Raw genomic sequence first — 57,671 nt, 5'->3', positions numbered from 1 at the left:
ATGGTGGTTATAGGTCTATACCCACTTATGGATGGAATATTTGCTGGACAAATAATTGGTGAGAATGCTATGGCGGCTTGCTCAATAGCTATGCCACTTACCTTTTTTAATAATGGGATTGCAACGCTTATAGGGATAGGTTCGGCATCAATTTTATCAAGAGCCATGGGAAAGGGTGATAATAATACTATAGACAAGCTTATGGGAAATCTTATCTATTGGATTATATTTTTTTCAACGATCATAACAATAGGAGGAATACTTCTAGGACCATATTTTTTAGATTTAATTGGAGCAACAGGAGAAATAAAGGCATTAGGTATAAGGTATTTAAGAATAATATTTCTAGGCTCAATTTTTGTAAACTTTACCCAGTCAGCCAATATGGTTATGCGTGGTGAAGGACTTATGAAAAGAGCAATGAGTATCATGGGACTTGGTGCCTTTATCAATATAGCTCTTGATCCAATACTAATGAAATTAATGGGTGATTATGCCATTGAGGGAGCAGCTATAGCAACTGTAACAGCACAAATAATTCAAGCAGTTATTACTCTTTATTATTTTAAGAGTAAAAGTGAAAATGTAAAAATAAGAAAAATAAAAAAAGAAAAAGCTATATCAAAGGAAATGTTTGGAGTAGGAGTATCAGCTATGATCATGCAAGTATTTTTCATGGTTCAACAAACATTGCTTTATAGACAAGCTTTTAGATATGGAGGAGATCCAAATGCAATATTAATGTCGGCAACTTTGAGATTTTATGGATTTTCATTTATACCAATTTGGGGAATGAGTCAGGGGTTACAGCCGATTATTGGTACAAACTTTGGAGCAAAACAATACGATAGAGTAAAGGAAACTATGAATATATTTTTTATAGGAGGAACAGGACTTGCAGCAATTTTTTGGTTCCCAGCACAAGTATTTTCAAAACAGTTACTTGGTTTATTTAAAGTAAGTCAGGATATAATTTCAAGCGGAGTTAATAATTTCAGAATATTCTATTCAGTATTTATTCTTTATGGAATTATGATTATGACAATCACTTTTTTTCAAGCGATTGGGGATGGAAAAAAAGCTGGAATGATTGTAATGCTAAGACAGTTAATACTACTTGTTCCAGCTTTACTTATATTGCCAAGAATATTTGGAGCAGGGGCTGTTTGGTGGGCAGAACCAGTTGTAGATTTTACTATGATAATGGTAGGTTTAGCAATGCAAGCCAAGGCTCTTTCAAATATGAATGTAAAAAATTAAAAATAAAATAAAGAAAAAAACAAAAATGGCAGAAGAATTTATTTATTAGGAGGACTAAAATGGATAATAAAAAATTAAAAGTAAAAGATTTAGTAAGTATCGGTGTTTTTGCCGTAATTTATTTCGTCTTGATGTTTGCTGTTGGTATGATGGGAATGATCCCAATATTGTTTTTAGTTTACCCAACAGTTTTAGCCATAGTTGCAGGAACTGTTCTTATGTTATTTATGGCTAAGGTTCAAAAACCATGGGCATTATTTATTCTCGGTATGATATCACCACTTGTGATGTTTGCTATGGGACATACTTATGTATTGCCAGTATTTTCATTGATAGTAATGATGGTTGCAGAATTAATTAGAAAGATTGGTAATTATAATTCATTTAAATATAATATGCTTTCTTATGCAGTATTTTGTACGTGGATTTGTGGATCATTAATGCAAATGCTTTTAGCTAAAGAAAAATATATTGAATTATCTATGATGATGGGAAAAGATTATGTTGATGCATTGGAAAATCTAATAACTTATCCTCACATGGCTTTAGTAGCCTTAGGTGCTTTCCTAGGAGGAATAATTGGAGCATATATAGGCAAGGCTCTATTGAAGAAACACTTTGAAAAAGCAGGCATTGTATAATGCCTAACTTTTTTTCAAATTCTCCCTTTAATCTCAACCCCATCAGTAAGTTATTAGTCGTATTTCTTACAGGCTTAACTGTTGTGCATAGCTTAAACATATGTTTCGAGCTAGCAATTGTTTGTATTATTGGTATTTTATTTTATTTGAATGGATACAAAAAAACACTTTTCAAATGGATAATTTTATGCACAATTTTATATGCTTTACCTAATTTTATGGTGCTATCTAATATAAATCCAATAATTAAGATGTTTTTAAGCTTATTTATTATCTTCAGAATGTTTTTATTGCCATTTATGGCAGCAAGCTTCATGATAAAGACCTCTGATGTAGGCGCAATAATTTCATCAATGGATAAGCTTAAAATTTCAAAAAATCCTTCCATACCTATTGCGGTTATGTTTAGGTTCTTTCCATCTTTTAAAGAAGAGAAGAAAAACATCAAAATGGCTATGAAGGTAAGGGGTATAAATTTTAAAAATCCAATCAAATATCTTGAATACGTTTCGGTGCCGCTACTAATTATATCTTCGAACATAGCAGATGATATTGCAAAAGCGGCAGAAACAAAGGCAATAGAAAATCCAATTGCCAAGACCAGATATATTCCTGTAAAGATACAGACTATAGATTTTGTATATGTTTTAATTATAACTGGACTTATTGTTGGAGGCTTAATATGGTAGAAATAAAAAATTTAAGCCTTGATTATGGCAAAGAACATATAATAGATGATATATCACTATCCATAGCTGAGGGAGAGTGCATGCTATTTACAGGAAAAAGTGGAAGCGGTAAGTCATCTTTAATAAATTCAATCAACGGACTAGCTGTAAGGTATGATAACGCAAAGACAAAGGGAGAAATAATTATTGATGGTAAAAATATAAAAGATTTGGAGCTTTATCAAATCTCGATGCTTGTCTCAACTGTTTTTCAAAATCCTAAGACATATTTCTTTAATATAAATACGACATTAGAATTATTGTTCTATTTAGAAAATATTGGTCTTACAAGAGAAGAGATGGACAGGCGTTTGAAGGATATGCTTGAGATATTCCCGATAAAAAATCTTTTGAACAGAAATATATTTAATCTATCCGGCGGTGAAAAACAAATACTTTGCATTGCCGCTTCTTATATAGCAGGCACAAAGATCATAGTTATGGATGAACCTTCATCAAATTTGGATATTAAAAGCATAGATGTTTTGACAAGGATGTTAAAAATCCTAAAAGAAAAAGGCATAAGCATAATTGTAGCTGAGCATAGAATTTATTATTTGATGGACATAGTTGATCGTGTCTTTATAATTGACAAAGGTAAGATTAAAAAAATTTATACAATAAATGAATTTTTAAAGCTAGATAAAAATGAATTAAAAGCTTTAAGTTTAAGGGATAAAGAATTAAGCAAATTAGAAGTTCCTTATTTAAAAGAAGGCGGAGAGTATCAGATAAAGAATCTTTGCTATAAATTTACGGATGATGAGTGTTTAAGTGTAAAGGACATTTCGTTTAAGCTTGGGAAAATTTATGGCATAATAGGATTCAATGGACAAGGAAAGTCAACGCTCTTAAGATGTTTAATTGGCCTTGAGAAAAAATCAAAAGAAGAAATTTATTTTAAAGGAGAGAAACTATCTAAAAAAGAAAGACTAAAAAACTCTTCACTTGTTATGCAAGACGTAAATCATCAATTATTTACAGATGAGGTATTCAAAGAGCTTGGTATAGGAGTAAAGAATTTTGATGAAGAAAAGGCAAAAATCATTTTAAAAGATTTAGGCTTAGACGGATTTAGAGAAAGGCATCCAATGAGTTTGTCAGGAGGTCAAAAGCAAAGACTTGCAATAGCATCTCTTATGTGTAAGGATTCTCCATTTGTCTATTACGATGAACCTACAAGTGGTATGGATTATTCCAATATGATGAAAATATCGGAATTAATCAAAAAATATAGAAATAAGGATAAAATAATTTTTATAGTTTCACACGATATCGAGTTTTTGAACGAAGTTGCAGATGAGATTTTTGAATTGTAAAATAGAGTCTGATAAACATGTCAATAGAACTGGGAGATTATTTATAAATTTCATAATATTTATTTATAGTATTAGTATCTTCCATATCTTTAGGGGAATTCTTTATTTAATTACCATAATTAAAGAGGTGAGAGATAAAAATTGGTAGTCTTCGGACTGCCTTTATTTTTTTGCTTAGTTTAACGCAGTAAATCATATAATTGAAAGGAATCTGCTTTATATGCTATAAATTAGGTAGTTAATCTATACATTTAGAAAGGTAAAATATAGAATTGGAGAATGATATGGGATTTTCATATAATAAATTATGGAAGTTATTAATAGATAAAAATATGAAAAAAACAGACTTACAATGTGCAATTGCAACAACACCCAAGACAATAGCAAAAATGGGAAGAGACGAAAATGTAAGTTTGGAAACATTAGGAAAGATTTGTGAGTATTTTCAATGCGATATTGGAGATATTATTGAATATAGGAGAGATGACAGAGATATATCTTAATATAAATCTTGAAGATGCTTTTGATAATAGAAAGTTGTTAAAATTTAATTAGTAGAGGTAGTTAAAGATGAAAGATTTTGAAACTCTAGAAATAAGTATTCCAGCAGATTCTGATGGTTATGTTTTATTAAAGTGCCCATCTTGTGGAGACAAATTTATGCTTCTTGTAGAAGATATAGAAGATGATACAATATCTACTACATAAATTTCTTTTTCCAATACACATTTTCTAAGAAAATGGGACATGGTTTTGCAATTAGCAAGTTTCATTTTCTTTTCAAAAACTTCTTTCTCTTCCTTAGTTAGTTTAATTTCTATTCTTTCATTTCTAAATCTATTTGCCATTTTATTCTCCTTTTTAAAATATATTTCGGGGTCTTAGGGTTCTCCCGAACAAGGTAAAAATTAATGGAGCATTCCGTAAAGGTCTGCTCCATTAATTTTTTCGTAAGTGTCCGTACACTTACTGTGCTTGCTATTAAAGTTATAAGCATAAGCGTGTATTAGGTTTTATTAATTATACCGCATTTAAATAAATTAATTAAGAAGTATACGGTAGAGTAGAGCAAAATTTATAATTTGATTAATATTGAAAATACTTTTCAATTAAGCTATAATAAAAACCGAGGGAATCCTCGGAAAAATAATCGAATGATTGGAGGTATTTTATTGAAAGATAAGGAAACAAAAGTTGGTCAAATTAGAAAAAAAGAAATTCGAGATGCAGCAATGAGATGTTTTTTGAATAAAGGATTTCAGAATACAACAATGGAGGATGTGATTAAAGAAGTTGGCATGAGCACAGGTGGTGTCTATCATCATTATAAAAGCACAGCTGAAATGCTTAAAGATTTAATGCTTGATGGAAATCAGTATAGAAATAATTTAATTGATAATTATTTAGAAGCTCACATAGGTCAAGATAAATATGAACAGATGAGTGAAATTTTAGTGGATAAATGTCTACCAGATACTGATATTACTAAGGTTTATTCTCTTTTATTACAATCAAAAAAATATAATGAAGATTTAGAGAAGATGTTTCAAGATTTGAAAACAGAAACAGTAAATCAATTAGATTCAATATCTAATAAATTAGGAATTGATTCAAAGATTTTTGAAGATGGTTTTTTAGTAAATTATATAAATGGAATGATATTAAGCTCGCAAGTTCTTAATGCAAGAGATTCATATGATGAGAATAGGAAATATCTAAAAGATACAATTTTAAATTATATTTTAGATTTAGAAAAAAATAGATAACTAAGGAGGTTTTAGAAATGAATAAAAAATTAGAAGTTAGAGATTTAATTAATGTTGGTTTGTTTGCGGTACTTGGGTTTATTTTTATGCTAATAGGCTCATTTACAGCTATGGTTCCTGTTTTGATGCCAATTGTTCCCTTAGTACAGGGGATTTTAGTTGGACCTAGTAACATGCTTTTTTCAACAAAAATTAAGAAGCCAGGAATGCTTTTTATTCAAACAATGCTAATATCTTTAGCTTATGTCATCATGGGTCATGGTCCATGGGCACTTTTAACAGGAGCAATTGCAGGATTTATTGGAGAAATAATATTAAAATCAGGCTCTTATGACAGTAAAGGAAAATCTAGATTAGCATTTTCTTTTTCAAGTCTTTGCACTTTAGGAAACTATGTTCCGATTATCATCTCAAGAAATGAGTATGTACAAGAGCTTTTAAATCAAGGTTATAAACAAGAATTTATTGACACGATGATGAAAGTTATGCCTGATTGGATTTTAATAGTCATGGCTATTTTAGGATTTATTGGTGCTTTTGTAGGTTGTAGCTTAGGAATTGTGTTCTTGAAAAAACATTTTTCAAAAATTGGTAAGTGAGAATTGGGGAGCGGGTTATTAGATATGATAAGGATAGATTTTAGAGCAAAATTATTTTTAATGATGGTTATTTCTTTTATTATGACAATTGGAAATATTCAAAGCCTAAATCCTATATATTATGTATTAATATGTATGCTCCCTACTTTTTTATTATTTTTATCTGGACATATAAAATCCGGGATTAAATCAATCATACTTTTTATAATATTGAATATTATAGAAATTAATATTAGGGAATTAAATGATTCTATAATATTATCACTTATACACATAGTTATAATTATAATAAAAAGAGTTTTTGCACCTATGGTTATGGGAAATTATATAATTTTAACGACTAGTGTAGGAGAAGCAATTTGTTCATTAAAAAAGGTGAAGTGTCCTGATCAGATAGCCATTCCTGTTGCGGTTATGGTTAGATATTTTTATGCAACAAGAATTGAGTATAGACAAATAAAACAAGCTATTTATTTGAGGGGTATAAGTTGTAGGAAATTTTTCAAGAATCCTATTTTATTAATTGAATATAGGATAATTCCACTATTGATGACTCTATCAAATTCTGCTGATGAATTGACAGTAGCTTCATTAACTAAGGGTCTTGCTGTCAATCAAAATAGATCAAATATTAGAGAAGCAAATTTAACATTTGCTGACTATTTAATTTTTTTTGTTTCTATTTTAGTTTTATTTTTTTATATAAGAGGTAGAAAATATGCTTAAAATAAGAAAGCTTGATTTATCTTTTGATGATGAAAATATCTTAAAAAATCTAAATTTTGAATGTAAAGCTGGTGAAATTACAGTTATTACAGGACATTCTGGATGTGGAAAAAGCACACTATTAAAAGCAATTAATGGAGTAATACCTGAATACCTTGATGCTAATATTAGTGGAGAAATAAAATATAACAACCTAGATTTACTTAGTAAAAATATATTTGAAAGATCATGTATTATTTCAAATGTATTTCAAAATCCAAAATCTCAATTTTACTGTATGAATTCCACTGAGGAGTTAGCCTTTCAGCTAGAAAATAGAAATACTGACAAGTCAGAGATAATCAATAGAATAAAGAAATACTCAAAACTCTTAAATATAGAATACTTATTAGGCAAAAATATATTTGATTTATCTGGTGGAGAAAAGCAAATGATAGCACTTGCAGCTTGTGCAATTTCTGAAAATGATATTATCTTATTAGATGAACCATCTTCATCATTAGATAATGAATCTATAGAAAGGTTAAAAGAAGCCTTAGTGAAATTAAAAGAATTAAATAAGATAATAATTGTTGTGGAACATAGATTATTTTATTTAAAAGATATAATGGATAGGCTCTGTATTATTGATAATGAGTCTTTAAATTTATACGAAAAAGAAGATTTAAATGATTATAATTTGAAAGCTATTGCAGAAGGATATGGACTTAGAACATTTAATAAAATAGAGAAAAGTGATTTAGAGATTAATAAATATTATAAAGTAAATTTATTGGATGATAAAAATAATTTCAGCAATGGAGATTTATCATGTCATAATTTTAAGAAAAAATATGAAAAGAATAAAATTTTTGACTTTAGTATTTCCTTTAATAAGGGAGTAAATTTTATCATTGGAAAAAATGGAATAGGGAAAAGTACTTTCATTAAATTATTGACCGGCATTACAAAAGGTCACGGAGATGTATTTGTTAATCAAAAAAAAGTTACAAAACAAAATAAAGAAATTTTTATGGTAATGCAAGATCCTAGCTCTCAGCTTTTTACAGAAACTGTATTATCGGAAGTTTCAACAGTAAGTGAAGATAAAAGCCTAAATGAAAAAATGTTGGAAAAGATGGGATTATTATCAAATCTTGAAAAACATCCTCAAAGTTTATCGGGAGGAGAGAAGCAAAGATTGTTGATTGCTATAGCAAGGCTTAGTAATAAACCTATTATTATCTTAGATGAGCCTACAAGTGGATTATGTAAACCACAGATGAATACATTAATTAATTTCCTACACGATATGGAGAGAGAAGGAAAACTCATTATAATTATTACACACGATTATGAGTTTATAAAAAACTGTGGAGGTAATATTTATGAGTTTTCAAAATAAAATATTTTAGAATGGAGGAGTGTTGTGGACTATTTAAAACGCATTTGGGAATATGCAGAAACAGAGAAAAAGTGGATTAAACTTGCTATTCTTCTTTCTAGCATAGGGGTTTTATGTGGAATTATGCCATATATTTTTGCTAGCAGCATTATAAATAATCTAATTCAGGGGAATCATGATACTAAATATTACATGTTACTATGTCTATTTATATTTCTTGGGTATAGCTTAAAATCAATTTTATATTCATTTGCACTAAAAATTTCTCATAAAGCAACCTTTTCAATTTTAAAGAACTTAAGAATAAGTATAGCTCAAAAACTTCCTAGAATGCCTTTAGGAAAAATAATAGACACAAGTAGTGGAGAATTTAAAACAACTATTGTTGACCAAGTAGAAAAAATGGAAAGACCATTAGCTCATTTGCTTCCAGAAATGACGGCAAACATATTAGGACCGCTATTTATCATTATTTATTTATTAATCATTGATTGGAGATTGGCAATTCTTTCTTTAGTTTCAATTCCAGTTGGTATGATCTTTATGGGTTTAATTATGAAAGATTACGCAAGTGATTATGCTAAATCTGTTGAGGTCAATACTAATATGAATAAGTCAATTGTCGAATATATCAATGGAATTGAGGTTATAAAAACTTTTAATCAGGGTGAGAATTTCTATTCTAAATATGAGAATAGTATTTATGCAAATGCTGAATATTTTTATAAATGGATGAAGAATACCCAATTTTCTATGTCGTTATCTAAAGCAATATCACCTACTACTTTGATAACGATACTGCCTATAGGTTTTTTGATGTATATAGGGGGTAGCCTAGAAATTAGTAGTTTTATAATGGTCATAATACTTTCATTAGGAGTAGCAGGTCCTTTATTAGCCGCAATTAATTTTATTGACAGTTTAGCACAAGTAGGAACAACAGTTAATAGAATAGATTCTATTTTAGCAGCTGATGAACAGATCCATAGCGATAATATAACTTATTTTGAGAACTATGATATTAAGATTAAGGATTTACATTTTGCATACGATGAAAACAAAGAAATTTTAAAGGGCGTAGATTTATTTGTAGAAGAAAATACTGTTAATGCTTTAGTTGGACCTTCAGGTTCTGGGAAATCCACTATAGCAAAGCTTATTGCTGGGTATTGGGATATTAGTGATGGAGTAGTTACTATTGGAGATAAAAATATATTAGATATTCCACTTAGACAACTATATGATTTGGTAGCATTTGTATCTCAAGACACTTTTCTTTTTAATGATACTGTGATGGAAAATATAAGAATGGGAAAGGTAAATGCTCGTGATGATGAAGTAATAGAAATGGCAAAAGCTTCGGGTTGTCATGAATTTATTATGTCATTAGAAAAAGGATATCAAACGATAGTAGGTTCTGGGGGAAGTAATTTATCTGGGGGAGAAAGGCAAAGAATTACTATAGCTCGAGCTATGCTTAAAAATGTACCAATTCTTATATTAGACGAAGCAACAGCTTATATAGATCCGGAAAATGAAGTTAAGTTACAAGAATCAATTTCTAAATTGATAGAGGGGAAAACTGTTATAATTATTGCTCATAGGCTATCTACTGTAACTGATGTAGATAAGATTTTTCTAGTTGAAGATGGAAAAATATCTTGTGCTGGTGATCATGAAGAATTACTAAACAAAAGCAATACTTATAAAGATATGTGGAGAGCAAATCTAAAAAAATAAGGAGTGCAAAATGATTAGTGGACTTAAAAAAATTTGGAACTTTGCAGATCTTGAGAAATCTAATTTAAATGTCTCTGTGGTCTTTGAGTTTATTTACGCCATATTTAATATGTTACAGATTGTAGCAATTTATATTGTATTAAACTCAATCTTTTCAGATAATAAAAATATGAAAGTTTCATTAATAGTTTTAATATTACTAATTTTAAGTATTATTGGAAGAAGCTATTTTAATTCTCTTGCCCAACTTAAACAGGTACACGCAGGATATTTTATGGTAGCTAATAAAAGAGTAGAAATAGGAAAACTTTTAAAAACTGTACCTATGGGATATTTTAATAGAAATAATACTGCTTATATAACAGGAATAACTACTTCAGTATTGGATGATATAGAAAATACTGCACCATTTATTCTAGTAGGTGTATTAAGTGGTTTAATAAATTCAATAGTTTTTACTTTAATGATTTTTATTTTTGAATTTAAACTAGGATGTATTGTTTTTATAGGAACATTATTATACTTGTGCGCCGTATCCTATATGGAAAAGAAGTCAAAAGCCAGTTCTGCTGCTAGGCAAAAATCTCAATCAGAACTTGTGCAAAGAACTTTAGAATATATACAGGGGCTTTTTGTAATAAAAGCTTTTAATCTTGAAGGTATAAGAGATAAGGAAATAATATCGTCTATTACTAAGAATGAAAAAGTAAACTTAGATATGGAAGAAAGTCTTACTCCCTATATCATAATTCAAGATATTATTATAGCTTTCTTTAGTGTTATTATGATAGCAACATCATTGCAATTATTTTTTAAGGGAAGTATGAATATTTCAGACGGGATAATGGGTATAATAATGTCCTTTCTAGCTTTTAATCATATAAAATCAACGGGTAGTGTATTAGCAACTTTAAGACTAGCAACAAGTTCTATTGAAGAAGTTGAAAAAACTATGAGTATGCCTAAAATCGATATAGATGGCAAAAACATAGTTCCGGAAAAATATGATATAGAATTTAATGATGTTTCTTTTTCCTACGAGGATAAAAAAATATTAAAAAACATATCTTGTAAAATTAAAGAAAATACAATGGCTGCAATTGTAGGACTTTCAGGTTCAGGGAAAACAACTATGTGCAATTTAATTTCCAGGTTTTGGGACATTGATAAAGGAAGTATAAAGGTAGGTGGAATAGATATAAGAAAATATAAGCTAGAATCACTTATGGAATTAATAAGTACAGTTTTCCAAGACGTCTATCTCTTTGAAGATACAATTGAAAACAATATAAAATTTGGAAAACAAAATGCAAGCCATGAAGAAGTAGTTCAAGCTGCTAAAAAAGCAAGATGTCATGAATTTATAGAAGCTTTACCAGAAGGATATGACACTATCATTGGGGAAGGTGGAGCAAGCCTGTCTGGTGGAGAAAAACAAAGAATCTCCATAGCCAGAGCCATGCTAAAAGATGCGGACATCATAATCTTTGATGAGGCAACTGCAAATATAGACCCAGAAAATGAAGATAAACTTAAAGAAGCAATAGAATCATTAACAAAAAATAAGACAGTAATAATGATTGCTCATAGGTTAAAGACAATTAGAAATGCAGATCAAATTTTAGTTTTAAAAGATGGAGAAATAGTAGAACGTGGAAATCATGAAGAACTGATTAAGAATGATGGGCTTTATTCTGACTTGATTAATGCAAAAGCTAAGGCGGAATCATGGAAATTAAATAATTGATAGGAAGAAATATTAAAGTCTTTAAACAGTAAAATTTAGAAAAGAGGATTTATGCCTAATAGCATAAGTCCTCATTTTTTATATTCAATTAATCAATAAAACTCAAAAATACTATAAAAAATAAAAATTCAGGTTAGAAAATGATTATAAAAAGATGAATAGAAAGTAATTAATCTTGTGATATACTAGCACTGTAGAAAAATACAAAATGGGAAGACTAACTATTAAAAGTCAAGAGGTGAAACAAAGAAAATATAAGTAATGATATTGATAAAAACTGAATAAAAATAAGCATAAAAAAGCACCCTAAAGTTTAAGATTAAAAATAGGGTAAGTAAAGTTTTTGCCTTTTAAATAGTAATTTTTTCAAAAGAACCTGTAAATGGTAAAGGCTACGCCCGAGCAAAGCTCGCCATTTACAGAACCTTTATCAAAAATTTGCAAACAGTTAAGCAAAAACTAACTCTGCACTTGATAAGGTTCATTCTTAGTAAGGACAGCAAAAATAGTATGACAAAGCTTTCTAGCAACAGCGTTTGTAGCAACTAAATGATGCTTGCCTTCACTGATTTTCTTCTGATAATAATCAGAAAAAACAGGGTCACAAAATTCAGCTCTAAGAGCGGATTGAAAAAGAGCACGCCTTAAGTAAGGAGAACCTCTTTTACTCATATGATTGTAAGTAGATTCATATTCTCCAGACTGAGAAACGCTAGCATCCAAACCAGCATAAGCGACAAGTTTAGAAGGATTAGAAAATCTTTTAATATCACCAATCTCACCTAATATGGTAGCTGTATTAACAGAACCTATACCTGGAATAGTAGTAATTGGAGAATTAAGTTTTTCAAGTAAAACCTCAATTTCATTCTCAACATCACAAACCTGATTTTGAATAAAAGAAATTTGCTCAATAAGCATTTTGATTTGAAGACTAAATGAGTCCAGGCAGAAATTAATACCAAAAGAAGAAGAAGCCTTTTTAGAAAGCTCATTAATCTTCTTAGAAGCATAGTTTTTCCTAGAAACAGATTCAAGAAAAGTATTCAAATCATCAGAATTAATATCCTCAAAATCGGAAGGAGTAGAGAAATTTGAAAGAATTTCCTTAGAAGTTTTCCCAAAAATATTACTAAAAGAAGAGGCATATTCAGGGAAAACTTGGTCTAAAAGTGCAATAGTTTTTCTTTTAAGATCGCCAATTGATGACACAAGATAAGATCTGAATCTAGAAAGATTTCTCAAAGACAAATAATCTTCATTAGAAAGTGAAGTCTCAACGAAATCTCCATATCTAAGAAGATCAGCTATTAAAAGAGAATCAATAATATCAGTTTTTCTCTTTCTAATCTCAATACCTTGTCGCCAACCGTCAGTTTGGATTGGATTGATAACACGAACAGTAAAGTTTTTTTCAACAAGATATGAGTATAGAGATAACCAATAATGACCTGTAGCTTCCATACCTATTTCAAGTTTGTTTTTGAAAGGTATTAATTTTAAAATTAAACTCTCAGCACCATCAATGGAATTTGAAAAAGAAAAAGCTTTAAAAATAACTTTTTTCTTGTCATCAACTAATGAAGCAACATGAGTATTTTTACCAATATCGATACCTAAATAAAACATTTGAAACCTCATAAAAAAGTATTTTAGATAGAACCTTCTAAATCTAATAATGTTACTGCCTTATGGGAGATACGAAGTACTGAAAATCAGTCAACATCTAACTTATACGTAAACAGTTAAAAGATTAGAGGACTCACTCTTTCAAGAACGAGATTAAATCTCAAGGAGGCGACGAGTACACTCTATCTAATAACAATATTATACAGTAAAACTGAATAATACTTAGTCGATAAAGGGTTATAGGTTACCTTTAACAACCTAAATACATTATATAAGGAGGCTTTTATGGACACAAGTTATGAAACCTGGTGGTCAGAAGAAGATGGGGGAGACCTATCTATGGAAAAAGACCATGAATACGCCTGGCCCGCCACCATTGACCTACTGGACCCCAAGGATATTTTAGGCAAAAAGATTTTAGATTTTGGTTGCAACCGGGGAGTCCTTCTTCGAAAACTCTATGACCGCTACCCCTATGAAAAGGCAGTGGGCGTAGACTTGGCTAGACAATCCATTGCAGCAGCGAAAGAAAACAGCCAAGACTATCCGGTTACTTTTTATGTTGAAGACAACATTGCCAACCTGACGGAAACTTTTCACACAGCCATTAGTACATCTGTTTTGTATTTAATTGAAGACCTCAACGACCATATTTCAAAAATTCACGATTTATTGTTGGATGGAGGTGTTTACTATACAAGCTTTACAGACCAATCTAAAAATCCAAGCTTGGCCTATATGAAACAGGAAATCGACAAGTATGGGGCGGTAAAAATGCAAAACCACACCCTGACCCAAGTAGTGGACTGCTTTTTAGACCACGGCTTTCAAGTGGAGCTCATTCGGGAACACACAGGTCCTCATATAGATGTCAGTGGATACCGGCGCTTCCATTTAAGTGTAGATGATTATTTACAATCCATGGCTAACAGCTTTATGATTAAGGCACGAAAAATAAAATAAGGAGTTTAAGATTCAAACAAAAATTTGTCCTATGTTTAAAAAAATAAAGTCTTGCTATATAATAAAGATGTAAAGAATGAAACTGTGGGTAGGAGGAGTGTTTTGTTTGAAAAAAAATATGCTCATATAGACCAAGGGAATAAATTAAAGAGGCAACTTTTAATTCATCACCTAATCAATACAGGGAGAGAATGTCAAAAAATAGGGAAGAAAATTGACCTGGAAAAGGTTTCCCTACTTCTGGGATGTCTCCATGATTTGGGTAAAATTCAAAAAGCTTTCCAGGATAAACTCAAAAACTCCAGCCAGGCCCATGTGGACCATTCAAGTTTAGGAGGGGCCTTTATCCTTAAAATTCAAGAAGACTTTTTCAATCATGGAGATCAAGAGGAGTGGCAGGAATTTTATACAGCCTTTCAAGAAGATAGATTGGATATCTTAGATCTAGGAGATTATACCAGTTCCTTGATTTATGTGATTATGTCTCATCACAGTCAATATGACCTGGTTCGGAAAAATCAAAAAAATACTTATGAGTATGTAAGTCTGGCTCGAGCTCATAAAATAGAGCTTGATAAGAGCATAGATTTACAAGAAATTTACTGGGAAGGGCTTCTTGCCTTTAAAGAAAAGGGGATCGACTTAAAGAATCTCTATAGAGAGGGATTTCTTGAATATAGCAGACTTATAAAGAAACTGGAAAATTTAGCTGAAGAAACAAGTGAAGATAAGGAAGAAGCCCTTTATTTTTATAAAAGTATGCTCATTCGGCTTTTAGTTTCTATACTTAAATCAGCGGATATTAAAGATTCCATCAACTCATATGCAAAAATTATCCAGGACATTGACCTAGATGCTAGGAAGGCTCTAGTTGATAGGTTCAAGGAAAATGTGGATGAAAAATACGCCTCTTTTGACCCGGATGAAACAACATTAAACATGGCAAGAAATAAGATTTCTCAAGCTATTCTGGGTAGGGCTCTGGAAGACCAAGTTGGTATTTATAGGCTAGATCTTCCTACAGGAGCTGGAAAAACTCTTCTGTCCTTGAGTTATGGGGTCAACCAGATGCAGAAGCAAGGGAAGGAACGGTTTTTTTATGTAACCTCTTACCTATCTGTACTTGAACAAAATGCAGAAGAGATGAAAACGATTTTAAAAAACCGAGAAGAGATACTGGAACACCATTCAAATGTTGTGAATGAAGAGGAAAAAGACCAGACTGATGACTCAGATGATGCTCTTGAATTCATAAGGAAAAAATACCTAATGGATGATTGGTCTTCTCCTGTTGTTCTAACCACCATGGTCCAGTTTTTTAATTCTATCTTTAAGGGAAAATCAGCCAACCTAACTAGGTTTAAGTCTATGATTTCTTCTGTAATTATTTTAGATGAACTGCAATCTTTACCAACAGAAGTTCTCTATATTACCAATCTGGCCCTAAATTTTATGAAGGTTGCCATGAAGGCTACAATTGTTTTATCTACAGCAACCCAGCCTAGCTATTCTTATAAGGGCTTAAAACACAGACTTTCTTATGGAGATTTACAAGGAAGGAAAAAAGACCTTGTGTCCCTAAGCGTTGAAGATTTAAAAACTTTTGAGCGAGTGCAATTAAAGATTTTTAAGGATCCCCTTGAAGAATACAGCCTAAAAAGCCTAGAAGAGCTGGCCTTAAGCCACAAGGATGACTCTACTTTAATTATCCTAAATACCAAGTCAGTGGTAAAAAAACTATATAACCTGTTAAAAGAAAGTAACCTCAACAATGATATCTACTATTTAACAACGAACCTAACAGCCTACCACCGCTTGAAGAGAATTAAAGAAATTAAAGAGAGGCTCCAGAAGGGGGATAAGATTTGTGTAGTAAGCACCCAATTAATTGAAGCGGGAGTTGATGTTGATTTTGCCTGTGTCATTCGGTCTTTGACGGGAATGGATTCGGTAATCCAGGCCATGGGAAGGTGCAATCGAGAAGGGAAAAGACCTGTGTCCTACACCTATTTGGTAAACCTGGATAGGAATGAAGAAAAAATTACACCGATGAAAGAGATGGTAGAAAGAAAAACAGCCAGCAAACTGGTCCTACACGAATCAGGAGAAGGGTTTGATTTAAATAAAGTAACAGAGAAATATTTTAACAAACTCTATGCCAACTTAAAGGCAAAAGACCTATCTGAGCTTTTAGACTTGCTGGGGAAGAATGAAGAGATTCGGGATCAACTCTATAAGGAAAGGTCGGGAGACCTGTGGGAGAAAACCCTGTATTTAAACTTACTTCCATCCTTTAAAACAGCCTATAGCAGCTTCCAACTCATTGAAGACAATCAAAAAACAGCTGTTGTGGAGTATGAGGAGACGAAAAACGACCTTAACCAAATTAGAGACCTAGAACAAGATTTTTTCAGGACCTATGATTTTTCAAATCTAGTCAAAGTAAAGGCCATAATGAAAAACCTATCTAGGCATACGGTAACCATACGAGACCAAGACCTTGTAAATTGTGAACAGATTCTAGACGGGATGGTTTATGTTGTTAGTGTAGGAAATTATGATGAAACTTTTGGCTTAAATTTTGACAGCCCGGGTCTTCCGACCTATTAAAAAAGAAAAAGACCCTAGATCAGGTCTTAATCTTAGTCATATATAAACGTTTTTCAATCCACAGCATTCTGCTGACTCATCTATTATACCAAAAGTCACAAGGAGAATAAATAAAAAAACTTGACGTAGATATTATTTAATAGTATTATATTAACGTGAAGATTGATTGAAAGGAGGTGAGACAAATGAATCAATCCATTTATTTTTACGCCAAGGTCTATGGACCAAAAGCCTTAATTACAACTCCGGAAAGTAAACCGGGGGGAGAAAAGCACTCCTATGACGTCCCGACCCAGGAAATGCTTAGGGGAATCTTGGATGCAAACTATTTTAAACCGGTTCTGACCAATGTAGTAGATGAGGTTCGGATTATGAATAAAATAGAAAGTTACACCCAAGGGACCCGACTTCTTTTAAAAAATTATGACCCGGATTTAAGTGCCTACACCTATCTTACAAATGTATGCTATTATGTAAAATTCCATTTTGAATGGAACGAAAACCGGGAAGACTTAAAAAATGATCGGAACTTCAAAAAGCACGAGGCGATTACAGAAAGATCTTTAAAAAGAGGTGGACGAAGACCGATTTTCCTAGGGGTGAGTGAGTGTATGGGTTATATAGAAGCCTTAACAGAAGACCAATATAAAAAAGACCCAGGTTTTTATGATCAAACAGACCGGGGCTTTGGCTTGATGTTCAATGGCTTTATTTATCCGCAAGAACCGGGAGGTTTACTTCAAGCAGGTTTTGCTCCTATTAATATGAAAAAGGGAAGGATCAGCTACATCAGACCAGAAGATAGTCCCATTATTAACCAGGTGTCAAACTATACGTTTAAAAAAGCCAAAATCACAAAAGCAGTAGAGGAAGAATTAGAGGATTATTAAGGGGGTGAATCGTTGAGTTTATTAACAGCCTTATACCAGACCTACACCTATGCCTTGGAAAAGGACCTTGTTGGAAAGATGGATGAAGACGGACAAATAATCTTACCTATATACCATAATTCCATGAAATCTAATGGGAAGAATATCGTGGAAGTTACCTTAGACGACAAGAGTCAACTGCTGGAGGCCAAAATTTTAGCCCAGGGTGAACTTGCAATCTTCCCAGTCACGGAAGATTCAGTCGCTCGATCCAGTGGAATTAGTCCCCATCCATTATTTGATAACTTTGACTATATCATCCAGGATGGAGAGAAAAAATCCTTGGCCTATTTAAAGCAAATGGAAGAATGGCTAGAGTACGAGGAAATTGACTTCGTAAGAATTGTTTATAATTTTATCAAGCAAGCAGAGGTCTTTGAGAAGATTTTAAATAAATTATTTCTCACCTATGAGTGGAAGGATGGTAAAAAAGAAGACAAAATTATTAGGTACTTAAACCGGTCAGGAGAGAAAGAAAAATGGGAGGAGTTAAATTTTTCTAAAGTCTTTATGACCTTTAAAATTCAATACCAAGGACAAGATTCCATGGTAAGTCTAAGCGAGAACAAAGACCTGCAAGAAAAATTTATCAACTATGTCCATTTTTGTGATGAAAAGCAAGGTTCTCCTAAGATAACCTGTAATATCAGTGGAAAAGAAGACTATCTGTGCGTAAAACACCGCCCCTTAATTGGATCGGCCAGGCTGATTTCACAAATTACAGCCAATCCAGAAAATTACAAGGGACGCTTCATCAATCCTGATGAAACCATAAAAATTGGAAAAGATTCCAGCCAGAAGATTATCTTGATGGCAAAGAGCCTTCTGGATGGAGAAAAAACATCCAGGTGGCTGGGAGAACTTAGCTATGCTCTTTCTTGGTTTTCAGACGACATTAAAAATGAATCCAAGCTAGATATTGGAAAGTCAATCCAAGTTAAAAGACCACAAAGTCCCGGGGAAGCCCTATTGAACAAAGCAAAAGAAAAGGCAAAAACTAAAGAGAACTCAGCCTTGAAACTAGCGGATAAAAACGCAGAAGACATTGTGAAGTCCTTTACCAGCGGGCGAATTTTGTTTTCTGACACATCAAAATATTATTTGGCCGTTGTAGACAAGGTTAGCAATGGACGAGTAGCGGTAAAGTATTTTCGAGAAATGGATGGGTCGAGACTCAAGGAAAACTTGGCAAGATGGCAAGAAAAATACCATTGGCCAGGATATGGCAAAGAAATTAAGGACTTTGACTATACGCCCAACCCCTTAAAATTAATCCAGGCTGCCTATGGAATAGAAAGAGAAAAGGGCCTGGAGGTTGCAAAGAAACAGTTTGTAACGGACCAATATGCAAATATCCTAGCGGCCATTATTGAGGGCAGAGACATGCCAAGAAATATTGTCCGTGCTTTAGAAATGAATGTGCGCAATAGGTTGAATTACGATAAAACTTGGCCTACGATTAAATCTTGTGCCCTGGTAGCACTGAAAAATCAGGAGGGAATCAAAGATAATATGTTAGATAGACAAAACATAGATCGGTCCTACTTATTTGGTCGTTTACTGGCTCTTTATGAAAGACTGGAAGCGACAAACTATGAAAAAAATTTCAGCAGTGGAAAAAATGAGGAAGGCCCAGATCAAAAGAAAAAAGACACTGGTCCATATCGACTGACAAATGCAGAAAAGCTATGGACCAGCTTTGTAAACAAGCCTGTAACCATGAACCTACAACTCAGAAACCTCATGAAGCCCTATGAAAAGAAGTTAAAGTTAAGTGAAGATAAAAGAGGGATTTATAAAAAAATCAAACACGAAATTTCAGAGGTAACAAACTTATTGCAGGACAACTATGACTATCAATTGCCAGAAACCAACCGCCCCCTAGGGCCTGGATTTATTTTTGGCTATGAGGCTCAGATGGCGGAAATTTTTAAGAAAAAAGAAAGTAAGGGACAAGAAGGAGAAGGGAAAAATGATTAACAATAAAGTAGATTTTATCTTTACAATTGAAGTTCGAGGAGCCAACCCCAACGGAGACCCCTTAACAGGAAACATGCCGAGGATTGACAATCGAGGATTTGGTGAAATCAGCGATGTATGTATCAAGAGAAAAATTCGAAACCGGATGCAAGACCTGGGCCATGACATCTTTGTAAAATCTTTAGACCGCAGTGATGATGGTTTTCGCTCCTTAGAAAAAAGATTTGACGCTGAATTTACAAAAAAACAAAGTGATGAAGAAGTAGAAGAAAAGGCTTGTGAAAAATGGTTGGATATGCGTTCTTTTGGACATGTCATTACCTATCAAAAAAGATCTCTAGGCATCAGAGGGCCTGTGAGTATCTCCATTGCAAAATCCCTTGAACCCATTGAAACGACAACCATGCAAATAACAAAAAGCATTAATGGGATGGAATCTGCAGGACGAGCTTCCGACACCATGGGGACAAAACATTTTGTAGATTATGGAGTGTATGTTGTCAATGGAAGCATTAACTGCTATTTTGCTGAAAAAACAGGATTCGATGAAGAAGACGTCAAAACCCTTAAAGAGTGCATCCAAACCTTATTTATTAACGATGTATCTTCTGCCAGACCAGATGGCTCTATGGAAGTAAAAGACATCTATTGGTTCCAACACTCATCAAAAATTGGAGATGTATCCAGTGGAAAAATAAAAGACCTCCTAGTTTATGAACCCATCAGCAGCGAAAATTTAAAAACAAGCTACCAAGACTATAAAATTGGGTTAGACCAAGAAAAACTAAAAGAATATCAAGAAAAAGGACTTAAATTAGACCATTTAACAGGCATTTAAAATGTATGTAGAAGATGATTATTTGATGCTAAGCGGTATCCAACATTTCTTATTTTGTAAAAGGCAATGGGCCCTGATCCACATCGAGCAAATTTGGTCTGAGAATATCTATACCAGCCAAGGACAAATCATTCATCAAAAGGTAGACCAACCCTTTATTAAAGAAAAAAGAAGGGGTTTAATCCTCTCTAGGGCCATGGACGTTAGTTCCTGCCAGTTAGGCCTATCAGGAACCCTGGACCTGATTGAGTTTCACAAGGCAGAAGAAGGAGTCGAGTTGGAAAACAGGTCAGGTAAGTGGCAACCTGTGATTGTAGAGTATAAAAGAGGAAAAAAGAAAAAATATGCCTATGACGAAGTTCAATTAATGGCCCAGGGGATCTGCATTGAAGAAAACCTCTCAATTAAATTAGACTATGGTTACCTTTACTACCAACAAACAGATACAAGAGAAAGGGTAGACTTTACCCAAGACCTTAGAAACTTAACCATAAAATCAGCCCAAGAAATGCATGACTACTACCGGCGAAAATACATTCCACCTGCAGAATATTTTAAAAATTGTAGGCTGTGCTCTATTTATGAGGAGTGCAGGCCAAGACTGACGAAAAAATCAAAAAATATCCAGCGATATATCTATGGGGCAGAACTATGAAAAAACTTTTAAATGTTCTATATGTCACCAATCCTGACTACTATTTAAGAAAAGAAGGACGAAATATCGTCATTAGCTTGGAAAACCAACGAATAGCAAGATATCCTATTCACATTTTAAAACAAATTATCTGCTTTAATTATATGGGAGTCAGTCCAGACCTAATGAAAATGTGTATGGAAGAAAATGTAGCCATTAGCTTTTTTACCCCCTATGGAAAATACTGTGGTCGGGTTTTGGGGGCATCCTATGGGAATATTTATACGCGGAAAAAGCAATATCAACTGGCAGACTCTCAAGAATCTCTGGATTTTGTAAAAAATATCATCTATGCCAAGGCCTACAATTCAAGAAAAATATTAATTCGGGGAAAATTAGACCATAAAGAAACAGTTGACCTAAATAGGCTGGAAGAAGCGATCCAAACCATAAAAGAATTTATGCTAGAGATCCCCAAACAAACAGACAAAGACAGTATAAGGGGGATAGAGGGTATCATTGCTCGAGAATATTTTTCTGTCTTAGATGAATTAATCGTCAAGCAAAGACAAGATTTTTACTTTATCCAAAGAAGCAAAAGACCACCAAAAGATTGCTTTAATGCCCTCTTATCCTTCCTTTATGCCCTTTTAACCAATAGTATAGCCCAGGCCTTAGAAGGTGTAGGTATTGATTCCTATGCAGGTTTTTTTCACACCGATAGACCAGGAAGAGTCAGTATGGCCTTAGACCTGATTGAAGAAATGAGGGCCTATATAGTAGATAAATTTTGCCTATCTATGGTAAACTTAAATCGAATCAATAGGAGTCATTTTGAAATAAAAGAAAATCAGGCCTGCCTTATAAATGACAAGGGAAGAAACCTCCTTCTTCAATATTGGAATGAAAGAGAACATGAAGAAATCTACCACCCCTTTATTGAAGAAAAAATTAGCCTGGGGCTTCTTCCGCATGTCCAGGCTCAACTTTTAAATGCCTATTTAAGAGGAGATATTGAATCCTATCCACCGTTTATTTGGGAGGGTTAAATGCAAGTATTGATTACTTATGATGTAGAAACAGTCAGTGCCCAGGGGCAAAAAAGACTAAGGCAAGTGGCTAAAGTATGCACAGATTATGGACAAAGAGTACAAAACTCCGTTTTTGAATTAAACATCTATCCAGCAGACCTGGTAAATATAAAAAATAAGCTGGAAAAAATAATTGATCCAAAAAAAGACTCCATTCGAATCTACAATTTAGGAAAACATTGGGAAAAAAGAATTGAAACGCTAGGAGTGGATCATTCCTATAATCCGGAAAAAGACCTCTTGATTTTATAGGATGAGAAGTCTAGCTGGACAGAAAAAAGCTAGACCTATCTCACAGAAAAAAGCAAGACGAGAGACAAAACTCTATAAAAAATGACTTAGCTGCAATAAAAAAGCCTAAAAATGGCTAAAAATTACAGTCGCACCCCTCGTGGGTGTGTGGATTGAAATTTATCTAAAGAGGCGTTAGTCCGCTGGTTCGTCAGTCGCACCCCTCGTGGGTGTGTGGATTGAAATTCAAAAGAATCAAGGACTAGGAATGAACAGTTAAAGTCGCACCCCTCGTGGGTGTGTGGATTGAAATGCTTACTACATCTTGTGGTTTATCTTGCTTTTTGGTCGCACCCCTCGTGGGTGTGTGGATTGAAATTCCCGGATAGGCAAAGAGTCCTATCTCGGGCCTTTGTCGCACCCCTCGTGGGTGTGTGGATTGAAATATATCCTCGTAACCTCGACTTTATATTCTGCCGTGTCGCACCCCTCGTGGGTGTGTGGATTGAAATTGCCTATGATAAGGCGATAATTTGGTCTATGATGGTCGCACCCCTCGTGGGTGTGTGGATTGAAATGCACCTCCGCATGTTCTCCCCAGGTGTTGATTAGGTCGCACCCCTCGTGGGTGCGTGGATTGAAATTTTCTGCCAGGTCTTTAGATGCTAAATAGACCATGTCGCACCCCTCGTGGGTGCGTGGATTGAAATCCTTTGACCCGGTGGTCATGCACATCCACGACGAGGGTCGCACCCCTCGTGGGTGCGTGGATTGAAATTTGTGTCCCAGGTCCACTTGTACTGCTCATTAAAGGTCGCACCCCTCGTGGGTGCGTGGATTGAAATCTTTCCGTCAATTGTGATTGTCTTTAGCATAATTAGTCGCACCCCTCGCGGGTGCGTGGATTGAAATCTTGATGATGGAGTGGACATCATAGACAAAGTTGTGTCGCACCCCTCGCGGGTGCGTGGATTGAAATACCTTATCGTTAAGTTCCGCTGCTTCATAAAGAGAGTCGCACCCCTCGCGGGTGCGTGGATTGAAATTTTTGGAGTGTAGTTGCTACTTTGTAATTAAAAGGTCGCACCCCTCGTGGGTGCGTGGATTGAAATGTCCAGGAGCCATTGTAAATTCTTTTTGATATTTGTCGCACCCCTCGTGGGTGCGTGGATTGAAATGTACTTAGTCGCTTTTACAAATGCAACACCAGAAACCAGTCGCACCCCTCGTGGGTGCGTGGATTGAAATGTACAATCAATCGTAGACAGTATTAATATTTGGCGTCGCACCCCTCGTGGGTGCGTGGATTGAAATAAGAAGAAAAGTAATTAAGCTTTCATTATTTCCAGGTCGCACCCCTCGTGGGTGCGTGGATTGAAATGACTATTACACACTATGCGAAGCTATGTATTGCCGTCGCACCCCTCGTGGGTGCGTGGATTGAAATTTGGTATTTTTTATAGAGCTTGTAGCCAAAAATAAGTCGCACCCTTCGCGGGTGCGTGGATTGAAATTTTCATTTTTCCCATCCTTAAACTTATCCGTGTTAGTCGCACCCCTCGCGGGTGCGTGGATTGAAATATAGTCTTTTTCCCAGTCGGTCATTGCTTGCTCCTTTTGTCGCACCCCTCGCGGGTGCGTGGATTGAAATCGGATTGACCTGAGTGGTGACCTGGTCTGTCCTTAGTCGCACCCTTCGCGGGTGCGTGGATTGAAATATTTCTCGCGTTTTTCATTTGCATTTGCGACCGCGTCGCACCCCTCGTGGGTGCAAGAATTAGAAAAATTTTCCTTATACCAGGTCAAATTTCATATAAAAAAAGAGGGGTCAACCCTCTTTTTTTATCCCTATTAAATATCTTTGCCTAAGTGCCTTCATCTAAAATATCAATGCCTTCAATGCTAGAAAGTGGCAGCATCATAGGCTTGCCCTGGTATCTGATAAAAAACATATCTTCATCTTCTCCGATATCTTCACCAATTTCTAGTCCATTTCCTGAGGCAATAAAACTACTTCCATCTTTCAAGCAGATTCTTAATTTACCTGCATTTTCAGCTCTTATCCAATCAATCAAAATAATCCTCCGAAAAACTCACTTCATCTTTTAATACCACATAATGACACAGTCTTCCAAGTCTCTTTCCCCTTCTGCCATATCTCTTAGTCCATTTAATGCTTCAACGGCATAGGGATAGGTCTTATATTCTTTCTCATCTCTAGGGGATAAGTGGACTCTATAATCATCTAAATCTAAACAATTTAAGGCGACTGACCCCCTTTCTCCCCAATCCTCAGGATAGTAGTCAGCATATATCCAATTATCTTTTTTTGTTACATTTTTCAATTCTAACATAATTCTCGCTAGTCTCCTTTATGTTACTCGTCTTTTAAAAGCCTATAAGCATAGTCTACAAGTGTATCTTGATTCAACCTTTGCCAACTATCGACAAGGGCAAAATGGAATCAAACCCGCATAATAGAATTTCTAGCCTTCTTAAAATACTCATATATGGTAAGACCTTATCTTTATTATAGCTCTTTGGGCTTTTTTTAACAGCTTTATAGATCTTTTTATTTAAAAGAAACCTTGCATTTATTTAAATAAAAAGGACCATAAAAAATATAGATTAAAAAAATCTACATTTTTTAATTTATTGTGTGATATAATATTTAATAAATTTAAAAATTTAGTTTTTTATTTATTATGGGGTGGACTATGAGGTATTTAAACAAATTATATTATGAAAACAAGAATATTTATGAAAATACATATGCAGGTCGATTTGGCTTTGAGGAGACTTTAAGGACGGGTTTATTTATCAAGCCTTTTGGGCATGACACTACATTGGAGCTTTATTTTGTTTTTAATAAGGATACGGCAAAATGGATGGATCAAATAAGAAAAAATGATGACATACTCAGGAGGCTGGAGGAAGATTTGCCCGGCATTGCCAAGAATTCGTTTTTAATTGACATTATATCTAGCGAATTAAAAAGTAGCAATGATTTAGAGGGGATTGAGTCCAGCAAAGAGGAACTTGTCGAAACAACAAGAAGCCACTTGTTGTCTAAAGGGACAAGGGAGGGGCGGTTTGCTAGTATGGCAAATTCCTATGTTTTATTGTATCAAGATGGGGCCTTATCTTGCCCGGAAGACCTAAAAGATGTCCGGACGATCTATGATAGGATAACCTCCGGGGAGATTGACCAAAGGGACTTACCGGATGGGGATTTATTTCGGAAAAGTCATGTTTATGTGAAAAAAAGAGGGGCGGTAGATGGTGAAATCATCCATGAGGGTGTCTATGGAGAAAGAAGAATCCAGGACCACCTGGTTAAATGGTTGTCTTTTTTAAAAAATGAAGATCTAAGCTTGTTGGTCCGGGTGGCCATAGGGCATTATTATTTTGGCTACATCCATCCATTTTATGATGGGAATGGCCGGGCAGGCAGGTTTATAAGCAGTATGTACTTGCGTAAGGAGTTTAATTATTTAACGGCCATGTCCCTGGCCCGGGGGTCTTGGATCAAAAGGACTAGATATTATAAAGCCTTTCAAATAGCAAATGCAGCCATTTCAAAGGGGGAAATGAATTATTTCATTGATGAATTTTTAAAAATATTAATAGCCGGCCAAGAAGACATAATTGATAGCTTGGGTGGAAAGATTGGCCAATTGAAAGAGGCGGATGAATGGATCCAAAATGAAGAAAAAATAAATACCAAGTTAAAAAAAGCGATTTTATATGTTTTAGCGCAAAATTATTATTTTGACGGCAATTCCGGCTTAAAGAGGGAGGACATTATTGGCTATACACAGGGTCTAGCCAATCCATACAGGATCAAGATGGAGTTGGGAGAGCTAAACAAAGAGGGTTTTATTGACCTGGTTAAAAAACGTCCACTGGTTTATGTCCTGGGACAATCTTTTATTGGAAAGAATGTCTTGTCTCAAGACAGAGCTGAGTAGAATCTTATGGGACTGGCTAGGTAATCAAGGGGAAGGTTTTCGATTTAAGGAATTGATAGAATCAAATGGAAAGGAAGGGATAAAATGGCACAATTAAGAGATGGAATCTATGGCCTGGCAGTGGCGGATGCCTTGGGGGTTCCCTATGAATTTAAGAAAAGGGGGACTTTTACCTGTAAGGATATGGTGGGTTTTGGGACCTGGAACCAAGAGGCGGGAACCTGGTCGGATGACACCAGCATGACCCTGGCTACCTGTAAGTCCATCCGGGACAAGGGTTGTATTGACTTGGAAGACATCCGAAGAAATTTTGAAAGCTGGCTCTATAAGGGGGACTTTACGGCCCATGGGGAGACTTTTGATGTGGGGACTACCACCCAGGAGGCCATAAGCCTGGGCCATGGCTTGGATGATTTTTATTCCAACGGCAACGGATCCCTGATGCGGATCTTACCTTTGGCCTTTACCGAGGCGACGGACCAAGAAATCCGGGATGTGTCTGCCCTGACCCATGGTCATGAAATTGCCCAAAAGGCCTGTGTGGACTATATCCATATTGCCAGAAAACTAATGGCTGGAGAGGGCCTGGGCCTGAAGATGGACCAGGAAGAGGACCAAATAGAATCCGGCGGTTTTGTCCTCCACACCCTGGAGGCCTCTCTTTGGTGCCTTGCCCAGACGAGCTCCTACAAGGAAGCTGTCCTAAAGGCCATTAACCTGGGAGGCGATACCGACACCACCGGGGCTGTGACAGGAGGTCTGGCTGGGATTATCTATGGTTATGAGGCCATTCCTAAAGACTGGATCGACCAGCTGAAAAACAAGGACCTGATAGAGGAATGTTTATTTTAGCTAGAGCAAATGAATGAGAAGTTGAATTTATCCTGATAAAGTGATATCCTAAGCCTAGAAGAAACTACTTATTAAAAAGGAAAGAAGGGATTCAATGAAAAAGAAAAACATGGCAGCCCTGGTTCTGGCCCTAACCTGTCTACCGGGTTTGGTTTTTGGCCAAAAAGACCTGAAGATTCAAATTAATGGAAAGACGGTAGAAAGTAAGCCTGCTGCTTTTGTAGAGGATAACCGGACCCTGGTCCCCCTACGCTTTGTGGCGGAAAATCTGGACTACCAGGTAACCTGGTTCCATACGAGCCAAGAAATCCTCATTAGCAAGGAAAGTCCCGACCAAAAAAGCCTAGACCGGGTAATCTATTTAAAGTTGGGGCAAAAAGAAGCCTTTGTCCTGGCCCAAGAAGACCTGGATGCCATTTACAAGGCCGGAAGTGAAGAAAAACACCAAAGAGAAAAAATAAGCCAGGCCCTGGAGCGGGCAAAAAAAGTCCCCTTGGATGTGAAACCTGTCATCCGGGAAGAAAGAAGCTTCGTCCCCCTCAGGGCCGTAGTTGAGCTTCTCCAAGAAAAGATTTCCTGGGACCAAGAAAACTACACCATCAAAATCCAAGGCAAGGAAGTCAAGACCGATGAAGAAATTGCCTATACCATGTTGTATACCAAATTGTCCTCGGATTACAAAAAGCCACCCTACAAGCTATTTGTAGTAGAGGCAGATGACTTGGATCCCCCCATTAAGACTAATTTTTACCGCTTTGACCTAGTAGAAGACCATCCCAGTCATAGGTTGACCCTGGTTCGTTATGGAGTGGACTTAAACAAGGGCCACTTCTATTCCTATGATGTAAGCTCGGACCAATGGATTTTGGATCCTAAACTTAACTAAAAGAGAAATGAAATGGCTAAAAATAGCCCCGCAACCAAAAGTTGCGGGGCTATTTGCTTGTAGGCCAAGACAGACTAAAGCTCCCCTTGGGGAGCTTTAGTCATTTCTATCAATTATTTACAGGCCTGGATGCCAGCTAAACAACCGTCACTAACAGCGGTAGCCACTTGTTTAACGGCCTTGACCCTTAGGTCGCCGGCAAAGTAAAGGCCTTGGAGAGAAGAGGCCAGGTCTTCTTTGACAAAGGATCCTTCAAGATTAGCCAGGTCCTTTAAGTAGCCGGTATTGCCATTTTGCCCAATTTGGACATAAATTTCCAAGCCTTGGGGGTCTTGGACGACTTGGCCTGCAAAGCTTGCTTCCAGGCAAAGGCCGTCTTTAACCTTGACAGACTCCAGCTGGGCAGATGTATGGACGAAAATATTGGGGGACTGTTCAATTCTTTCCCTAAATTCATGGATACAAAGCAGGTCTTCTTGGACCTGGATGATGTGGACTTCCTTGGCATACTTGGCCAGGTAGAGAGCTTCCTTACAAGCTCCGTCAGACCCGCCGTTCATCAAGACGATTTTCCCCTTGACCTGGTCTTCTTGACCCAGGGGCCAGTGGTGGTAGGGAATTTCTTCCTCTTGCCTTAGGGGCAGGTCTTTTAGGCTGGACCCTGAGGCGCAAATCACTTTTTCAGCCCGGTAGCTGTCTTGACTTGTTTGGACAAGAAAGCCTTGGTCCTCTTTTTTTAGAGAGAGGACTTCTTCGTAGTGGACAGGAATTTGGGCCTGGGCCAGCTGGTCAGCTAATTTTTTTGCAAAACTTGGTCCGGTTTCGTCCTTGTCTAGGGAAAGATAGTGACTTACTTTAGAAACATTTGCAATTAAACCTCCGATTTTATCTTTTTCAAGAAGCAAGACATTCTTGCCTCTTGCTTTTACATACAAGGCTGCACTAACCCCAGCAGGGCCGGCACCTATAATGATAACGTCAATCATAGTTATATAACCTCCAATCACCTCTATTATGATAGTTTTTTTTAAAAAGTGCAAGGGCCAAGAAAGAATATCTTAAAATTTATTTTTCCCTTATAATGGAGGGAGGATAAAGGAGGAAGCCTTGAAGGAAAAGATTGATTTTTATGGTTACCCCATTGACCTGACCTATGGCAAGGGGCAAAAAAATATTTACTTACGGATCCACCCCTCCCAGGGAAAGATTTCCCTATCTTTGGACCAAAAACTGGGGAAAAAGGGGGCCTTGGCTTTTTTAGAGGACAAGAAGGACTGGCTCTTCCAGAGGATTTCTCCCCACCAGGTCCTGGAGGACCCGGACTATATAGAGGGTGAGAGGCATTTCTTATGGGGGAGGCCCTACCCTTTAAAACTTGTCCAAGGCGATAAAAACCGGGTGGACCTAAGGGGGGATGACCTGGTGATGACTTTGAAAGAAGACCTGGACCGGGAGGGTCGAGAGACCTTGCTTTTGGAATTTTACCGGAGCCAGGTCAAGGCCCGGGTCCCGGACCGGCTGACCTATTGGTCAAAGAACCTGGGCCTCTATCCCAAGGAATGGAGGGTGAAGAAGATGGACAGCCGTTGGGGAACCTGCAACCCCCGGGACCGGAGGATTTGGCTCAGCCTCTACCTGGCCCAAAGACCTGTCCAGGCCCTGGACTATGTCCTGGTCCATGAGTTAGTCCACTTCCTGGAAGACCACCACAATGGGGCCTTTTATGCCTACCTGGACCGGCTCTTTCCAGAATGGAGGGAAGTAGAGGAGTCTTTAAACCAACCCTTGGCCAGGATGCCTTGAATTATCCCCAGGCAACTTATATAATATAAAAAGAATTTCCTATAAAAAGCTTGGGGGAGAAAATGGATTTTATTACATTATTGCTAACGGCAGTGGGTCTTTCCATGGATGCCTTTTCCGTGGCCCTGTGCAAGGGCTTGTCGGTGAAAAAGGCCCAAGTAAAGCAGGGTTTATTGGTGGGACTTTACTTTGGTTTTTTCCAAGCCTTGATGCCCCTGGTGGGCTATCTTTTAGGGGGGCGTTTTTACCGGCTCATACAAGACTGGGACCACTGGGTGGCCTTTGTCCTCCTACTGATTTTAGGTATTAACATGATCTGGGAAGCCAAGGACCAGGAAGACCTATCTGGGGGTTTTGCCCCCAAGGACATGCTACCCCTGGCCATTGCCACCAGTATTGATGCCCTCATTGTGGGGGTGAGTTTTGCCGTTTTAAAGGTCAGCATCTACCGGTCCATTTCCTTTATTGGCCTCTGGACCTTTTTCCTGTCCTTTGTGGGCTTTTACCTGGGCCACTATTTTGGGCAAAAATGGGAGAAGTGGGCCCATGTCCTGGGGGGCATCCTCTTAATTTTAATTGGAGTCAAGGTTTTATTAGAAGATTTGGGTTATTTGGGCTAAGTACATCTAGGGATGTACTTATTTTTTTACCATTTTAGTTGAAAAAAGTATATAATAAAGAGAGATTGAAAATACTTGCCGAAGGGAGGCGGGCTTGTGTTAAGGAAGTATGACCTCAGAACGAAAAGAGAAGAGATGGTGGACATTACCGGCCTGGTAGAGGCCTGTCTGGAAGAATCCGGGGTCCAAGAGGGGATTTGCCTGGTTTATTGTCCCCACACCACCGGAGCCATTAGCGTCAATGAAAACACAGACCCGGCAGTCCAGGAGGATATTTTTTTAGCCTTAAGGGAAAACCTTCCGGACAATCCAAACTTTAGCCACTTGGAGGGAAATTCCAGGGCCCACCTCTTGTCCAGCCTCTTTGGCGCCAGCCAAGCCTTTATCATCCAGGATGGCAGGCTCCTTCTGGGAACCTGGCAGGGGATTTATTTTTTAGAATTTGACGGGCCCAGGACCAGGTCCTTTTATGTAAAAATTTTGGGAGGCAGGTAAATGAAGGCAAAAATAACCCTTTGGTACAACAACCACAGAAATGGAATCAACACAAGTAAATTTACCTTTTTATCCTTTGTCCTATTGGTCATTGTCTGGCTTGTGGACATCCGCTATCCGGACCTAAACAAGTCCATCCCGGAATTTTTTCTCCTAACCAAGGATGTGTCCAAGAGCTTTTTATCCAACCTGTCCGGGGTCTTTTTAACCGTTACCACCTTTACCCTAACGACAATTTTAACGGTTTTAACCACCTATGCATCTAACTTTACCCCTCGGGTTGTACAAAAATTTATCGACAAACCCCATGTTTTGAGCTTGATTGGGGTCTTTGTTGGAGGCTTTTTTTACACAGTCCTATCCCTTTTGATTATCCAAGACGTGGCAGAAGACCAAAAGCTCCTGGCTGGGACCCTGGGCATTATCTATGCCATCTTAAGCATGGTCTACTTTATGAAGTTTGTCCACAAGGTCCTTTATTCCATCAAGGGAGTCAACGTCATCCAGGATGTCTATGAGGAAGCGGAAAAGCTGATCCAGGAGGAATCTGACCTGCGGAAGGAATCCACCCGCTACCTGGAAAAGGAAATCCAATCAGGTTTTCCTATTTACTCCCTGGAAACTGGCTATTTTTATGATTTAAATGAAGATGACCTCCTGAAGATCTTGACCAAGTATCCTTGTGAACTGGTAACCAAGGTCAAGATTGGGGAATACGTCTTAAAAGATATGGAAATCGCCGAAATTCACAGCAAAAAAGGGAAAAACCTTCCCCAGGGCCAGGACCGAAAGGACTGGCTGGATGCCATAGCCAAGACCTTTTTGCTGAACCCGGCTAAAAATGACCAGGCCGACTACCACCACGAAATAACCAACCTGGTGGAAATTGCCCTGAGAGCCATTAGCCCCGGGATCAACGACCCCAACACGGCCATTAACTGTATCGGGAAGATTTGCAACCTCCTGGGCCAGCTCTTTTCCACCAAAAACAACTTCATCCTCTTAAAGAGCCAGGATGATGCCAATGTGGTCTATGTAGCCTATTCCGTAGAGGAAGAACTCTACCTGACCTTTTACCAGTTAATCCACTATGGCAAGGAGGACCCCTCCATTGCCAAGACTATTTTGGAGGGGATCCTCCATATGTACATCCAGGCAGATGGTGAAGTCAAGACCAGCATCGCCAGCTACTACCATGATTGCTACCAGGTCTTTTATGATTCCTTGACCAGTAAGAGGGACCGGGAAAAAATACAAGACCTCTACCAAGATTTCAAAAAACAGGAAGAAAAACCTAGGAACTCCCTATCTTAACAGGGGTTGACATAGATAGAATAAAGACGTCATTGACGAAGGAGGAAAAAATGACCAAGAAAGACTTGACTAAATTTAAGACTCCCCACACCTATGCCATTATCTTTGTAGTGGTATTGCTTTGCTGGGGACTGACCTTTTTAATTCCTGCCGGGAAGTTTTCAACCCATGAAGTGGAATATACCGATGCCAACGGGGAAACAGCTAGCCGGACGGTACTCCAAGCAGACACCTTCCGCTACATGCACCCCTTAAAAACCGACTTTTTGGCCAGCCAACTGCCGGCCCTGGCCCAAGATCAAGCCAAGGTCCAAGAACTTGCCCTGGACCAAGAGGCCCTGGGAGAACTTCTAAAGACTGATGCCAAGGACTGGAATCAAGAAAGCCTGGACAAGGCCGGCCTGACAGACGATGTCCTCTATGGACTCTATGGCGACAAGATTTACGACCAATCAGTGAAGTTAAACAAGACGGCCCGGGTATGGGGGACAGAGGACTTTAATGGTTTTGGTTTCCTAAACTACCTCTTTGAAGGCCTGGTATCCGGGGACAAGTACGGGTCTGCCGTAGGGATTGTAGCCCTCTTGTTGGTGGTAGGTGGAGCCTTTGGGATTATCATGTCCACTGGAGCCATTGACGCCGGAATTTATGCCGTTATTGACAAGACCAAGGGTCTGGAACGCTTTGCCCTGCCTATTTTATTCTACCTATTCTCCCTGGGAGGAGCCACCTTTGGTATGTCGGAAGAGGTCATTCCCTTCTCCATGGTTATGGTGCCCTTTGTAATTGCCCTGGGCTATGACTCCATTGTGGCCGTAACCGTTACCTTCGTGGCCTCTCAATTGGGGAACGCCGTTTCCTGGATGAGCCCCTTTAGTGTGGCCATTGCCCAAGGGATTGCGGGAATTCCTGTCTTATCCGGAGCTGGCTTCCGTCTGGTTTGCTGGGTTGTGGTAACGGGTCTCGGTGCAGCCTACACCATGGTCTATGCTGAAAGAATCCGGAAAAACCCGGAAAAATCTGTCATGTATAGCTCAGACAACAAGTTTAGAACCCAACTACAAGAAGACGATGCAGCCCGAGACTTCCAATTGGGCCACAAGATTATCCTACTGGAAATGCTCCTGGTCCTGATTTGGATTGTTTGGGGGGTTATGAAAAAGGGCTACTATATTCCGGAAATTGCTTCCCAATTCTTTGTAATGGGTCTTGCAGCCGGTTTGACAGCTGTGGTCTTTAAGCTCAACAACCTGGGCATCAACGACATTGCATCCAAGTTCCAATCTGGAGCTGCCGACCTGGCCGGAACGGCTGTGGTTGTAGGGATGGCCAAGGGGATTTTGATTGTATTAGGAGGTAGCGACGCCAACAGTTTCTCAGCCTTAAATACCATCCTCTATTCCATTGGAAACGCCCTGCAAGGGGTTCCCAGAACAGTAGCTGCCATTGGCATGTATGCCTTCCAATCCTGCTTCAACCTGGTGGTAACATCCAACTCGGGCCAAGCTGCCTTGACCATGCCCATTATGGCACCCTTGGCTGACCTGGTAGGCGTGTCTCGACAAATCGCTGTTTTGGCCTACCAAATGGGAGCTGGATTTATGGATGCCTTTACACCGGTTTCTGCCAGCTTAATTGGAGTTTTAGGTGTTGCTGGTATTGACTGGTCCAAATGGGCCAAGTTCCAAATCAAGATGCAAGGATTTTTCTTCCTCATTGGGTGTATTATCTTGATTCTTGCCGTTGCTATGAATTTCCAATAGGAGGCTATGATGGTTAAAATTATTCGCAATGTCCATGTTTACAGTCCTCAAGACCTGGGGATCAAGGATGTCTTGGTCTTGGGAGATAAAATTGCAGCCATTGAGGATGAAATTAAGATTGACCTGGGAGGTCTGGTGGATTTAGAAGAAATCGATGGGAGCGGGAAAATTTTAACACCGGGCTTTATTGACTGCCATGTCCACATCCTGGGAGGGGGCGGAGAGGGAGGCTTCTCCACTCGGACTCCGGAAATTACCCTGTCTACCCTGACTTCCGCCGGGGTCACCAGTGTTGTAGGGACCCTGGGAACCGATGGCATCTGCCGGGACATCAATGCCCTTTTGGCCAAGGCCAGGGGCCTGGAGGAAGAAGGAGTTTCTTCCTATATCTATACTGGGGCCTATCAAATTCCCACCCCCAGCCTAACGGGGGATGTCATGAAGGACATCATGGCCATTGACAAGGTCATTGGAGTAGGGGAAATTGCCCTGTCTGACCATCGGTCCAGCCAACCCACCTTTGAAGAATTTATCCGCCTGGCAGCCAATGTCCGGGTGGCCGGTATGTTGGCCGGAAAGGCTGGGATTTTAAACATCCACATGGGAGACGGCAAGACCAACCTGGACTATCTCAACCGGGCTGTAGAGGAAACCGAACTCCCCATCTACCAATTCTTGCCCACCCACATGGGCCGCAATCCCGAACTTTTTGAAGAGGGGATCAAGTATATGAAAAAGGGCGGCTACTGCGACTTTACCGGAGCCGACGACCCCGACCTTTGGGAAAGAGAATATGGAGAAGTACGGATTTCCAAGGCCTTAAAGAGGATTATAGACGAAAAAATTTCCTATGACCTCTTTACCTTTACCTCAGATGGCCAAGGGTCCTTCCCCATGTTTGACGAAAACAACAACTATATTGGCCTGGGTATGGGAAAATCATCCTGCCTCCTAGAAGCCATCCAAGAATGTGTCTTTAAAGAGGACATTCCCTTGGAAATTGCCTTAAGGGGTCTGACAATCAACCCGGCCAAGATTTTAAAACTCAAGGGCAAGGGACAAATCCTTCCAGGCTATGATGCAGACCTCAACCTCTTGGACGAAAAGACTCTTGAAATCCACAGTGTCTTTGCCAAGGGAAAAACCATGGTCCAAGATCGGAAATTAAGGGTCCTGGGGACCTTTGACCCGGGACAAGAAGGCTTTCCCAAGGCCTAGCCTTTGGAGAGATAGAGGGCCTGTCAGCAGGCCATGAAGTATTTTTAGAAAAGTTATAAAAAGGCAAGAAGGGTCCTAAGTAGTAGGGACCCTTCTTTGAAGGAGGTTTAAATGGAGCAATCCTTGGGAAAAAAACTATGGTCTCTTTCCTATCCAACCATGCTGTCTTTTGCCCTCCAGGCTATCTACGACATGGTAGACATGGTTTGGGTGGGGAAGATTTCCAGCAAGGCTGTGGCTGGAGTGACCATATTCACGACAATTTTTTGGATTTTTGACGTTTTAAATGAAATCATCGGGTCCAGTTCTGTGTCTATGATTAGCCAAAGTTATGGCCGTGGAGACCGGAAAAGAACTTTGGAAATAGCAGAGCAAACCATTAGTTTTAAAATACTTATGTCCTTGCTGACTATGGTCCTCTTGCTGGTATTCCTTCAACCTCTTTTATCCCTTTATACAAAAGATCCCGAGGTAATCCAGGCTGCAAAGGACTATGGCTATTTACGGATTTATTTTTTGCCGGTCTTTTTTGCTTCTTTTTCAGTCAATACCATTTTTCGTTGCCAAGGAGATGCCAAGACCCCCATGTATATCATGGGACTGTCCACTCTGGTTAACCTTATCTTGGACCCGATTTTGATGTTTGAAACCATACCCTTCTTGGGCTTCAAGGGCTTTGGTTTAGGGGTTTATGGGGCGGCCCTGGCCACGGTAATTTCCATTTGCCTGAGCTTTTTAGTGGGATTTTTCCTCTTGTTGAAGGGCCACAATGGAATCTATATTCGCTGGAAGGGACTCTTTCGATTGATTCCCTCTATTGACAAAAAGCTCTTGAAAATTGGGGTTCCCAATGGACTTCAGCAGATGCTCCGCTTTATTTTTAATGCCCTGGCAGTGCATTTTGTGGCTGACTATGGGGTAGATGCCATTTCAGCTTTTGGTATTGCCGGGAAAATCTATAGCACGGCCTTTTTGCCCCTAAATGGCCTGATGATGGGTGGGTCCACCCTGGTGGGCCACTATTTGGGCCAAGAGGACGTCCCCACAGCCCAAAGGGTCTCTAAGATAGCTTCTAGGATGAATGCAGGAATTATGGGGGGTTTACTTGTGACTGTCCTGGTCTTCCACCAAGGAATTATGGGCCTCTTTATCCAGGATGCCAATGTCAAGGCCATCGGGTCCCAGATGTTGATTTTTTCTTCCTTCTGCTTGCCCTTTTTGGGCTATGGTTTTGGCTGTGGGGTGGCCTTTATGGGAAGTGGCTACAACAGACCCTTGCTCTATTCGGGACTTTTGGCTGACTGGTGCATCCAGCTTCCCCTCCTCTATGGGATTGTTCGGATTTTCCACCTACCCATCTCTTATCTTTTTGCCTCCTACATGCCGGCAGACCTGACCATCTTCCTGATCCTTTTCTTTGCCTATAAAAAAGGATCCTGGACCAAGAAAAGAGTTTAAAAAGAGAAGTCCTGTTAGGGGACTTCTTTTTAGGGTATATAGACCAAACAAGATGATTCATCAAAATCAGGAGGTAGCTATGGATATCATACAAACATCGTTAGAAGACTTTAGCATTCGCAAGGCAGAAAGAGGGGACATTCCTACCATCCTCTCCCTCATCAAGGACCTGGCCCAATACGAGGACCTCTTAAAGGACGTCAAGGCCACAGAGGAAATTTTGGAAAAATCCCTCTTTGAGGAAAAAACGGCCCACATGTACCTACCCCTTTACAAGGGCAAGGCCATTGGCTACTTTATCTTTTTCTACAACTTTTCTACCTTTGAAGGTCGACCGGGCCTCTACCTAGAAGACCTCTACATTGACCCCCAATACCGGGGTCGGGGCTATGGAAGAAAGTGCCTGTCCTTTATGGCCAAGCATGCCCTGGAAAAAGACTGCCGCCGCTTTGAGTGGACCTGCCTCAAGACCAACACCCCCTCTTATGAACTCTACAAGAGCCTGGGAGCTGATGACCATACAGAATGGGTCATCTTCCGCCTGGAGGGACAAGGCCTTAAGGCCATGGGAACACCGGACCTTTAACTATTTAAAATAGGCAGAAAAAATCTGGTCCATCCGGTAAAGATCCAACTTCTTGACAGAGTACCACTTGCCATTTACGGCAATTTGGTCCCCGGTTTGGGAAATCTCAATGGGGTCTTTTTGGTTTAGATACAAGTGGATAAAACGAACCTGACCTCCAGCCTGGCCCTGGAGGTCTTTTGGATGGCCGGAAAACCTGCGGACCTTCTTGCCAATCCAGGCCAGGTCCTTTTTCTTGTCTACATGGACCAATTGTTGGTCCGGCATGAGGTAGAGGTCTGCCGCTACCAAGTCATCCACAGGCAGGTCAACCAAGCGGTACTTGGCCACCCAAAGGCCATGAATTAAATAACAGGCAAAGAAAAAAAGACACAAAAACAAGAGCCGCCTTTTTCGGATTTTTTGCTGTCTCTTTTTTTTATTTATTTTTCGGCGTTTTCTTCTTTCCATAACCCTTTCCTCTTTCATTTTTCTACTACCATCTTACACAATAATGGCCCATTGTCCAAGACCTTGAGAGAAAATAATGCCTTTGACCTTAAATTTTTAAGGATTTTATTGGATAAAAGAAGAAAAACAGAAAAACCTCAAGGTCTTTCTGTTTTTCTAGATCAATTTAGAGGTCTCCAAAAGAGGCCAAAGGGGCTTGGATGACCCGATCTTGGACAATCTTTAGGCCCTCACCTTCTAAGAGGGTCTTTTTTCTTTCCAGGCCCCAGGCATAGCCCCGAAGGAAGCCTTGCCCATCCAAGACCCGGTGGCAGGGCAGGATAATAGCCAGGGGGTTTTTGGCCAAGGCAGACCCTACAGCCCGGGCAGACATTTTTTCCCGGCCGTATTTCTTGGCCAGGACCCGGGCCAGGACGCCGTAGCTGGTAACCTGGCCATAGGGGACCTCCCTTAAAAGGTCCCAGACATCTTTTTGGAAGGGAGTCCCTTGGGGAGCCAGGGGAAGGTCGTCTAGGGCTGGGGAGTCTCCATGAAAGTAGGCCTCAAGCCAAAGACGGCCGGCCTGGAGGGCGGGACTTTCTTTTTCCGGATAGACGGGAGGATTTTGGCCATCTAAAAAGTAGACCGAACAGAGGCCCTCTTCCTGGTCCACAAGGGCCAAGGGTCCCAGGGGGGATTGGTAAATAGACTGGTACATGGTCAATTCCTTTCTAGAATATTTTTTTACTTTATATTATACTATATAGAGAGGAAGAAGGAGGATGGATATGAATAAAAAGATAAAAGCTACAGGCCAGGCCCTTTTAGCGGCCTGTCTCTATGCCTTAAATATACCCCTGTCCAAGGTTTTTTTACAGGCCGCAGGCCCCATGACCATGGCGGGATTTTTATACCTGGGAGCCGGCCTTGGAATTGGGTTTCTTTACCTAGTCTACGACAAAAACAAGGAGGACTCGCTCAGTCGGGAGGACCTGCCCTATACTCTGGGAATGGTGGTCCTAGATATTTTAGCGCCTATTTTTTTAATGATGGGCCTGGTTTGGACCAGTTCGGCTAACGCCTCCCTCTTGAATAATTTTGAAATTGTAGCCACTAGCGTAATTGCTTGGATCCTCTTTGGTGAAAAGATTTCCGGCCTTTTGGGTCTGGCCATTATTCTCATGACCCTGGCCAGTGGAATCTTGTCCTTTGAAGGGGCCCAGAGCCTGGAATTTTCCAAGGGGTCCATCCTGGTCCTCTTGGCGGGACTGTCCTGGGGTTTTGAAAACAACTGCACCCGGAAAATTGCCCATAAAAATACTTTTGAAATTGTTATGATCAAGGGAATTTTTTCAGGCCTGGGGTCCATTGCCATTGCCCTGGTGGCGGGAGAGACCCTGCCGGACTTGGGTAACCTGTGTAAAATTATGGTCCTGGGCTTTTTGGCCTATGGCTTGAGTATCTTTTTCTACATCCGGGCCCAAGAAGTCATTGGGGCCGCCAAGACCTCGGCCTGGTATTCAGTGGCCCCCTTTGTGGCAGTCCTCCTATCTGTGGTCTTCTTAAAAGAAGGCTTGAGCTGGAAGTTTTTGCTGGCCCTGTCCATTATGGTTCTGGCCTCGATCCTGGTGGTGGCAGATACCTTGAAAAAGGCCCACGACCACAGCCACAGCCATGTCATCTATAGTTACAGCCATGGTCACATTATCAAAAAAACCCTGGTCCACAGCCACAGCCACCAGCATTATTTAGGAGGAGGCTACCACGACCACCTTCATAAAAAGCGATAAATTGGGTATATAGGGATTAAAGGAGGAAAGACCATGGAAATTTATGCCATTCCGGCCCTAGGAGACAATTATATTTGGTCCATTGACCTGGACCAGGGCCGTATTTTCATCGATCCGGGCCAGGCCTCGCCAGTGCTGGATTTTTTAAAAGGCCAGGAGGCCAAGGAAAGTGTGGTTCTTTTGACCCACCACCACCTAGACCACACCGGGGGTCTGGAAGGGTTAAAAGAAGCCCTGCCGGGTCTTAGGGTCTATGGGCCCTGGGAAACAAGAGACCTCAATGACACCTGCGTCAAGGGGGGAGACCTGGTAAGGATTTTTGACCAAGAGATTGCCGTCTTGGCCAGTCCTGGCCATACCGAGGCCGGCGTATCCTACCTTTGGCAGGGGAATTTATTTCCAGGAGATGCCCTTTTTAAGGCCGGTTGTGGCCGGGTCTTTACCGGAGACTACCGGGCCCAATACGACACCCTGGAGGTCTTTAAGGACCTGCCAGACGACACCCTGGTCTATCCGGCCCACGAATATTCCTTGGAAAATTTACGCTTTGCCAAGAGCCTCTTTCCCGGGAGTTTAGAAATCGACCAGGCCCTGGAAGAGGTCCAGGACCAAAGACAAGAGGGGAAAAAGACCCTTCCCACCAGCATTGGGGAAGAGAGAAAGACCAACCCCTTCTTCCTGGCCAAGGATTTAGAGGAATTTATTGCCTTCCGCAAGAAAAAAGATACTTTTTAAGGCATAAAAGAGGACTATCTTGGGTCCAGCCTATTTGTGGAAGGCGGAAGGGCTATATTGAGTTAAAGGAGATATGTATGAAGTCAAGTTTAAAAAGAGCTTTTATCCTTAACATTATAGGTCTTCTGGGCATGCTTGTCCTGTTTTGTTCGCAATATGAGATGAATAAGCCCCACATAGGAGACTTTCTCTGGATGGTATTTCTGGCTGAGGGGGCCTACTGGGCCACTGTTCTTTTGGGCTTGTTTGCCTGCAAAAAATTGAGGAGCTAGGGTGCACTAGACCTCAAGGGGATACTTGTATAAAAGACTCGAAAGCATAAAAAAACCGGGAAGTTTGCACTTCTCGGTTTTTCTTCTTTTTAGACCATTTTTTAATCTGCAGACAGGGCTGCCATGGTGATATAGTTGTAGGGTTGGTTGTAGTGGGGCAGGAAGAAAAAGTCGGTTAGGGACAAGCGGTCAATGGTGACTTTTTCTTGGATGGCCAGGCTGAACATGTGGATCATCATGGACATGTCATACTTGGACATGAGTTGGGCCCCCTTGATTTGGCGGGTGTTTTTATCATAGACAATCCGGATGGTGACTTCATAGTTGTCTTCCTTGATAAATTCAGGTTTTTGCAGGGCCTTAAAGTCTGTATAGAGGACGTCCATTCCCAAGGCTTGGGCCCGTTCTACAGTAACCCCTGTGGAGACCATGGAGAGGTCAAAGATTTTGATCCCGTTGGACCCTTGGACCCCGTTGGCTTCAATGGGGTTGCCACAAACATTGTGGCCGGCAACAATTCCAGATCTTACGGCATTGGAGGCCAGGGCGATGTAGTCATAATCATCGATGACATTACTAAAGATGGTGGTACAGTCGCCAATGGCATAGACATTGGGGTCTGAGGTGGCTTGGTGCTTGTCTGTTAAGATGGCTCCCTTGACTCCCAGGTCCAAGTGGCCTTGGACCAGGTCTGTATTAGGCAAGAAGCCACAGCAAATCAAGGCCATATCACAGGGGTAGCTTCCCTTGTCAGTGACGACCTTGGAGACCTTGTTTTTCCCCTCAAAGGCCAGGACATTTTCACTTAAACGGATATCCACTCGGTGGGACCGGAGGTTGTCTTCCATGGCATCGGTAAAGGGCTTGTCATAGTAGGTATTTAGAACCCGGTCGGGTTGGGTGATCATAGTGGTATGGTAGCCTAGGCGCTTAAAGGCTTCGGCCAATTCCACGCCAATATAGCCAGCTCCTACGATCACAACATTTTGCATGGTTCGGCCATAGTCCTTTTCAATCTTGTCAATGACTTCCTTGGCATCTTGGAAGCGCTTGACTTTTTGAATGTTTTCTAAGTCCAGCCCCTTTAGAGGTGGCATAATGGGCTTGGATCCCATGGCTAGGACCAACTTGTCGTAGGATTCGGCAATTTTTTGCCCATTTTTGTCCAGGGCATAGACAATTTTTTGGTTATAGTCAATGGATTCCACTTGGGTTTCTAAGTGAACCTTGGCCCCCTTGTTTTCTAAGATGGCCTTGGAGGAATAGAAGAGGCCGTCGGGGCTTTTAATTTGCCGGCCAATCCAAAGGGCCATCCCGCAACTTAGAAAGGAAATATTGTCATTTTGGTCAAATATAACCAGTTCGTTTTCGGGATAATGATCCAAAATGGTATTGGCACAGGCCGTACCGGCATGGTTGGCCCCGATTAAAACAATCTTACTCATAATAATAAAACTCCTTTACAAAAATAGCTTAAGTGGTTGAATCTTGGTTTAAAACTAGGATTTAAAAAAGAAAGTCCTAAGTTATTTTTACCCCATTTCCAGGAAAAAGCAACCCTTAATTTTGAAAATATTTATTAAAAAGCCATAAAAAAAGAATGCCTGATAGGGCAGATTTTATAATGTTTCCATCATCAGGGACATAGGACCCATAGGTGGTCATAATGGCCATGCCCAGGGACAGGGTGAAGAAGGAATGGCCCAGGGCGGCTAAAAGCCCTCCATAGTAAATTTAGAAAAATCGGGATAGAATAAAAATGTCAGGCCCTCTCTTCCCCCGGCTAGGGTGATGCCGCAGATGCCAAGAAGGATAACAATCACAAGAAGTACAGGGATGGCAACCTTAGAAACTTTTTCAATTCCCTCAGAAACACCGGATTTTACAATGACCATGGTCATAAGTATAAAGACAAAGGTCCAGAAAATAGGTTTAATAGGAGAAGAAATAAAGCTGGTAAAGAGGTTGGAGATTTCATCCGAATTCTTGCCGACAACTTGGTTTCCAGCACTTTTTACAATATATTCCAAGGACCATCCGGCCACGACGGAATAAAAACTTAAGATTAAAAAGAAAGCAATGACGGCGATAATACCTGAAATGTACCACTTCTTTCTAGGGGCTAGCTTCTTAAAGCAATCCACACTATCGGTTCTTGTTCTCCGGTCGATTAACATTTCACTGGCCAGGATAGGAACGCCAATGACAATGCAAATAAGGATGTAGGCAAGTAGAAATGCGCCTCCTCCGTTTGTGCCCACAATATATGGAAATATCCATATATTTCCTAGTCCAACAGCTGATCCAACGGCAGCCATAATCATGCCAAAGTTGATGCTAAAGCCTTTGCGTTCCATAAACCCTCCTTTTCAAGTTCGAATAAGGTCTTGGTCTCCCCTATTGAAGGCCAGAAAATGAAATTTGTAGATAATTGTATCACATCGTGGGATAAAGCAAGATTTTTTTAGAAAAGACCATATTTTTTGCAAAAGGATGGGTCAAAACTTGAAGGAAGGATAAAAACAAGATAAATCTTTTTTATATTTTACCAGGGTCTTCACTATAGGGGCTTGACCTTTAAATGGCCTTGCATGGCCGATGCCTGGTTTGAGACTATACCTATGAATTGATTGTAGATAAAAAGTATGTAGACCCTAACTACTTGAATGGTTTGACTTAGCCCCCATTGCCTATGACCCCTATGATGCCTTTTCCAGTATTTTTAGTTGGGAAAAATAAAAGTGTGTAAAATTTTACTTTAAAGGAAGACCCCAGTTTAAAACTTAGGGGCTTTTTTGGTTGAAGATGGAAGGATGTTAATAAAAGAAAAGTTTGTTATAATAAAAGTAAGAAAAGAAGATGGAGGAAGAAAGAGGTCATAAGCATTAAAAACTATTTACGCTATTTGATAGATAAGAGGTATTATGGGGTTTTAATTTATCTAGCTCTGCCTCTCATTTTCGGGGGCATGCTTGCAGGAGGTGATGACACCGACAGTGGATTTGCCGGATTCAGGTCTATGTCTCTGAAATGGACTACCCCTTTGCTTATGGGGTTGGGTAAAAAATACTGGTTGTTTCTACTGGACTTTTAGATTATCTCGACCTAATGGAAGCCAAGATTAAGCATGAACTCTTTAGGATGTACAATTTAGGTTCTTCGACAACCCTCCTTCTTTTAGGATAAGGCTCAAGGAAGGGAATTTTAAGAAAAACCATGGAATCTAGTCCATGGGACTATTTATACATTCAAGGGAGAATTTTATGAAAAAAGTTACAAGACACAACAAAGTCTACCAATGGACCTTTTATATAGGCCTGGTCCTCCTGGCCCTTTCCTACATAGGGAGGTATGGGGCCTTCGGCGCCCTAAGGCTCATGGGCTTGACCACCGTTTTTATCTGTCCCATTTTAGGCCTTGTTGGCCTGGGTTTTTCCATCCGGAACCGGAGCCTGGTCTTTGGCCTCTTAAATTTTATCCAGATATTTTCCTTTTTTATTGTCATGTGGATTGGCTATCATTGTTAAAAGGAGGAGTCTGCTTTATTTGGGAAATGATTTGATAAGGAACCTTTGATAAAAAGGAATAGGACACAATAAGATCGAAAAGGAGATGGAAATGACGAAAACAAAGAAAATAGGAATTTTTCTTGTTCTTTTTATGGTCGCCTTGGTCCTTGGATTTCTTCTTTTGGAAAACTTGGGGATTATTGAAAGAGTCGACCATGAGGAGGCCATAGAAACGAAAAGTGCCAAAGAACTGGACCAAGCACTGCGGGCCAGAGGGCTTGATGAAAATTTTTTCAAGCAACCTGAAAAAGACCTGGGAAAATACTTTCAGGAAAATTCAGAAATTATAGAGAAATTAAGTGCCAAAGACCCGTCCAATTCGTATTCTGAAAGGGAAGCTGACCAAGTCTTAAAGGAAAGAGGTTTTAAGGAGTTTCCCCTTGTATATAGGTATGATGAAGAGGGGAACTATATAGGGGAGACAGAAATTGATGGGCCAAAAAAAGGCATCCACCCCTCCTATGAGATGGATTACTATGATGAGACAGGAATCCTATGGTCCATTCGCATAACGGGGAAAAATTTGACTGCAAGCCCCATAGGAGACGAGCAGGGAAATATGTTTTCTAAACAAATCATTTTTTCCGAAGATGAAATTATGACTTCTTATGATGCAAAGACGGGAACATTTTATCGGACCAAGCCAAAGAAAAAGGTCTTAAAAGTCAACCGGCTGCCCCGGATAGATAAGGAGACCCTAGGGAAAATAAGTAAGGAAATAGGTGGCCATGAAAAAATTTAGGAAAGTTACTTTAAAGTTACTAGGTATTTTAACCTGCTTAGGAATGCTGACCATCTGTCTTGCCATGGACAAGGAGGAGTCTGTAGAAAAAACCATGGTTTCATTAGGAGATTCCTATTCCTCCGGAGAAGGAAACAGTCCGTACTATGGTAAGTTAGATGATAGTGGAGACATTCTTAAAAGCCCAGATAATGAAGACTGGTTGGCCCACAGGTCACCAAATGCCTGGCCGGGGAAGCTTCGATTAAAAGACATGGGGCCCATGAAAAACTACAAGGATGACAAGTGGTTTTTCAAGGCAGTATCCGGAGCTCGAACAGTAAACATTGACCATGACCAAGAGAAAACCTATACTGATGAATTTCTTATGGAGAAAAAAGCCAAGTTGCCAGCCCAGACGGAAATTTTTAAGCAACTAAAGGAAAGAGGACAAAGAGTAGACTATGTAACCCTGACCATAGGGGGCAATGATGTTGATTTTGCAAAAATCATAGATACGGCAGCCAGGACTTCTTATGATAACCCCAATATTCTTAAGGGAGAATTGGAAAGAATTTGGGCGCAGTTTGATAAGGAAGATGGAATTAAGAAAGACATTTATGACAGCTACAATAGCATCCTAAAGAAGGCAGGGAAAGAGGTCCATGTAATTGTGGTGGGCTATCCAAAATTATTTGATGTAGATGGGACTTTTGACTTAGAACCCGATGGAGAACTTGGCCTTGTAAAATATGCATTTGAAAAAAAAGGAATCACCAAAGAAGAAGCAGAACTGATTAATGATAACGTCAGTAAATTTAATGAATCCCTGAGTAAAATTGTGGCTGAATGTAGAAAAGAAGGGAAGAATATAAGCTTTGTGGATGTGGAAAAAGAATTTGAAGGCCATGGAGCCTATGCAGCAGACCCCTTTTTATATGGGATTAGTTTATTTGCAAGGCACGGAGAACTGAAGGAAACGGAGATGACCAGTGCCCAATCGATACACCCCAATGCAAAGGGGTGTGATGCCTATGCCCGGTGTGTTCAAAGAGAAATTGATAGGCTAGAAGCAAGTGAAGAAAACATACAGAAGCAGGGAATTTATTTAAACAATGAATTTTCTATAGACGTCTTGGATTCCCAAGGCAAGCCTTATCATCATTATTCTCTGGAAATCAATGGAAAGTTCTATAAAAAATTTTGGTTTTTTAAGTTTAGGACGAAAAATTACTATAAAAAAATAGAAGGGGATTCCAAGGGTCCTATAAAACTCAAGCTAGACCATGGATCCTATAGCTTTAAGTTCACAGATAAAAAGACCAAGGAAGTCCTTCTTTTGGAAAATATCAATGTCTTTGACCTCCATAAGCAAAAGAATTTAAAAGTACAAACGAAATTTGGGGAAAAGAAAAAAGATACTTCGGGAAAAACAGAAATAAAAAAAATAGAAGGCAAAAAAAAGGACTTCAAGGCGGGAAATAGGGTTCCTCCAGAAGAACTCTTAGAAAAAATTTATGGAACTTGGCGAGATATTGACCTGTCTTTTAAGGAACCGGACCCACATGGAGATATTCGAGCTACAATCTCCAAGGATAGGATAGCCTTTTATTATAATAAAAGTGATGTAGGGGTTTTTGGAAAGTACAAAGTGGTAGATTATGACCAAGGAAACCAGTCCATTCAAATTCAGGCAAGGATAAAACAAGTTTTGGATAGCTACGATCTTAGGGAAAATAACTATTTCAAGGATCCAAACTATAAAAACGTAAAGATTTATAATCTTCCTGAATACTTCTCAGAGAAGGAACTCCTTGAAGAAGACTTAGGGAAACCTCTTACTGGAGAAGAGATACAAAATAGGATTGCCCAGGATGAGGAAAGTTGTTTTGTCATGGCATATGACAACTTTTCTACGATTAAACTCATCGACCATGAAAATATGACCATTACAGATGATTTTGGAGTAAGGCACTATAAATATTTACTGGGCCCTGGAGAGTACGATAATCCATTGTATGGGTTTTAGATGGTGGTTTTACTGGTTGAGAGAAATTTGCCTATAGTTCTATAATCAATGTTGGGGTCACGTTGGACTCCAACATTTATTTTTTGCCATAAAAATGCACTTATCTCTTTTCCCCTAAGACAAGATTGCCAAGCAGGTGAAGGGGTGAGATAAGTGCAAGAAGATGCAGACAGAAAAAGTGCCTTGGTGAATGAAACTTTCTCCTTGATGACCATATGGATGGAAAAGTCATTCTTCAAAGAAGCATTGTCTTTTAGAGGTTAGTTATTTTGAAAATTACTCAAGGGCTGGACTTGAGGGTATTCAGTTATGGCATCCAAGAACTCAATCTTTTGAACATTTGTAAGAAAGCCATTGATATTTTGGTATTGGGTTGTTGGAACATTATAAAAACCAAGGCAGGAAATAATTTGCCCCTCCTTGAAGGAGTAGCCCGCCCCCAAGGCATCGGGGTCTGGATCGTAGCTATAGTAGAGGTCTCCATTCTCGCCGGTGGTGTAATTTTTGACGACACCTAGAGAAAATCGGTCGACCTTAGTGACCCCCTTGTCGAAACTCAGGGCGTGATCAAAAACAAGGACCAGTTCTCGACGGACCTTATTTCCACTGAGGACATCATCAACCCCCACCCTTCCTTGGAGGTAGAGGGGGACGGACCGGTATTCATTTTCAGGGTCCATAATGTCCACTTCCACAAGGTCTTTTTCTTCAATTGGTTTTTCCAAAAGTTTTTCTGAGGAAGAATTGTCATCAGAAATAAGGGAATTTGGCTTGGCTTCATAGTCCGAACCGCCTCTAGATGAAGTTGTTCCCTCAAGGTTGTTTTCACTGCCCTTGTTTAGGGTCGAGTTTATTTCGTCGAAAGACTGGCTTTTCTTGTCCCCTGGTAGATTTTTCTCCTTGGAGCAAGCCATAAGGGGAAAAAGCATGAGAAAGATGAGAATAAAAGAGAATTTTTTCATAGAAACCACCATCACTTGTAAAATTTTAGGTCTCCGAAGCCGAGGGCTTTAGGAGAGAGTTTGTTTATTCCTATTTTCTTTTGGAATAGGCGAATTTGAATAGAAGGGGAAGGACCTTTTTCTTCCCACCTTGGCCCCGATTAAAACAATCTTACTCATAATAATAAAACTCCTTTACAAAAATAGCTTAAGTGGTTGAATCTTGGTTTAAAAACTAGGATCTAAAAAAAGAAAATCCTAAGTTATTTTTACCCTATTTCCAGGAAAAAGCAACCCTTAATTTTGAAAATATTTATTAAAAAGCCATAAAAAAAGAATGCCCGGAGGCACTCTTTTTTGTCAGCTTATTTTTTTCCTAGCCAGATGGTAAATTCTGTATAGGATCCCAATTGGCTGTCGATGGAGATGGTGGCCTGGTGGAGGTCAAGAATGTGCTTGACCAGGCTCAGGCCCAGGCCAGCTCCACCCAGTTTCCGGCTCCTGGAGGGGTCCACCCGGTAAAAGGGAGTGAAAATTTCTCGGATGGACTCCGGAGCCAGACCAATGCCGGTATCTTTAACAGAAACCAGGACCTGGTCCTTGACTTCCTTGACTTGGACCAGGACAGACCCACCGGGCTTGTTGTACTTAATGGCATTTTCCACCAGATTGTAGAGGGCCCGGTAGAGGAGGAGGTCACTGGCATAGACCTGGATATGGCTTCCTTGTAATTCCAAGCCAACCTCTCTTTTTTCCGCCAGGGGCGTAAGGTCACAAAAGACTTCATCAAAGAGGTCGTAGAGGTCCACCAGGTCATTTTTTTCCAGACTTTCCGTGTCCATAAGGGTCAGGAGGTGGTCCACCAGCTGGGTCATCCTTTGGACCTGGTCTTGGATGTCCGAAAGCATTTCTTCATAGTCCTTTTCCTGGTGGTTTTCCAGCTTGTTAAAAACGTCCAGCCTGGTCTGTAAGACAGATAGGGGGGTCCTGAGTTCATGAGCCGCCGCCGCAGAAAATTGTCTTTGCTGTTGGAAGACCCCGTCCAACCTTTCTAAGAGGTGGTTGTAGGACTGGGTCAAGTCGGCAATTTCTCCGGGCAGGCCCTGGCTAGGCAGGGGCTTGGACAGGTTTTTCATCTCCCGGTCCTTCATGTGGTCAATGAGTCTTTCCAGGGGCTTTAGGCTCCGCCGGGCCAGAAAGTAGGTGGCCAGACTTCCTAGAACCACCACAGCCAGGGTGGACAGGGTGGCTTGGATTTGGACCTTTTCCTGGGCCCCTTGGAAGAGTTCTTTCACTTCAGGGACAATAATCAGGGTTTGGCCCATATCCTTAAGCTGGCCCCCCTGGATTTGGATTTGGTCCATGATTTTTTCCTGGAGGAGGTTGAGCTCCTGGTTAATGGCGTGTTTTTGTAAAAAATAACTGGCAATGCCCGTAGCCAGGATCATAAGACCCAGGATCAGGGCAAAGCGCATTTTAAGGGAGAGAGGTTTTTTCATTGTTTTTCTTCCAATACATAGCCTTGCCCCACCTTATTTTTAATGGGGTCGGTCTGGAGGACCTGGCGAATTTTCTTCCTTAGGGAGGACATATGGACCCGGATGGCATTGGAAAAGGGGTCCACATTTTCGTCCCAAATATGGCTAATGAGGTCTTCCTGGCTGACAATGGACCCCTGGTGCAAAAGGAGGTATTCTAAAATGCCGGCCTCTTTCCGGGTGAGTTTCAGAACCTGGTCCCGGGCCTTGGCCGTTCGAGACAGGGTGTCAAAGGAAAGGGCCCCGCAGGTTAAAAGGGGGTCTTCCTGCTTGAACTTTCGCCGAGTCAGACTCCGGACCCGGGCCTCCAATTCGTCAAAGGAAAAGGGCTTGGTTAAGTAGTCGTTGGCCCCTTGGTCCAAGCCCTGGACCTTGTCTTCAATTTGGCTCCGGGCCGACAGAATCAAAACCGGCGTGGTTTGATCCATTTCCCGGAAGCGGCTTAGGAGGTCCATGCCGTCCATTTGGGGCAGGGACAGGTCCAAAAGCACCAGGTCATAGGATTGGGCCAGGACCTTGTCCAGGGCCGTCAAACCGTCATAGGCCTGGTCCACCTCATAGCCGCTGAGGTGGAGTCCCTTGGCTATGGTCTTGCAAAGAGTAACTTCGTCTTCAACTACAAGTAAACGCATAGGACCTCCTTTACTTTTGAGGGGCTTTTTCTTTCAGGAAAAATCCCCGGGCCAAAGATAGGGCAATGGACGTGTGTTTTAAATTCATAAAACCCTCCTAAAAATTTATTCTAAAAATACTATACAATAAAATACTATACAACTTGACCTGTTAAATCTCTGTTAAGTTTTTAAACTTTTCCAAAGAAAAATGGATTCAACTTGTGATATAATAAATTTTACCATAAGAATAAATCTTGAGAGGAGTCTATTTATGGAAAAAAAGAAGCGCGGATTTTTTCATTCTTTATTATTTAAGTTGCTGGTAGCCATCCTTGTGGGAATTTTTCTAGGAAAGTCCCTGGGGTCTTCTGGTATCCAGGTGGTTGACGCCATCAAGCAAATCATGGGAGATTTTATCGGCTACATTGTCCCCTTAATTATCCTGGGCTTTATTACCCCGGCCATTGTATCCTTAAAGGAATCTGCCGGAAAAATCCTGACAGTAACCCTGATTATCTGTTATCTTTCCTCAGTAGGGGCTGCCTGCTTCAGCTTCTTGGCAGGCCAGGCCATTATTCCCGGCCTCCACATCCAATCAGCTGTGGCCCAAGGAGCCGAAATTCCGGAAGCCGTCTTTAGGCTGGAAATTGCACCCATTATGCCCGTTATGACGGCCTTGATTACAGCCATCCTATTTGGGATTGCAGTGATTTGGACCCAGTCCAAGACCTGGGAAAATCTCTTAATAGAATTAAATCAAATTGTTTTAACCATTGTAGAAAAAGTCGTCATTACCATCCTGCCGGTTTACATTGCCGCCACCTTTGCCGAATTAGCCTATGAGGGAGTCCTCCTAAGTCAATTCCCCGTCTTTATCAAGGTCATCTTCATTGTCCTCTTGGGACACTTTATCTGGATGGCTCTCCTCTACAGCCTTGGAGGCATCCTGTCCAAGTCTTCTCCCAAGGAGGTCTTTAGACACTATGTCCCGGCCTATATGACGGCTGTAGGGACCATGTCTTCAGCAGCTACAGTGTCTGTGGCCCTGGCCTGTGCCCGAAAATCCAAGGTCTTGGATCCGAAAATTCGGGACTTTGTCATCCCCCTTTGCTCCAACACCCACCTTTGTGGGTCCGTTTTAACGGAAACCTTTTTTGTCATGGTGGTTTCCCAAATCCTCTATGGCCAACTTCCCCCAACCAACTCCATGATTTTATTTATCCTTCTCTTGGGGATTTTTGCCATTGCAGCTCCCGGAGTTCCTGGAGGAACTGTTGTAGCCAGTCTGGGCCTAATCACCTCTGTCCTCCACTTTGACAATACGGGAACAGCCCTGATCCTGTCCATCTTTGCCCTCCAAGATAGCTTTGGAACTGCCTGCAACATCACAGGAGATGGAGCCATTGCCCTAATGGTTACAGGAATCTTCAAAAGAGAAAGGGCCAAGCAAACAAAAGAAGCATAAAATCAGTAAGAAAAGGACTCCGACCAAGTGGGGTCCTTTTTTCCTAGAAAGTTGACAAGGAAAGTTCTGATTTGCTAGAATAAAGCTATAAATAAGGCAAGGATTTACGGCCTTGGGAAAGGAGAAATCAAGATGACAAAAGTGATGAAAAACTTGGAAAAAATAAGTCTGGTCCTAGGACTTCTGGCCCTACTTGTCAGTTGGATTTTTAAGGATGCCTGGATTGGCCATGCCCGACCCCTGGGTTTTACTAGTCTATATATCTGTCCCCTATTGGGACTTTTGGGAATTTTAGCCTCTATCCGGAATAAAAACTTGGTTTTTGGCCTCCTAAACCTGGCCCTGGTCGGGAGTTTTTTCTTGATTATGAGCCTGGGATACATGATTTTGGGCTAGGGATAGAAAAAGTTTGAAAAAATAAAAAATAATTTTGAAATTAATATTGACTATCAAAATGAAATGTCCTATACTAAGTATAGGGTAAATAAAATTTCTCTATTTAACTTTCTCTCAAACATAAAAACTCTCTAAAGAGTAAAAATAGGTGGTCTCCACAAAGTAGTGGAAACCACCTATTTTTTTAGCAATCAAAAAGCAAGGACACAAGCCCTTGCTTTTTAAATTATAGTTCTTTTTGGATCAGGTCAATGGCCTCTTGGGTCTTGACGACATAGGTGTAGATGACATTCATGATTTTAAGCTCAGCATCATGAAGCTCCATATCGGCTGATGCACAGGCATCTTCTACCGTTAGGACTTGGAGACCTTCATCGGCCAGGCCCCGGACAGTGGAAGCCACACATTGGTCGGTTACAATCCCCCCAACCACTACAGTGGTGATCCCCATGTAGCGGAGGAGTTGTAGGTAGTTGGTTCCTGTGGTTACGGAATCTGTGGTCTTATTCACCACAATTTCATTTTTAATGGGGGCCAGGTCGTCTACCATTTGGGCGGCCCAGGAGTCTACAGGCATAAGCATGTTGTTCCAGCCTTCAGTCTTTTGGACGGGAGACCGGTCCTCTCCGTCTTCCCTCAAGCAGGCAATCCGGCCAAAGCTAACAGGCAGATTGTTGGCCCGGAAGAAGTCCAGGAGCTTTTTGGCATTGGGGATGGTGGTATTGGCCATGTGGTCAAAATAGGGCTTCCATTGGTCCCAAACCCCGGTGGCCTTAAATTCTTGGGCCTCCTTGCCTTCCAGGTGGCAGAATTCATTTTGCAGGTCAATGAGCAAAAGCATGGTCTTCTTGGGGTCGATTTTATAGTCCGGGAAATCTTCCACTTGGTCATAATAAAAAGATACGTATTTACGGTCGAGTTTCATATAAACCTCCTTGTACTTGGGATTTGTCTTTAATGCAAGTATAACATAGGAAAATTTTAAAGACAATCAATCCCGAGGCCTAGTTTCGCTTTAGGGCAGAGAGGATTTTCGGTCCCAGGAAGGCAGCCAAGAGGGCCTTAACCAGGTCGGGGATAATAAAGGGGACCATGCCGACCTTGAGGCTGGAGGCCAGGGTCATGGGGCTGCCATGGACCCTGGTTAAAATTAGGTAGAGATAGGGTAAACCTATGGCATAGAGTAAAATATCTGCTAAAATTAAGCTAAGGAAGATCTTCCAGGGATTTTTTTCTCCCCCACTGTACTTGGAAATCAAATAGGCCATGGGGATAAAGCCCAGGATAAAACCAAAGGAAGGGGACAAGACCGACTGGGGTCCTCCGGAAAAACCGGCAAAGATGGGTAGGCCCACCAGGCCCAAAAGGGCATAGAGGATGGTGGAGACAAGGGCCTGCTTGGGCCTTAAGACCAGGCCGGCCATAAAGACAAAAAAGTTTTGCAGGCTAATGGGAACAGGCCCCAAGGGGATGGTAATCAAGGCCCCCAGGGCAATTAGGGCGGCAAAAATTGCCGATTCCACAGAGTTTCTTGTTGGATTGTTATGGGATGTAAGTTTATTTTCTGGATTCATAGTCAACCTCCGGGAAATAGTTTAAAATAAAGTAAACCAAAATGTCAATACAGTTTACATATAAAATATTAAAATTCTTAAAAGGGGAGACGGATATGGACCGAGATTTGGATAAAATTTTAAAAAGATTGGAAGAAGCGGGCTTTGAAGCCTATATAGTCGGGGGGAGTGTCCGGGACGACTACCTGGGGATTCCTCCAAAGGACATTGACATAGCATCTTCCGCTAGGCCTGAAGAGGTGGAGGCGCTTTTTAGGGACTACAAGACCCTGGACATAGGGAAAAAGTATGGGACCATTTCCCTGGTCCTGGGGCAAGAAAAAATTGAAATCACCACCTTCCGCCATGACCTGGCCTACAAGGACCACCGCCACCCGGAAGGGGTCCGCTTTACCGACTCCCTCTTGGAAGACCTAAAGAGAAGGGACTTTACCATGAATGCCATGGCCAAAAACCGCCAGGGGGAAATTTTTGACCCCTTTCATGGCCGGGAGGACCTGGACCGGGGAATTCTAAAAATGGTGGGTAACCCCATGGACCGCCTGGAGGAAGACGCTCTGCGGATTCTTCGGGGCTTCCGCTTTGCCAGTCGCTTTAAACTCGACCTGGACCCGGACTTTCTCGACGCTGCCAGCCTTTGCAAGGAGGGCCTGGCCCGGGTCTCTCGTGACCGGATCCGGCAGGAATTTTTTGGCCTTCTTTTAACCGACCAACCCTCCTACGGCCTTTTACTCATGGAAGAAACGGGAGTCCTTAAAATTCTCTTTCCAGACCTTATGGCCACTGTGGGTTTTGACCAAAAAAATCCCTACCATAGCCAAACCCTTTTTGACCACCTCCTCTGTGTTCTGGACCACACTCCGGCCAAGCTATCCACCCGTTTGGCAGCCCTCTTCCACGACATTGCCAAGCCCCAAAAGGCCTTTTATGGCAAGGATGGCCACCTCCACTTTTATGACCATGACAAGGAAGGGGCCCTGAAGGCCGACCAAATCCTCAAGGACCTGGGAGCTGAGAAAAAATTAAGGGCCAGTGTCCGGGCCCTTATTCAAGACCATATGACAGTACAAAAGGTCATGACGGACAAGGCTCTGAGAAGGCAAATTAAACGGGTGGGCCGGGAAAATGTCCTGGACCTCTATGACTTAATCTTAGCCGATGCTGCCTGTACAGCTGGACCTGGAAGCCTGGACCCCTTAAGGGCAAGAAAGGCCCGGGTCTTAGACCTCTTGGACGAAGACCTGACTAAAAAGGAAAACTTTCTGGCCATTAATGGCCATGACCTTATGGATTTGGGTTATCCCAAGGGCCCTCTCTTGGGGACCATCCTCAGAGCCTGCCAGGACCTGGTTTTGGAAGATCCTGAAAAAAACACCCAGGAAGACTTAAAAAAATATGTGGAGGAAAGATTTAAAAAACAATCTTGACCAAAATTCTTATCAAAATAAGGTATTATCTTTTTACTTTTGGGTAAATAAAAGCCAAGGAGGCAAGTATGGATACAAGAGATTATTTAATTAAAGCTGGAGAAAAGGTGGACTTGAAAAAAATCCCCACTCGCTATGAGGGGGACTTGGATAAAAAAGATGTGAAGAACCACCTGGCTCCAAAAAATTTAGAAAAACTACAAGACTACCAGGAAAGGCTCTATGCTGAAAACAAGCAAGGACTCATCATTGTTCTCCAGGCCATGGATTCAGGAGGCAAGGATTCCCTAATTAAACACGTTATGACGGGTCTAAATCCTCAAGGCACCAAGGTAGCTTCTTTTAAGCGACCCTCCGACAGGGAATTGGACCATGATTTTTTATGGAGGGTCAATAGGGAACTGCCATCCCGGGGGGACATTGGTATTTTTAACCGGTCCCATTATGAAGAAGTTATCGTCACCCGGATTCACGACCTGGTAAAAATCCAACCCCTACCGGAGGACTTGATAGACAAGGACCTTTGGCAAAACCGCTTTGACGACATCGTCAACTATGAGAATTATTTACGGAATAATGGCTTTCGGATGGTGAAGTTCTTCCTCCACATTTCCAAGGAAGAGCAAAAAAGCCGCCTGATGGACCGAATTGTTCGCCCGGAAAAACACTATAAGTTTGATAAGTCTGATATTACAGAAAGGACCTATTGGGACAAGTATCAAAGGGCCTATGAAGACCTTTTTGAGCACACCTCAACAAAAGAGGCACCCTGGTATGTGGTGCCTGCTGATCGTAAGTGGTTTTCCCGCTACCTGGTAAGCCAGGTCATTTTGGAAACCCTCCAAGACATGGACCCCCAATTTCCACAACTAAGTAAGGAAGCAGAGGAGTCCTTGGACCATTGGAAAAAGGTCTTGGAGGAATCTTAACTTTTTTGGAAAAAATGAATAATTTTTCGGAACAGCCCCCGGGGCTGGTCTTTTTTTGTCCGGGCCTTTTGATTCTCCAGGGCACTTAAGGCTAATTCATAGCGTTTATTGGCCCTTTCCATAAAATAATCTTGGCAGCTAAAGGGTTCTTTGCCATCTTGAATGAGAACATAGTCACCATTTTCCAGAAGCCGTCGGGCCTTGACATTGTCCTTCCATTGGGTGTCCAGGTAAAAGCGACAAAAATCTCTCAGGGCCGGGTCCTGGATGGGACAAGCCACCTCCACCCGTCTTTCCATATTCCGGGTCATGAGGTCGGCAGAAGTGATGTAAATGATTTCGTCATCTCCCTGGCCAAATAAGTAAATCCGAGGATGCTCCAAGTAGCGACCTACAATGCTCCGAACCTCAATGTTGTCGGTATAACCCTCCATACCCGGGATGATACAACAAATGCCCCGGATAATTAACTTGACTTGGGCACCCTTTTGTGAGGCGACAGAAAGCTCTTCCATGATTTCATAGTCTGTCATGGAATTCATCTTTAAGAAAATATAGCCCTTGGGTCCCTTGTCGGCTTCTCGGCGGATGAGGTCAATGATGGTGGGCTTGATGGAATAGGGAGACTGCAAGAGGGACTGGTAGGATCCATCCAGGACCCCGGTGCAGATGTTAAAGAAAAATTCTGTAGCATCCTGGCCGATTTTAGGATCAGCCGTAATAAAGGACAGGTCGGTATATTGCTTGGAGGTCTTTTCGTTGTAGTTTCCCGTTCCCACCTGGGTAATGGTTCGGATATCATTACCCTTTTGGTAGCTAATCAAACAAACCTTGGAGTGGACCTTGTATTGGTTAAAGCCATAGACAATATTACAACCGGCATCATAGAGGACCTGGGAGTTGATGAGGTTGTGCTCTTCATCAAAGCGAGCCTTTAATTCCATTAGGACAGTAACATTTTTCCCGTTTTCAGCGGCCCGGCACAGGGCGTCCACCAGTTGGGAGTGGTCGGCTAGGCGGTAGATGGTAATCTTAATGGATAGGACATTTTCATTGTCGGCGGCTTCATTAATGAGGTCCAAAAAGGAGTTGATGTCTTCATAGGGATAGGAAAGAATCACGTCATTTTTTTCAATGTAGTCCATGAGAGAGGGCTGGTAGACAGCTGGACCAATGGGCTTGGGCCGGTAGGACTTGTAGTAGAGGTCTTGGGTGGATCTTTCTGGCAAGGCTCCTTCCAAGGCAAAGGCATAGGACATATCTAGGCAGCGGGTGGTGACAAAAAATTGGTCCTTGGAAAGGCCCAGTTCTTTAGCAAGGTAGGAGGTCATGGCTCCAGATAGGGGACGGTCACTTAAGAGGCCTACAGGATTTAACCGGTCCCGTTTTTTCAAGATCTTCTTCATATGGTCCCGGTAGTCTACATTGTCATCAGCATCTTCATCATCAGCTGACAGGTCC

54 protein-coding genes, 1 pseudogene and 1 CRISPR repeat array (2 of these 56 running past the window's edge) are annotated in these 57,671 nt (G+C 40.3%); of the genes and pseudogenes, 40 read left to right on the top strand and 15 right to left on the bottom strand.

Annotated elements, in window-relative coordinates; genetic code table 11:
• The 5 genes from BQ7400_RS07800 to BQ7400_RS07780 all read left to right on the top strand — a co-directional run.
• On the top strand, positions 1–1,260 hold the 3' portion of the coding sequence (locus tag BQ7400_RS07800) for an MATE family efflux transporter (RefSeq protein WP_072470463.1). Its footprint begins 84 nt before the window's first position; only the last 1,260 of its 1,344 coding nucleotides appear in the window; the start codon falls outside the window, past its left edge; it ends in the stop codon at positions 1,258–1,260.
• 59 nt (positions 1,261–1,319) lie between these two features.
• A complete protein-coding gene (locus BQ7400_RS07795) occupies positions 1,320–1,901 on the top strand; it encodes an MptD family putative ECF transporter S component (protein ID WP_072470059.1) in 582 nt (193 codons plus the stop codon).
• On the top strand, positions 1,901–2,590 hold the full coding sequence (locus tag BQ7400_RS07790; RefSeq protein WP_072470058.1) for an energy-coupling factor transporter transmembrane component T: 690 nt from the start codon (positions 1,901–1,903) through the stop codon (positions 2,588–2,590). The genes BQ7400_RS07795 and BQ7400_RS07790 overlap by 1 nt, the downstream gene beginning before the upstream one ends.
• Entirely contained in the window at positions 2,584–3,948 is a 1,365-nt protein-coding gene (locus BQ7400_RS07785) for an ABC transporter ATP-binding protein (RefSeq protein WP_072470057.1), read from the top strand. Before BQ7400_RS07790 ends, BQ7400_RS07785 begins: the two co-directional genes overlap by 7 nt.
• 284 nt (positions 3,949–4,232) lie before the next feature.
• Positions 4,233–4,451 carry a helix-turn-helix domain-containing protein gene (locus tag BQ7400_RS07780; protein ID WP_035111382.1) on the top strand — a complete coding sequence of 73 codons (219 nt, stop codon included), beginning with the start codon at positions 4,233–4,235 and terminating at the stop codon, positions 4,449–4,451.
• 189 nt (positions 4,452–4,640) lie between these two features.
• On the opposite strand, the pseudogene BQ7400_RS10640 reads toward BQ7400_RS07780, so the two are convergent.
• Positions 4,641–4,796, bottom strand: a pseudogene (locus tag BQ7400_RS10640) (plasmid mobilization protein); the annotation flags it as partial.
• Positions 4,797–5,102: 306 nt separating this feature from the next.
• On the opposite strand from BQ7400_RS10640, the gene BQ7400_RS07770 reads away from it, so the two are divergent.
• From BQ7400_RS07770 to BQ7400_RS07745, 6 genes are read left to right on the top strand one after another with little or no spacing between them, the layout of a single operon-like run.
• Entirely contained in the window at positions 5,103–5,714 is a 612-nt protein-coding gene (locus tag BQ7400_RS07770; protein ID WP_002836644.1) for a TetR/AcrR family transcriptional regulator, read from the top strand.
• 17 nt (positions 5,715–5,731) lie between these two features.
• A complete protein-coding gene (locus tag BQ7400_RS07765; RefSeq protein ID WP_072470056.1) occupies positions 5,732–6,313 on the top strand; it encodes an MptD family putative ECF transporter S component in 582 nt (193 codons plus the stop codon).
• Positions 6,314–6,337: 24 nt separating this feature from the next.
• Positions 6,338–7,039: an energy-coupling factor transporter transmembrane component T gene (locus tag BQ7400_RS07760; RefSeq protein WP_072470055.1), complete on the top strand. Its 702-nt coding sequence runs from the start codon at positions 6,338–6,340 to the stop codon at positions 7,037–7,039.
• Positions 7,032–8,423: an ATP-binding cassette domain-containing protein gene (locus tag BQ7400_RS07755; RefSeq protein WP_072470054.1), complete on the top strand. Its 1,392-nt coding sequence runs from the start codon at positions 7,032–7,034 to the stop codon at positions 8,421–8,423. The genes BQ7400_RS07760 and BQ7400_RS07755 overlap by 8 nt, the downstream gene beginning before the upstream one ends.
• A 24-nt stretch (positions 8,424–8,447) precedes the next feature.
• Complete coding sequence (locus BQ7400_RS07750; RefSeq protein ID WP_072470053.1) at positions 8,448–10,163, top strand: ABC transporter ATP-binding protein; 1,716 nt, start codon at positions 8,448–8,450, stop codon at positions 10,161–10,163.
• A 10-nt stretch (positions 10,164–10,173) separates the two neighbouring features.
• Complete coding sequence (locus tag BQ7400_RS07745; protein ID WP_072470052.1) at positions 10,174–11,910, top strand: ABC transporter ATP-binding protein; 1,737 nt, start codon at positions 10,174–10,176, stop codon at positions 11,908–11,910.
• Between the two features lie 459 nt (positions 11,911–12,369).
• Here the strand turns inward: BQ7400_RS07745 and BQ7400_RS07740 are convergent, their stop codons facing one another.
• Positions 12,370–13,539: an IS110 family RNA-guided transposase gene (locus tag BQ7400_RS07740; RefSeq protein ID WP_072470051.1), complete on the bottom strand. Its 1,170-nt coding sequence runs from the start codon at positions 13,537–13,539 to the stop codon at positions 12,370–12,372.
• 285 nt (positions 13,540–13,824) lie between these two features.
• Between BQ7400_RS07740 and BQ7400_RS07735 the strand changes: the two genes are divergently transcribed.
• The 8 genes from BQ7400_RS07735 (at position 13,825) to cas2 (ending at position 22,836) form a co-directional block, all read left to right on the top strand.
• Positions 13,825–14,502, top strand: a complete 678-nt coding sequence (locus tag BQ7400_RS07735; protein WP_072470050.1) for a class I SAM-dependent methyltransferase — start codon at positions 13,825–13,827, stop codon at positions 14,500–14,502.
• A gap of 102 nt (positions 14,503–14,604) precedes the next feature.
• Entirely contained in the window at positions 14,605–17,112 is a 2,508-nt protein-coding gene (locus tag BQ7400_RS07730; protein ID WP_072470049.1) for a CRISPR-associated helicase/endonuclease Cas3, read from the top strand.
• 185 nt (positions 17,113–17,297) lie between these two features.
• Complete coding sequence (gene cas5c / locus BQ7400_RS07725) at positions 17,298–18,002, top strand: type I-C CRISPR-associated protein Cas5c (RefSeq protein WP_072470048.1); 705 nt, start codon at positions 17,298–17,300, stop codon at positions 18,000–18,002.
• Positions 18,003–18,014: 12 nt separating this feature from the next.
• On the top strand, positions 18,015–20,021 hold the full coding sequence (gene cas8c / locus BQ7400_RS07720) for a type I-C CRISPR-associated protein Cas8c/Csd1 (protein WP_072470047.1): 2,007 nt from the start codon (positions 18,015–18,017) through the stop codon (positions 20,019–20,021).
• Positions 20,014–20,859 carry a type I-C CRISPR-associated protein Cas7/Csd2 gene (cas7c, locus tag BQ7400_RS07715; protein WP_072470046.1) on the top strand — a complete coding sequence of 282 codons (846 nt, stop codon included), beginning with the start codon at positions 20,014–20,016 and terminating at the stop codon, positions 20,857–20,859. Before cas8c ends, cas7c begins: the two co-directional genes overlap by 8 nt.
• A gap of 1 nt (position 20,860) precedes the next feature.
• Positions 20,861–21,514: a CRISPR-associated protein Cas4 gene (gene cas4 / locus BQ7400_RS07710; protein WP_072470045.1), complete on the top strand. Its 654-nt coding sequence runs from the start codon at positions 20,861–20,863 to the stop codon at positions 21,512–21,514.
• Positions 21,511–22,542 carry a type I-C CRISPR-associated endonuclease Cas1c gene (cas1c, locus tag BQ7400_RS07705; protein WP_072470044.1) on the top strand — a complete coding sequence of 344 codons (1,032 nt, stop codon included), beginning with the start codon at positions 21,511–21,513 and terminating at the stop codon, positions 22,540–22,542. Before cas4 ends, cas1c begins: the two co-directional genes overlap by 4 nt.
• Positions 22,543–22,836, top strand: coding sequence for a CRISPR-associated endonuclease Cas2 (cas2, locus tag BQ7400_RS07700; RefSeq protein WP_072470043.1), 294 nt, complete (start codon positions 22,543–22,545; stop codon positions 22,834–22,836).
• A 127-nt stretch (positions 22,837–22,963) separates the two neighbouring features.
• Positions 22,964–24,599: a CRISPR direct-repeat array (repeat unit 32 nt; unit sequence GTCGCACCCCTCGTGGGTGCGTGGATTGAAAT).
• 81 nt (positions 24,600–24,680) lie between these two features.
• Here the strand turns inward: cas2 and BQ7400_RS07695 are convergent.
• Together BQ7400_RS07695 and BQ7400_RS07690 are read right to left on the bottom strand one after the other, a co-directional pair.
• Positions 24,681–24,890 carry a hypothetical protein gene (locus tag BQ7400_RS07695; RefSeq protein ID WP_072470042.1) on the bottom strand — a complete coding sequence of 70 codons (210 nt, stop codon included), beginning with the start codon at positions 24,888–24,890 and terminating at the stop codon, positions 24,681–24,683.
• 30 nt (positions 24,891–24,920) lie between these two features.
• Positions 24,921–25,169 (bottom strand): hypothetical protein, encoded by a 249-nt coding sequence (locus BQ7400_RS07690; protein ID WP_072470041.1) that lies wholly within the window; start codon positions 25,167–25,169, stop codon positions 24,921–24,923.
• A gap of 534 nt (positions 25,170–25,703) precedes the next feature.
• On the opposite strand from BQ7400_RS07690, the gene BQ7400_RS07685 reads away from it, so the two are divergent.
• The 3 genes from BQ7400_RS07685 (at position 25,704) to BQ7400_RS07675 (ending at position 28,524) form a co-directional block, all read left to right on the top strand.
• Positions 25,704–26,786, top strand: a complete 1,083-nt coding sequence (locus BQ7400_RS07685) for a Fic family protein (RefSeq protein ID WP_245759424.1) — start codon at positions 25,704–25,706, stop codon at positions 26,784–26,786.
• Positions 26,787–26,870: 84 nt separating this feature from the next.
• Positions 26,871–27,638 (top strand): ADP-ribosylglycohydrolase family protein, encoded by a 768-nt coding sequence (locus BQ7400_RS07680; RefSeq protein ID WP_072470039.1) that lies wholly within the window; start codon positions 26,871–26,873, stop codon positions 27,636–27,638.
• 94 nt (positions 27,639–27,732) lie between these two features.
• Positions 27,733–28,524 (top strand): stalk domain-containing protein, encoded by a 792-nt coding sequence (locus BQ7400_RS07675; RefSeq protein ID WP_072470038.1) that lies wholly within the window; start codon positions 27,733–27,735, stop codon positions 28,522–28,524.
• A gap of 113 nt (positions 28,525–28,637) precedes the next feature.
• Here BQ7400_RS07675 and BQ7400_RS07670 read toward each other — a convergent pair whose 3' ends face one another.
• Positions 28,638–29,510, bottom strand: a complete 873-nt coding sequence (locus BQ7400_RS07670) for an NAD(P)/FAD-dependent oxidoreductase (protein WP_072470037.1) — start codon at positions 29,508–29,510, stop codon at positions 28,638–28,640.
• A 121-nt stretch (positions 29,511–29,631) separates the two neighbouring features.
• On the opposite strand from BQ7400_RS07670, the gene BQ7400_RS07665 reads away from it, so the two are divergent.
• The 8 genes from BQ7400_RS07665 to BQ7400_RS07630 all read left to right on the top strand — a co-directional run bounded on the left by BQ7400_RS07665 (position 29,632) and on the right by BQ7400_RS07630 (position 37,781).
• Complete coding sequence (locus BQ7400_RS07665; protein WP_072470036.1) at positions 29,632–30,327, top strand: M48 family metallopeptidase; 696 nt, start codon at positions 29,632–29,634, stop codon at positions 30,325–30,327.
• 62 nt (positions 30,328–30,389) lie between these two features.
• Positions 30,390–30,947 carry a manganese efflux pump MntP gene (locus BQ7400_RS07660; RefSeq protein WP_072470035.1) on the top strand — a complete coding sequence of 186 codons (558 nt, stop codon included), beginning with the start codon at positions 30,390–30,392 and terminating at the stop codon, positions 30,945–30,947.
• A 96-nt stretch (positions 30,948–31,043) separates the two neighbouring features.
• Positions 31,044–31,442: a secondary thiamine-phosphate synthase enzyme YjbQ gene (locus tag BQ7400_RS07655; RefSeq protein ID WP_072470034.1), complete on the top strand. Its 399-nt coding sequence runs from the start codon at positions 31,044–31,046 to the stop codon at positions 31,440–31,442.
• Entirely contained in the window at positions 31,443–32,756 is a 1,314-nt protein-coding gene (locus BQ7400_RS07650; RefSeq protein WP_072470033.1) for a DUF2254 domain-containing protein, read from the top strand.
• 50 nt (positions 32,757–32,806) lie between these two features.
• On the top strand, positions 32,807–34,519 hold the full coding sequence (gene yfcC / locus BQ7400_RS07645; RefSeq protein ID WP_034440715.1) for a putative basic amino acid antiporter YfcC: 1,713 nt from the start codon (positions 32,807–32,809) through the stop codon (positions 34,517–34,519).
• Between the two features lie 9 nt (positions 34,520–34,528).
• Positions 34,529–35,737, top strand: a complete 1,209-nt coding sequence (iadA, locus tag BQ7400_RS07640; RefSeq protein WP_072470032.1) for a beta-aspartyl-peptidase — start codon at positions 34,529–34,531, stop codon at positions 35,735–35,737.
• Between the two features lie 111 nt (positions 35,738–35,848).
• The gene (locus BQ7400_RS07635) at positions 35,849–37,195 is read left to right on the top strand and encodes an MATE family efflux transporter (protein WP_072470031.1); all 1,347 of its coding nucleotides are present in this window, start codon (positions 35,849–35,851) and stop codon (positions 37,193–37,195) included.
• A gap of 79 nt (positions 37,196–37,274) precedes the next feature.
• Positions 37,275–37,781, top strand: a complete 507-nt coding sequence (locus tag BQ7400_RS07630; RefSeq protein WP_083553305.1) for a GNAT family N-acetyltransferase — start codon at positions 37,275–37,277, stop codon at positions 37,779–37,781.
• Here BQ7400_RS07630 and BQ7400_RS07625 read toward each other — a convergent pair whose 3' ends face one another.
• On the bottom strand, positions 37,782–38,231 hold the full coding sequence (locus BQ7400_RS07625) for a hypothetical protein (RefSeq protein ID WP_144019930.1): 450 nt from the start codon (positions 38,229–38,231) through the stop codon (positions 37,782–37,784).
• Positions 38,232–38,397: 166 nt separating this feature from the next.
• Complete coding sequence (locus tag BQ7400_RS07620; protein ID WP_072470029.1) at positions 38,398–38,928, bottom strand: methylated-DNA--[protein]-cysteine S-methyltransferase; 531 nt, start codon at positions 38,926–38,928, stop codon at positions 38,398–38,400.
• Positions 38,929–38,998: 70 nt separating this feature from the next.
• Between BQ7400_RS07620 and BQ7400_RS07615 the strand changes: the two genes are divergently transcribed.
• The 3 genes from BQ7400_RS07615 (at position 38,999) to BQ7400_RS07605 (ending at position 41,007) form a co-directional block, all read left to right on the top strand.
• Positions 38,999–40,000, top strand: a complete 1,002-nt coding sequence (locus tag BQ7400_RS07615) for a DMT family transporter (protein ID WP_083553304.1) — start codon at positions 38,999–39,001, stop codon at positions 39,998–40,000.
• A 33-nt stretch (positions 40,001–40,033) separates the two neighbouring features.
• On the top strand, positions 40,034–40,735 hold the full coding sequence (gloB, locus tag BQ7400_RS07610; protein ID WP_072470027.1) for a hydroxyacylglutathione hydrolase: 702 nt from the start codon (positions 40,034–40,036) through the stop codon (positions 40,733–40,735).
• A 77-nt stretch (positions 40,736–40,812) separates the two neighbouring features.
• Positions 40,813–41,007, top strand: a complete 195-nt coding sequence (locus tag BQ7400_RS07605) for a hypothetical protein (protein WP_072470026.1) — start codon at positions 40,813–40,815, stop codon at positions 41,005–41,007.
• A gap of 101 nt (positions 41,008–41,108) precedes the next feature.
• On the opposite strand, the gene nox is transcribed toward BQ7400_RS07605, so the two are convergent.
• The gene (gene nox / locus BQ7400_RS07600) at positions 41,109–42,452 is read right to left on the bottom strand and encodes a H2O-forming NADH oxidase (RefSeq protein WP_072470025.1); all 1,344 of its coding nucleotides are present in this window, start codon (positions 42,450–42,452) and stop codon (positions 41,109–41,111) included.
• 267 nt (positions 42,453–42,719) lie between these two features.
• Positions 42,720–43,364 carry a sodium-dependent transporter gene (locus tag BQ7400_RS07595; RefSeq protein WP_072470024.1) on the bottom strand — a complete coding sequence of 215 codons (645 nt, stop codon included), beginning with the start codon at positions 43,362–43,364 and terminating at the stop codon, positions 42,720–42,722.
• Positions 43,365–44,270: 906 nt separating this feature from the next.
• On the opposite strand from BQ7400_RS07595, the gene BQ7400_RS07585 reads away from it, so the two are divergent.
• The 3 genes from BQ7400_RS07585 to BQ7400_RS07575 all read left to right on the top strand — a co-directional run bounded on the left by BQ7400_RS07585 (position 44,271) and on the right by BQ7400_RS07575 (position 47,326).
• Positions 44,271–44,534 carry a hypothetical protein gene (locus BQ7400_RS07585; RefSeq protein WP_072470022.1) on the top strand — a complete coding sequence of 88 codons (264 nt, stop codon included), beginning with the start codon at positions 44,271–44,273 and terminating at the stop codon, positions 44,532–44,534.
• A 91-nt stretch (positions 44,535–44,625) separates the two neighbouring features.
• Positions 44,626–45,318, top strand: coding sequence for a hypothetical protein (locus tag BQ7400_RS07580; protein ID WP_072470021.1), 693 nt, complete (start codon positions 44,626–44,628; stop codon positions 45,316–45,318).
• Positions 45,305–47,326: an SGNH/GDSL hydrolase family protein gene (locus BQ7400_RS07575; RefSeq protein WP_072470020.1), complete on the top strand. Its 2,022-nt coding sequence runs from the start codon at positions 45,305–45,307 to the stop codon at positions 47,324–47,326. The genes BQ7400_RS07580 and BQ7400_RS07575 overlap by 14 nt, the downstream gene beginning before the upstream one ends.
• Before the next feature lie 260 nt (positions 47,327–47,586).
• Here BQ7400_RS07575 and BQ7400_RS07570 read toward each other — a convergent pair whose 3' ends face one another.
• The 3 genes from BQ7400_RS07570 to BQ7400_RS07560 form a co-directional block, all read right to left on the bottom strand.
• Complete coding sequence (locus tag BQ7400_RS07570; RefSeq protein WP_072470019.1) at positions 47,587–48,288, bottom strand: hypothetical protein; 702 nt, start codon at positions 48,286–48,288, stop codon at positions 47,587–47,589.
• A 344-nt stretch (positions 48,289–48,632) separates the two neighbouring features.
• Positions 48,633–49,766, bottom strand: a complete 1,134-nt coding sequence (locus BQ7400_RS07565) for a sensor histidine kinase (protein WP_072470018.1) — start codon at positions 49,764–49,766, stop codon at positions 48,633–48,635.
• On the bottom strand, positions 49,763–50,437 hold the full coding sequence (locus tag BQ7400_RS07560; protein WP_072470017.1) for a response regulator transcription factor: 675 nt from the start codon (positions 50,435–50,437) through the stop codon (positions 49,763–49,765). The genes BQ7400_RS07565 and BQ7400_RS07560 overlap by 4 nt, the downstream gene beginning before the upstream one ends.
• A gap of 253 nt (positions 50,438–50,690) precedes the next feature.
• On the opposite strand from BQ7400_RS07560, the gene BQ7400_RS07555 reads away from it, so the two are divergent.
• Together BQ7400_RS07555 and BQ7400_RS07550 are read left to right on the top strand one after the other, a co-directional pair.
• Positions 50,691–51,884 (top strand): dicarboxylate/amino acid:cation symporter, encoded by a 1,194-nt coding sequence (locus BQ7400_RS07555; RefSeq protein ID WP_072470016.1) that lies wholly within the window; start codon positions 50,691–50,693, stop codon positions 51,882–51,884.
• 132 nt (positions 51,885–52,016) lie between these two features.
• Positions 52,017–52,280, top strand: coding sequence for a hypothetical protein (locus BQ7400_RS07550; RefSeq protein ID WP_072470015.1), 264 nt, complete (start codon positions 52,017–52,019; stop codon positions 52,278–52,280).
• Positions 52,281–52,506: 226 nt separating this feature from the next.
• Here BQ7400_RS07550 and BQ7400_RS07545 read toward each other — a convergent pair whose 3' ends face one another.
• Positions 52,507–53,205 carry a cysteine hydrolase family protein gene (locus tag BQ7400_RS07545; RefSeq protein ID WP_072470014.1) on the bottom strand — a complete coding sequence of 233 codons (699 nt, stop codon included), beginning with the start codon at positions 53,203–53,205 and terminating at the stop codon, positions 52,507–52,509.
• Positions 53,206–53,284: 79 nt separating this feature from the next.
• Entirely contained in the window at positions 53,285–53,854 is a 570-nt protein-coding gene (locus tag BQ7400_RS07540; RefSeq protein ID WP_072470013.1) for a biotin transporter BioY, read from the bottom strand.
• A 95-nt stretch (positions 53,855–53,949) separates the two neighbouring features.
• Here BQ7400_RS07540 and BQ7400_RS07535 point away from each other — a divergent pair, with 95 nt between their 5' ends.
• Both BQ7400_RS07535 and BQ7400_RS07530 read left to right on the top strand, forming a co-directional pair.
• Entirely contained in the window at positions 53,950–55,281 is a 1,332-nt protein-coding gene (locus BQ7400_RS07535; protein WP_072470012.1) for a CCA tRNA nucleotidyltransferase, read from the top strand.
• A gap of 68 nt (positions 55,282–55,349) precedes the next feature.
• Positions 55,350–56,210: a polyphosphate kinase 2 family protein gene (locus BQ7400_RS07530; RefSeq protein ID WP_072470011.1), complete on the top strand. Its 861-nt coding sequence runs from the start codon at positions 55,350–55,352 to the stop codon at positions 56,208–56,210.
• On the opposite strand, the gene ppk1 is transcribed toward BQ7400_RS07530, so the two are convergent.
• On the bottom strand, positions 56,207–57,671 hold the 3' portion of the coding sequence (ppk1, locus tag BQ7400_RS07525) for a polyphosphate kinase 1 (protein ID WP_072470010.1). Its footprint extends 686 nt past the window's final position; 1,465 of the gene's 2,151 nt are visible here — the last part of the coding sequence; the start codon falls outside the window, past its right edge — the gene reads right to left on this strand; it ends in the stop codon at positions 56,207–56,209. The two genes, BQ7400_RS07530 and ppk1, sit on opposite strands and share 4 nt — an antisense overlap.

The organism is Urinicoccus massiliensis, from assembly GCF_900120405.1.
In the GTDB taxonomy this organism is placed as follows: domain Bacteria; phylum Bacillota; class Clostridia; order Tissierellales; family Peptoniphilaceae; genus Urinicoccus; species Urinicoccus massiliensis.
The sequence above is the reverse complement of the archived record's forward strand: the minus strand, read 5'-3'. Positions and strand labels throughout refer to the sequence as shown.

Bases quoted from the DNA above. Each gene is read 5' to 3' on its own strand.
- BQ7400_RS07690 (WP_072470041.1), bottom strand. From the start codon at position 25,169: ATGTTAGAATTGAAAAATGTAACAAAAAAAGATAATTGGATATATGCT.
- BQ7400_RS07685 (WP_245759424.1), top strand. From the start codon at position 25,704: ATGGATCAAATAAGAAAAAATGATGACATACTCAGGAGGCTGGAGGAA.
- cas7c (WP_072470046.1), top strand. From the start codon at position 20,014: ATGATTAACAATAAAGTAGATTTTATCTTTACAATTGAAGTTCGAGGA.
- BQ7400_RS07735 (WP_072470050.1), top strand. From the start codon at position 13,825: ATGGACACAAGTTATGAAACCTGGTGGTCAGAAGAAGATGGGGGAGAC.
- nox (WP_072470025.1), bottom strand. From the start codon at position 42,452: ATGAGTAAGATTGTTTTAATCGGGGCCAACCATGCCGGTACGGCCTGT.
- BQ7400_RS07740 (WP_072470051.1), bottom strand. From the start codon at position 13,539: ATGTTTTATTTAGGTATCGATATTGGTAAAAATACTCATGTTGCTTCA.
- BQ7400_RS07545 (WP_072470014.1), bottom strand. From the start codon at position 53,205: ATGAAACTCGACCGTAAATACGTATCTTTTTATTATGACCAAGTGGAA.
- BQ7400_RS07660 (WP_072470035.1), top strand. From the start codon at position 30,390: ATGGATTTTATTACATTATTGCTAACGGCAGTGGGTCTTTCCATGGAT.
- BQ7400_RS07535 (WP_072470012.1), top strand. From the start codon at position 53,950: ATGGACCGAGATTTGGATAAAATTTTAAAAAGATTGGAAGAAGCGGGC.
- BQ7400_RS07675 (WP_072470038.1), top strand. From the start codon at position 27,733: ATGAAAAAGAAAAACATGGCAGCCCTGGTTCTGGCCCTAACCTGTCTA.
- BQ7400_RS07765 (WP_072470056.1), top strand. From the start codon at position 5,732: ATGAATAAAAAATTAGAAGTTAGAGATTTAATTAATGTTGGTTTGTTT.
- BQ7400_RS07670 (WP_072470037.1), bottom strand. From the start codon at position 29,510: ATGATTGACGTTATCATTATAGGTGCCGGCCCTGCTGGGGTTAGTGCA.
- BQ7400_RS07560 (WP_072470017.1), bottom strand. From the start codon at position 50,437: ATGCGTTTACTTGTAGTTGAAGACGAAGTTACTCTTTGCAAGACCATA.
- BQ7400_RS07540 (WP_072470013.1), bottom strand. From the start codon at position 53,854: ATGAATCCAGAAAATAAACTTACATCCCATAACAATCCAACAAGAAAC.
- BQ7400_RS07635 (WP_072470031.1), top strand. From the start codon at position 35,849: ATGGAGCAATCCTTGGGAAAAAAACTATGGTCTCTTTCCTATCCAACC.
- BQ7400_RS07550 (WP_072470015.1), top strand. From the start codon at position 52,017: ATGACAAAAGTGATGAAAAACTTGGAAAAAATAAGTCTGGTCCTAGGA.
- BQ7400_RS07565 (WP_072470018.1), bottom strand. From the start codon at position 49,766: ATGAAAAAACCTCTCTCCCTTAAAATGCGCTTTGCCCTGATCCTGGGT.
- BQ7400_RS07745 (WP_072470052.1), top strand. From the start codon at position 10,174: ATGATTAGTGGACTTAAAAAAATTTGGAACTTTGCAGATCTTGAGAAA.
- BQ7400_RS07780 (WP_035111382.1), top strand. From the start codon at position 4,233: ATGGGATTTTCATATAATAAATTATGGAAGTTATTAATAGATAAAAAT.
- BQ7400_RS07530 (WP_072470011.1), top strand. From the start codon at position 55,350: ATGGATACAAGAGATTATTTAATTAAAGCTGGAGAAAAGGTGGACTTG.
- BQ7400_RS07605 (WP_072470026.1), top strand. From the start codon at position 40,813: ATGAAGTCAAGTTTAAAAAGAGCTTTTATCCTTAACATTATAGGTCTT.
- BQ7400_RS07615 (WP_083553304.1), top strand. From the start codon at position 38,999: ATGAATAAAAAGATAAAAGCTACAGGCCAGGCCCTTTTAGCGGCCTGT.
- BQ7400_RS07580 (WP_072470021.1), top strand. From the start codon at position 44,626: ATGACGAAAACAAAGAAAATAGGAATTTTTCTTGTTCTTTTTATGGTC.
- BQ7400_RS07785 (WP_072470057.1), top strand. From the start codon at position 2,584: ATGGTAGAAATAAAAAATTTAAGCCTTGATTATGGCAAAGAACATATA.
- BQ7400_RS07790 (WP_072470058.1), top strand. From the start codon at position 1,901: ATGCCTAACTTTTTTTCAAATTCTCCCTTTAATCTCAACCCCATCAGT.
- BQ7400_RS07795 (WP_072470059.1), top strand. From the start codon at position 1,320: ATGGATAATAAAAAATTAAAAGTAAAAGATTTAGTAAGTATCGGTGTT.
- BQ7400_RS07625 (WP_144019930.1), bottom strand. From the start codon at position 38,231: ATGGAAAGAAGAAAACGCCGAAAAATAAATAAAAAAAAGAGACAGCAA.
- iadA (WP_072470032.1), top strand. From the start codon at position 34,529: ATGGTTAAAATTATTCGCAATGTCCATGTTTACAGTCCTCAAGACCTG.
- cas2 (WP_072470043.1), top strand. From the start codon at position 22,543: ATGCAAGTATTGATTACTTATGATGTAGAAACAGTCAGTGCCCAGGGG.
- BQ7400_RS07770 (WP_002836644.1), top strand. From the start codon at position 5,103: ATGATTGGAGGTATTTTATTGAAAGATAAGGAAACAAAAGTTGGTCAA.
- yfcC (WP_034440715.1), top strand. From the start codon at position 32,807: ATGACCAAGAAAGACTTGACTAAATTTAAGACTCCCCACACCTATGCC.
- cas5c (WP_072470048.1), top strand. From the start codon at position 17,298: ATGAATCAATCCATTTATTTTTACGCCAAGGTCTATGGACCAAAAGCC.
- BQ7400_RS07650 (WP_072470033.1), top strand. From the start codon at position 31,443: ATGAAGGCAAAAATAACCCTTTGGTACAACAACCACAGAAATGGAATC.
- BQ7400_RS07585 (WP_072470022.1), top strand. From the start codon at position 44,271: ATGAAAAAAGTTACAAGACACAACAAAGTCTACCAATGGACCTTTTAT.
- BQ7400_RS07620 (WP_072470029.1), bottom strand. From the start codon at position 38,928: ATGTACCAGTCTATTTACCAATCCCCCCTGGGACCCTTGGCCCTTGTG.
- gloB (WP_072470027.1), top strand. From the start codon at position 40,034: ATGGAAATTTATGCCATTCCGGCCCTAGGAGACAATTATATTTGGTCC.
- BQ7400_RS07760 (WP_072470055.1), top strand. From the start codon at position 6,338: ATGATAAGGATAGATTTTAGAGCAAAATTATTTTTAATGATGGTTATT.
- BQ7400_RS07755 (WP_072470054.1), top strand. From the start codon at position 7,032: ATGCTTAAAATAAGAAAGCTTGATTTATCTTTTGATGATGAAAATATC.
- BQ7400_RS07555 (WP_072470016.1), top strand. From the start codon at position 50,691: ATGGAAAAAAAGAAGCGCGGATTTTTTCATTCTTTATTATTTAAGTTG.
- BQ7400_RS07680 (WP_072470039.1), top strand. From the start codon at position 26,871: ATGGCACAATTAAGAGATGGAATCTATGGCCTGGCAGTGGCGGATGCC.
- BQ7400_RS07575 (WP_072470020.1), top strand. From the start codon at position 45,305: ATGAAAAAATTTAGGAAAGTTACTTTAAAGTTACTAGGTATTTTAACC.
- cas1c (WP_072470044.1), top strand. From the start codon at position 21,511: ATGAAAAAACTTTTAAATGTTCTATATGTCACCAATCCTGACTACTAT.
- BQ7400_RS07595 (WP_072470024.1), bottom strand. From the start codon at position 43,364: ATGGAACGCAAAGGCTTTAGCATCAACTTTGGCATGATTATGGCTGCC.
- cas4 (WP_072470045.1), top strand. From the start codon at position 20,861: ATGTATGTAGAAGATGATTATTTGATGCTAAGCGGTATCCAACATTTC.
- BQ7400_RS07570 (WP_072470019.1), bottom strand. From the start codon at position 48,288: ATGAAAAAATTCTCTTTTATTCTCATCTTTCTCATGCTTTTTCCCCTT.
- BQ7400_RS07630 (WP_083553305.1), top strand. From the start codon at position 37,275: ATGGATATCATACAAACATCGTTAGAAGACTTTAGCATTCGCAAGGCA.